This is a genomic window from Pseudogemmobacter sp. TB195 (assembly GCF_058313095.1).
This window is the reverse complement of sequence record NZ_JBZEGG010000033.1, coordinates 1-53993: the sequence shown is the minus strand read 5'-3', so window position 1 is coordinate 53993 and position 53993 is coordinate 1. Positions and strand designations below refer to the sequence as shown.

Below are 53993 nucleotides of genomic sequence, written 5' to 3'. Positions count from 1 at the left end.
TCATTCGGCTCGCCCCACCTCAGGCGGGCCCTGCGTCAGGGATCTATGCCCGAAAGGGGGAAGACGGCGACGCTGGCTTCCGTCCGTCAGGACCTGAGCCCGGTCCCGGCAATGCCGGGAGACGGCCCAAACCGAATGCTATATGCCTGTGGATGAACCGGTAATTCTTCGATCGCTGCAAATAGCCACAATCCCGCAGCCTGACGAAGCTTAGCTGGATCAAGGCAGAATTATTCTGGGGGCAAAAGCAGGCCCCCCTTCATGCGTTGCAACGCAAGCGTCGAACCTGCGATAGATTCTTACCAGATTTGGCCGTGTGGGAGGTTCATATTGGCGCAGAACCCGCAAGTCACCCGTGAGAGCCATTGGGTGCCACAAGGCTACCTGAAACGGTGGGCTTATGACCCAGCTCGCACAAAAGTCTGGCGAACCAATACCGGAACTGGTGAAATCGAGTCGAAACCGATCAAGAAGGTTCCTGTCAAAGCTCATCTTTACGCGCCGAAGGGACCCGATGGCAGACGATCCGATCCCCTGGAGAAGAAACTCTCCATGCTGGAAAGATGGTTCGGCGAGCCAGTTTGGGATCACGTGTGCTGCGGCAGTCCGGACCTGACAAATCGGCACATGCGGATGATGCTGTCCCTGCTGGCAGCGTCATCCTTTCTGCGAACTCCCCGGCATTTTGAGCAATGGAAAACGGTTCATCAGAACCTGGTCTCCTTTGTGGAAACAGAGAGCATTGAACATGGTCTGCCGGACTTTCTCACGATCAACGGGCAGAGAACCCAACTCGATGCAGAGGGTTGGGGCGCCTTCACCAGCAGGAGTGAAGAAGAGCTGAAAAAAGACTGGAATGACTGGGTTGGCGATGCGGCGGGATTGGCCACAGAGTTGATGAAATTGCGCTGGTCCATGCTCATCTCCGAGACATCGTCATTCATCACCTCAGATGACCCGGTGGTGATCACAGACGGCGACGGCGTTTTCAGAGGAATCCCGAACACCGAGACCCGGGTGATCTACCCTCTGTGCCCAACACGCATCCTGATGATGGACCACAAGAAGGACGAACCGGAGGGGGCGTATTACGGCCTGGAAGACGGCGGCGCTTCGGTGAACGCCCATATCTGGCGGAATGCATTTCGGGATGTGTTCACCCATCGGCACCCGAACGAAAGCCCTTGAGAAGGCAAAGGAACACCGCCGCCTCGATGCTTATGCCGGCGCGCGACCTTTGGAGTTGCTGTTGCAGGAGCCATCGATCCGCCCATTTTTTCGCAAAACTCCAGAGGCCCCGGTCTTCCAACCGGGGCCTTGTGGTGGGGGGGATCAATCCCCCCGGTTGCCGTTGGGGCGCGACCAGATCAGGCTGTAGCCCTCGCCGTCCTCGTCGTCGAAGAGGTTCGCAAAGATCGGGTGCGAGAAGCTCGGATCGTCCAGCTTCAGGCCCAGATAGTCCCGCCCCTCGGTCGAGCGCTTCGACCAGGCGGCGCCGATCTCTGCGCGGCCCACCAGGATCCGGTGCGTCGGGGCCTTGTCGCCCGTGGCCCGCAGGTCGGGGACGATGCGCACACCCTTGGCCTGAACGCTCAGGGTGACGATTTCGCCGGTGTATTCGTTGCCGGTCTTCTTGAAGGTGCCGATGGTCGCCATTGTCTGTCTCCATTCTCTCATGTTCGGGCCCGCTCCAGTGCGGCCTCGATGGCGATCGACAGGCCGGGGACGACGGCCGGCGCAGTCCCGCCCGGGACCGTGACAGCAGAGGCAGGGCTTTCTTGGCTCGCGAGGAATGACGGCACCGTCGGCAGGGGAAGAAAGTTCAACGACGCTGTTGCGCCGAGACGTCGAAGCGCGCCCGCGCGCTGGTCTTCAGCCAGATCAGCCCATCACAGAGGACGCATGCGAGCGGTCCCGTCCCCACCAGAGAGACAGGAGACAGCGGCGATCCTGAAGGAACCGCCAGGAAGATCCGACAGGCAATCACAGGCGATGTTCACCCCAGCTGTGAACAGGAGGGCTTGCGCCCTTCCCCGCCGACCTGCCGCCATGGGCAAGGCGCTGCACCAGATCGGATACTGGTCGGGCCGCCGGATCGGCACCTGCCGCCCGAGCGCTCGACCGCGAAGAGGGGCAGGGCACGAAGTGCGATCAGAGCGTGCCGCCGATCTGCGAACCCCACAATCAAAGAGGCCGGAAAGAGGGAAAGAATGATCCATGCACGGTCATAACGACAAGGGGGGGGGAAAACACCGACCAGAGCCTCGGTCGAATGGCCGCGTCGGCCAGAGGCCAATATGGAGCAAGCGGTCTGTGCCAACCGTATGGCAGAGCGGACGACGCCGGGAACGCAGCAGAAGCGGTGAGTGAGAGCGCGACAGGTGCCAGCCAAAGAGGAATACCCTCCGACGCAAGCGTCGAAGGGTGTAGAGGGCTCATGCAAGCATGACAGGAAAGGGGCTCAGTCGATGGCCTGAAAAATCTCGGCGGCCTCAGGATGATCGCCCGCAAATTCATAAAGCCGCGCATAGCCCTCGACGAGCTGGTCAGCGGCATGGTGGAATGAGAGGTGCGAGAAGGCGAACAGCGTTGCGATAATCCCTGCCGCCTCGGCCGAGACCTCGCCCTGCCAGCCGTTGCCGCTGCAGGCCATGCGGTAGCGCGCTTTCGAGATCGGGGCCATGAAGAGCGGCCGCTCGCCTTGCTCATAATAGTCCCAATGGCCTCCGGCGTAGTCCAGCGGGCTCAGGCTATCCATCATGGCATAGACCATGTTCTCGGCGACAAGCATTCGGGTCGGCCCGAACAGCTCGGGCAAAAAGGTAGGGCGGCGCACTTCGGCCACCCGGGCAACAGACGTCATCGTGCTCATGGGATCGAACTCCTCGAAAAGGGAAAACCTCGAGCCCGGCGGCGCTCTCTTTCCTGCCGCCCGGCTCATAGAGTTCCCTCCCCGCTCTGCCTCTCCCCGGCGCCGGTTGATTTTGTTCCTTATATGTTCTATATTGAAACTCAACTCAGCAAGGGAGATCCACGATGGAAGCTGTCCCTGATGCCCTGGCGGTGACGCCGCGCCAGATCGCCTATGCCCGCTCGCTCGCGCTCCGGAACAAAACCCTCTTGCCCTGGGAGGTTCAGCAGGACCGCCGCAGCCTCAGCACTTGGATCGAGGCGCAGTCGCGCCTGAAACCTCTGGACGATGGCCAACCCACCTCAAAGCAGGTCGCCTTTGCCGAACGGCTTGCACGGCTGCGGCGGCGCGCCATCCCGGATGAATGCTTCCGCGACAAGCAGCTGCTGTCCCGGTGGATCGACAGCAATCGCTGAGCCTTGATCGCAGCCCGACTGGAACCCCGTGGATCAGGCCCTCCGTCCGCTTTCCGTGAACGTGTAACCATTGGCGAGCACTGCCTCATCAACCGCGGCATCGGAAGACAGATAGTCGTATGCCTGTTCAAGCTGTCGGTAGAGCCAGCGGGCAAGATCGCGCAGCAGGTCGGTAACAGTGCTCTCGGCATCTTCGGTCATGTCCTGACCAACCAGGCTTTCGCGTGTGACAGCGATGTCCATGGTGAAGGCATGATAGGTGTTGCCGCGATGCCGGACATCCGCCCGGAGCTGATAGAAGTTGCGGCGCTGGATCTCCAAAAGCCCATCGGCAATCCGATGCAGTTCGTGGTCACTTGGCGCATAGGAGCGAATGGCAGTGGAAGCGCCTTTGCTGAAGGCATAGCTGCCCTCCCACGCCGCCCCATCCCCCTGTGACCAGAACCCGGTGAACCAGATGCAGGGGCTTTCGCTGGTGCCTCCGCCCATCAGCCGGGAGGTGCGGGTCCGCAGACGGATTCCGAGGATTTCCGCAATGCGCTGGAAGTCCTCGTAGACGGCATCATACCAGTCGTGATCAAAGGCGCCCTCACGGTACCAGGCCCGGGCATTGTCTTTCCCGGCCTCCGGCAGCTCGTCAAAGCGATAGACCGTGATCTCGATGATCGACGGCATCACGCGGCCCTCCCCTGCAGAAGCGCAAGCTGCGCGGCATCGCGCCAGAACGGATCGACCAGGCGCCCCTCGGTCGCGGCCGCCTGCCTGCGCAGACGGTTGGCTTCGGCATGTCTGCCGAGAACCGCAAGATGCTGTGCTTCAGCCCGCTGGCTGCAGGCCAGGCTGACCACCGCCCGCGCTTCTGCATCGCTTCGGACGGGTTGAAGCCAGGTCACGCCACCATTTGCAACCTCGCCAGCCAGCACCAACCCGTGTTCGGCATCCAGAACCGCGATCAGTTGTGGCGTGAAACGGAGCGCGGGATCATCACCGCAGGCAATGGCGTCGCACGCAAGACGTTCTGAGACCAGCAGCATCGCTGCCGCAAGGATGTCACAGGTGCCGAGAGAGACACTACGCTCGAAAGCCCACTGCTCGAGATCCGGGTCGAGATAGCGCGCCTCGCCGGTACAGGTGATGGTCATAGGGGTGCGTTGCGCCAGTCGAGGACGGGCAAGGGTCTGATCGGCGAGGATCGGCCCAGCCCGGCGGAACCCGGCAGTGGAAACAGGAAAGGACATCGCGGCAACTCCACGACGGGCGGCGGAAGTCTCTCTCCCACCTCAGAACCCATCGCGGAAAACCACTCCGGCCTCTCGCTCCTGAATCGCCGCGCCGAGCTGCGGCCGCGGCACATCGACTATTTCAGGCGATCCGTGATCGAGGCTGTCCCGGCCTTCGCCAGAGCAAGCAGACTTGCCCTGATCTGCGCCGCATACGCCGGGCTGAACGCCCCCATGGGCGTGCGGTCTTCCCAGACCCAGGACCGCTCGATGATGTCGGTATTGATCTCGTCGAGCATGACCCATTTGCGGACATGCAGGTCAAGTCCCACACGGCGCGCCTCGATATCCGGCACCTCAACGGCGTGGCGGCCCGCGATGGGCGGCTGCGTGGTGATCGGCAGGATAAACCACCACCGTTTCACCATTCGCATTGGCAATGGTCACCGCGATGCAGACGGGTCGCGATTTGCGCCCCTCGGTCTCGCCCTGCAAATCCTGCCGTTTCCACAGGAACGGATATCGGAAGACCTCGCCCGCCTTCGGCTCACTCATTCCCGGCCCCCCAGATCGCGCTCCAACCCGGCAATCATCAGCGCCTTCAGGTCGAGCGGCATCTCATCGAGTAAATGCGCCTGCTGGCTCGCTTCGCCTGCGAGCTTCTGGTACTGGTCCATGCTCATCAGGACGAACTTCGGCTTGCGATGTTTGGTGATCGCGATCGGAGAGCGGATCGCAGCATCGAACAACTCGCTGGTATGCCGCGTGAGGTCGGCGGCCTTGAACTCGGGCAGATGGGGCATTGCGAAATCTCCTTCATACAGAATATACAGATATTTTGCATATTCTGCAAGCCTTTCGCACCTGCCTCGGAGACTCGAAACCTACGGAGCAAAGTCAATCTCCCGGGTCTTTTTCATCGGTCGCGCAATGCCGCGCGGGATCGATCACGAACCCGAACAGACCGGGCTCATACTCGACTGACGGAACGAGGAAGCCGTAGCGCTCGATGCCCGGTCCGCGCTTCCCGCCCGGTGTCGCGACCGTTTCCACAAAGCCGGGAAAGCGATCCGAACTGACCGCCGCGATCACGATCCAGTCCCGTGCATGCTGGCGCTCGAAGGTCTGGCGATCCCGTTCCCGGGATTCGCCGGCCTGGAGGGCGCGACCATGTATGGCCTCCCAGGCTTCAGGCCAGTGATTGCGCAGCGTCTCATCAGCCAGGCGGCGTTCATAACCCGTGAAAAGATCCGGAAAAGCCTGCGCAACCGCTGCCCATTCGGCGTCCTCCTCGTAGAACCCGGAGGAGGAACGCAGCAGCGGATGCACACGGGCATTCTGCTCTGGCGCAAGCTGGAATCCGCCATGCCCGGCGGTGGAATGGCAGAGAACACCTTCACCATAGGTCATCGCGCCCTGTGACGCGCCCCAGGGCGTATACGCCCGGGAGACGATTTCACGGCGCCCGAGTGCCGCGCGCTCACGCTGGTGTTCGGCATTCTCGGCGACCAGCGCCCGGAACGCGGCCTCGTCAGCCACATCACCGGAATGACCGTAGAAGTCACCACGTCGCCAAGTGTCGAGCGGGCGAGAAAGCCGCCAGCCCGTCGCCAGAAAATGCCGCCCCTGCCGTGCCGGCACCATTGCGAAGGCGGTGTCGCCGACGCGCGCAACCAGCAGGCCGTCGGCACTGCGGCCAACCTCGATCACGGGGAGCGGTCGGGAGGGGCACGCGGGTATGATCGGAACCGTGGTGTTCATCCTGCGACCGCCTCCACGGCGTCGATGTCCTCGCCATTCAGAACGGCGTTCAGCCATTCATGTGTGCTAATCCAACCGATGCTCTTGCGGGCACCGAGATCGATGACATGCGCGCCGCCCCCGAAAGCCTCGACCCTGGGGCGGGAGCAGGTGTTGGCATAGTCGAAGCCCCAGAGGCCGGAGAGGTTCAGTTCTTCGGCAAGACGCAGCACGAAGTTGATGACACCCTCGACATCGCCCTGATCACCATCATGGATCCAAAGCTGCGAGCCGCTCGGCCCGTCTTGCTGGACGAGATCGAAGCCGTTGAACGCGGGATCGTCGGTATCCGCCTCTTCGGCGCGCAGGCGGTGGAACAGCGCCATCGCCTTGGCGGCATTCTCAGGCGATCCCGCATCAAGCAGGCAGGAAAAGTGGGTGAAGTAGTCGGCCATGACAGGCTCCTTGTCAGAAATGGAAAACCCGGCGCGAGGCCGGGACTAGTTGGGATTGGGGTGGAAGAGGCGATCAGGTGCCCGGGGATCTGGGAGAATCTTGCGACGCTGCCGCCGCATGGGCCGCCAGCATTTGGCGGTAGAACCGCCGCCGGGCGAGCCTGAGACCGGGATCCTTGCGGATAATAGGATGGAAGGCACGGGCCGCGGCGCGCAGAACTGTGAACGCTGCGGCATCAGCTGTCAGGCCGAGAAGGGGATAAAATGGATCAGGTGCCGGGTCCGGCGCAGCTGGCAACGGCTCAATCTCGGCCTCGATCTTCGGCGTGCGCCCCATCCAGGGTTCCGGACGGATCGCCCGCGCCCAGTCGGCGAAGCTCGGGATGTGCCCGAGATCCTCACGGACATGCTGCTCGCCCACCCAACGGGTCGGGATCACCCGGCCCGAGGAAAGAGTCAGCGTCTTGCCGAACACGGTTTCCAGCAGGAAGATACCTTCGGCATGGTGGCGCAAAGCTCGGTGCCGGAAGTCAGCAAGGATGAGTTTCGAGGCATCGAACCAGGAATGCAGGTTGATGTAATCCTCGACCACCCCGCCCCATTTCTTAACCGAGGACAGGGCGTGATGATATGGATGTGCCATGTTCTCCGCCCTCAGAAGCTGTGGTTGAATTGCTCGGACGAGGTGAACCGCTCGTTGTAGTCGAGCAGGATCGTCCCGGCCTCGGCGTCGAAATGGAACTCGCCGAACGCGCCGTCGCAGTTCTCCCAGCCACCATGGCTGTCGGAGAGGAGGTCATAGGCCAAGGACTCGACGGCCTCGGAGAGCGACATGGTGTTGGTCGCAATCTCGGTGACGCCCCAGCTGACCTGTGCGAGCGTGATTTCCGTGTCCGGCATCGGCACCGCGGTATCGCCGCAGCGGGCGTCGATATCTTCGATCTGCCCGCTGTCGCCGGCACCATCGAAGGTGACGATGATCTCGGTGATCCCGGCAGCGCGCATGGCCGCAAACAGGGTGTCCTTGTTCTGTGCCATTGCAGTCGTGCTGAGCGTCTGATGCGCCAGTTGCGAGGCGTCAAATTGCGCCATGGCGACCGCCAGGCTGGCTTCCGGAGACGTGGCGATATCTTGGGTCATGGGACTTCTCCTGAGAGCGAAGGGACAGGTGAAGCCGACCGGCGCTCTCTCTGGGACCGGAAGGCTCGCCCTTCCCGGACCCCACCTCTGCCTCTCCCGCGCCGGGGTTCATCTCGGCTCCGCTGCGCGGCGCGCGCCACAGGCGGGTGATCGCGCGTCCCCGGTGGGCGGCGCGGCGCATCGCGGGCCGCCCGTAGGGACGTGAGGCGCTTGCGCGCCTCACTGCCAGGGGTCGATCTCGAGGGCGATGAGGGCCTCATCGCCATCATATTCATCGGCGGGCATGGCGGCATGGCTGCCATCACCGGCCTGAAACACGACGATCGAGACCATCAGCGTAACGGCGAGGCTGGCAGCGTATGCGGTGGCATCCTTCTTGGACATGGGACTGGCTCCTGTCTTTGGAGACGAGGGACCATCCCCCGCTCGACAGGCGCCCGAAGTGTCTGACCGGATCTGCAATCACCCTCGGGCGTTCGGGCCTCTTGCCCGAATCCCCGAGGGCGGCACGCAAAGCGTCAAGCCGACCCTTTACGGGTTGATTTCAAAGAGAAGGATCGGACCAAGGTTTGCGAATGGAAGCGGGGATGGGGCATTGGCTCTGACAGGAGCCATGTCCCATGGCGGCATGCCTCCGCTGCCGCCGGCCTTGGCGCTTCGCTGATCAAAGGTGTCGACGTGTTTCAGACCAGATCACAGAACTGCACCGCGCCGACGATGAATACGGTGGCTTCCAGCGAATGCCTGATAGACCCTTGGCACAGGGCGCAAGCGCCGAGCTCGGCCCCTTCGCACACCGCCGAGCACACCGCTCGTCCCCCCTGTCCGCGACCGCGACAATCTCAGTCTGAACAAGAGTCAGGACGCGTTACCTCGCACACTTGATTGGAAGAAAAACATAGCCTATTTTCTGACACATGAAGACTGTATCTGCCTCTGTTCCCGATCGGATCATGAAGCGTGTCCGCGCAAGCGGACGCGGCAGCGTCTTTACGCCCAGCGACTTTCTGGACGTGGCAGTCCGTGGCGCGGTGGATCAGGCCCTGTCGCGACTGGCGAAGGCCGGACACCTCCGGCGTCTCGCCCGCGGCCTTTATGACTTCCCCAAGATCCATCCGAAGCTCGGTGCCCTGGCCCCCTTGCCCGACAATGTGGCCAAAGCCCTCGCTCGGGAAACCGGATCAAACCTGCAGATTGATGGTCCGCAAGCTGCCAATGCGCTCGGCCTCTCGACGCAGGTCGCGGCGCAGAGCCACTGGCTGACGGATGGGCCTTCGCGCCGCGTTGTGCTGGGGAAGCGGGTGATCGATCTTCGCCATACCTCGCCCAAGCATCTGATTGCCCCCGGCAGCCCGGCCGGAACGGTCGTTCAGGCCCTGCGCCATGTAGGTGCTGCACGGGCCTCTGACGTGATGCACGCGGCCAGCCGTCACCTCTCGGTCAGTGACAAGAAGCTTCTCGCCAGGAGCGCAACGCAGGCGCCCGCGTGGATGCGGGCAACCCTGCTCTCGATTGCCGACCCAAAACCTTCAGGGTCCGGCGCGGGAGCCGCTCTTGGATAAGGTTGCCCGCCTGTCGGCCGCGGACCGTGCCGCACTCTTTGGCGAAACCGCCGCTGGTCGCGGCGTCGCGAACACGATCATCGAGAAGGACTTCTGGGTTTGCTGGACCCTGCGGCGGGTCTTCTCGCTGCCGCCCGGGGAAACCGCGTCGCTGGTGTTCAAAGGCGGCACCTCGCTGTCCAAGGCTTATGACGCGATCCGTCGGTTCTCCGAGGATATCGACCTGTCCTTTGACCGGACAGAACTGGGATATGGCGGCGAACGGGACCCTGAGCAGGAAGGGCTTGGAAAGAACAAGGCGGCGAGGCTGATTGCGGATCTGGTGACCGATGTCGAAACGCATGTTGCCGAACGGCTGCTTCCAGCGCTGCAAGCAGAATTCGCGCGCCATCTGGGTGATCCCGCCGATGGTGGCTGGTCGCTCGAGATAGACCCGAATGACGCGCAGACGGTGAATTTCCAGTATCCCCCGGCCTTTGGCGGCACGGATTATGCGGGCATGTCCTACATCACCCCCCGCGTGAAGCTCGAACTGGGGGCGCGCGGAGACCCCTGGCCAACTGAGGAAAAGGTGATCCGGCCCTATGCGGCCGAGGACTACCCTGACTTCTTCAACGAGCGTGACACGAAGGTCACCGTCCTGTCTGCCCGGCGCACCTTCTGGGAAAAGGCGACCGCACTCCATGCCGAAGCGCATCGCCCTACCGGTTCGCCGACACCTCAGTATTTCTCCCGGCATTTCTACGATCTGGCGATGCTCCTCGAGACCGCGGAGGGAGACGCTGCATCGCGGAACTTCGAGCTTCTGGCGCAGGTGGCGAAGCATAAAGCCATCTTCTTCCGTTCGGCATGGGCAAGCTATGACCTGGCCAGGCCCGGCACGTTGCGACTTCTGCCCGGCGAGGATCGAATCAAGGATCTGCGTGCGGACTACAAGGACATGGCACCCATGATGTTCGATACGAAGCCGCCGAGTTTCGATGACATCCTCGCCCGCATCGAGCGTTTTGAGGATGACGTGAACACCTGATCCGTGGTCCGCCCGAAAGCCGTCGGGCATCCGCAAGACCAGAAGCCCCGGCCTTTCGACCGGGGCCACTGCTTGCGGTCGCATTTCTGGCGGTCGCTCTGGTCTATGCGGCGGTCGGGCAAGCGGGCGCGTCTGGCTATATCGCGATCATAGGCGTTGCCGGCTTTGAACCGCTCGCCATGAAGACGACGGCGCTTTCGCTGAACCTCCTCGTCGCGTCAATCGGCACGGCACTTTTTCTTCGTAATGGCCGCTTGTCGTGGCACAATGTCTCGCCCTTTGCCAACCTCGCCTTCCCCTTCTCGATGCTGGGTGGTGCCATCCATCTGCCAGGAGCGCTCTATTTCCCATTGGTCGGGGCCGTTCTTATCCTGTCCGCGCTTCAAATGGCACGATCAGCATTTCTCGCCAGCACCTCCCGCCCGGATACCCCGATCAAGCCGCCATTCATGGCAGCACTCATGACCGATGCCGTCATTGGTTTTGTGTCAGGAACAACGGGAACGGGCGGCGGCGTGTTCCTGGCCCCGTCATTCTTGGCATGAACTGGGTCACTGCACGCCAGACTGCGGCGACCACGGCCGTGTACAGCCTTCTGAACTCGGCCGCGGCGCTGATCGGTGCCTACGCTGCCTGGGACCAGATGCCGTCCGCCCTGCCAGGCTGGCTCTGTGCAGTCGCACTTGGCGGGTCGGCCGGCGCCTGGATCGGGAGCCGCTATCTGTCGGATCGCTGGCTGCGTGGCATTCTCTCGATCCTGCTGTTCTCATCCGGGATAAAGCTGCTGATGTGACCCGCTGTTCTATCCGGGTCCGATTTGCGGTTCCGGTCTTGCCCCGGAGACGAAATCGCTCTAACCTTTTCTCCACTTACTCGTTGGGGTGTCCCGGGCAACCGGGGCTGAGAGGCGAAAGCCAACCCATCGAACCTGATCCGGTTCATACCGGCGGAGGGAACGGGTAGCTCTAGCATCTGACGGCGGGATTCCGTCCGTGCGCCAAGCCCCCAGAACCAGTCCGTCGGTCACTTTTGGGGGTGACGTGACGACCATCGCATTGACCATTGCAGGCTCCGACAGCGGCGGCGGGGCGGGGATTCAGGCTGATCTGAAGACCTTCTCCGCGCTCGGGGTTTACGGCGCAAGCGTGCTGACCGCGATCACCGCGCAAAACACCCGCGCCGTCACCGCCATTCAAAGCCTGCCCCCCGCCATCGTGCGCGCCCAGATCGAGGCGGTCTTCGACGATCTCGCCGTAGGCGCGGTCAAGATCGGCATGCTGGGCGACCCCGAGGTGATCGCGACCGTGGGAGCGGCGCTGAAGGGCTGCGCGGTCCCCGTAGTGCTCGACCCGGTGATGGTGGCGAAATCAGGCGATCGGCTGCTCGCGGCCGAGGCGATCGCGGCCCTGCGCGCGCATCTGCTGCCGCTCGCGACCGTCCTGACCCCGAACCTGCCCGAGGCCGCCGATCTGCTGGGGCAGGCCCTCGCCGCCGACCATGCCAATCGGCTGGCACAGGGTGACGCCTTGCGCGCCATGGGCCCGGACTGGGTCTTGATGAAGGGCGGCCATGCCGAAGGCCCGACCTGCACGGATCTGCTGATCGGCCCCGATCCGCTGGAGATCAGCGCGCCGCGCCTGGCTACACGCAACACCCATGGCACCGGCTGCACGCTCTCGGCCGCGATTGCCGCAGGGCTGGCGCAAGGCGCAACCGTGCCCGAAGCCGTGACCCGCGCGCATGGCTATCTGCAAGCAGCCATCGCGTCTGCGGACAGGCTTTCGGTCGGCTCGGGGCACGGACCGGTACATCACTTCCATGCCTGGTGGACGGCATGAGCATCCGCATACTCGGCGCGGGCGTCATGGGCCTTGCCATCGCCACAGAACTGACCACACGCGGCCACCGGATCGAAATCATTGATCCCGCAGGCCCGCCCGGGCCGCATGGCTGCTCATGGTGGGCAGGCGGGATGCTCGCACCGCATTGCGAAGTGGTGGACGCCGAAGAGCCGGTGGAGCGCCTTGGGCTCGACGCCTTGGACTGGTGGGAACGCCACACCGGTGCGGTGGAGCGAAAGGGCACGCTGGTGCTGGCTCCCGAACGCGACAAAGGCGAGCTGGCCCGCTTCGCCCGCCGCAGCCGCAACCACCACAGCCTAGATGCCGAGGGTATCGCGGAGCTGGAGCCCGATCTGGCGGGGCGGTTCAACGCGGGCCTGTTCTTCGAGACCGAGGCGCATCTTGCCCCCCGCAAGGCCTTGCATGCGCTGAAAGCCCGCCTCTACTCCGCCGGGGTGGCCTTCCACACCAGCCCTCCCTCCACCTCTTCCGAACTGACCATCGACGCCCGTGGCCTGGCCGCCCGGGACGCGCTGCCGGACCTGCGGGGCGTGCGGGGCGTGCGGGGCGAGATGCTGGTGCTGCGCTGCCCCGAGGTCAGCCTCTCGCGCCCGGTGCGGCTGCTGCATCCGCGCATCCCCCTCTACATCGTGCCGCGCGGCGATGGCATCTTCATGCTGGGCGCCACGATGATCGAGAGCGACCGGCGCGGCGTGGTCACCGCCCGCTCGCTGCTGGAACTGCTCTCCGCCGCCTGGGCGCTGCATCCGGGCTTCGGCGAGGCCGAGATGCTGGAAATGGGCGCCGATGCCCGCCCGGCCTTCCCTGACAACCTGCCACGCCTACGCAGACGCGGCAGCACGCTTTATGCCAACGGGCTCTACCGTCACGGCTTCCTGCTGTCGCCCGCTGTCGCCCGCATGGCGGCGGAGCATATCGATACCGGCATCACCCCCGAATTCATGGACGAGACCTCCTGATGGATATCACCCTCAATGGCGAGGCGCGGCGGACATCTGCCGCTACCCTTGCCGATTTGCTGATCGAACAGGGCCTGACCGCCAAGGTCGCAACGGCCGTCAACGGAACCTTCGTGCCCGCCAGCCTGCGCGCCACGACCGAGATCGGCCAGGGCGACCGGATCGAGGCGCTTTCCGCCATGCAGGGGGGCTGAGCCATGCCGGTCTTCTACGGAACCGAGGTCGAGAGCGCGCTGATGCTCGGGACCGCGCAATATTCCTCGCCCGCCGTTCTGGCCGAGGCGTTCCGCGCGTCAAAGGCCGGGATCGCCACGGTCAGCTTGCGCCGCGAACATGGCGGCGGTCAGGCGTTCTGGGAGCTGATCCGGGGGCTTGGCACCCGCATCCTGCCCAATACCGCCGGTTGCCATACCGTCAAAGAGGCGGTGACCACCGCCCATATGGCGCGGGAATTCTTTGATACCGACTGGATCAAGCTGGAGGTGATCGGCCACACCGACAGCCTGCAACCCGATGTCTTCGCGCTGGTCGAGGCGGCGCGGATCCTGTCCGAGGATGGGTTCAAGGTCTTTCCCTATTGCACCGAGGATCTGATCGTCTGTGACCGCCTGCTGCATGCGGGCTGTGCGGTGCTGATGCCTTGGGGGGCGCCGATCGGCTCGGGCCTTGGAATCAACAACGCCTATGGGCTGCGGGCGCTGCGTGCAGAGTTCCCCGACACCACCCTTGTCGTCGATGCCGGGATCGGCCTGCCGAGCCATGCCGCGCAGGCGATGGAGCTGGGCTATGACGCCGTTTTGCTGAACACCGCCGTCGCCAAGGCGGGCGACCCGGCGGCCATGGCCCGCGCCATGGCATTGGCGATTGAGGCCGGGCGCGAAGCCCACCGCGCCGATCCGATGGAGCCGCGCGACATGGCCGCCCCCTCGACCCCCGTGATCGGAAAGGCGTTCCTCGCATGACCCTGCCGCGTTTTTACCCGATCTTCGACAGCGCCGACTGGATCGCCCGTATGCTGCCGCTGGGCATGAAACTGGTGCAGCTGCGCATCAAGGACCGCCCGGTAGCCGAGACCCGCGCCGAGATCCGCCGTGCCCGCGATCTGTGCCGGGCGGCGGGGGCGATCCTCGTCATAAACGACTACTGGCAACTCGCCATCGAGGAAAGCTGCGACTGGCTGCATCTGGGGCAGGAAGACCTCGACACCGCCGATCTGGGCGCGATCCGCGCGGCGGGGCTGAAGCTCGGGATCTCAACCCATGATGAGGAGGAGCTGACCCGCGCATTGGCGGCGAAGCCCGATTACATCGCGCTCGGGCCGATCTGGCCGACGATCCTGAAACAAATGAAATGGCACCGGCAGGGCAGCGAAAAGCTGACCGAATGGAAGGCGAAGATCGGCGACATCCCCCTGATCGCCATCGGCGGGCTGACCATCGCCCGCGCACCCGAGGCCTTTGCGGCAGGCGCAGATGTGGTCTCGGCCGTCACCGATATCACGCTGAACCCGGACCCCGAAGCACGCCTGCGCGACTGGCTGGACGCCACGCGATGAGCCGCTATGCAAGGCAAGAGATCCTGCCCGAAATCGGGCCAGCCGGTCAGGCCCGCATCCGCGCCGCGCATCTGCTGGTGGTCGGCGCCGGTGGGCTTGGCGTGCCGGTGGTGCAATATCTGGCGGGGGCGGGCGTGGGGCGGATCACGCTGGTCGATCCCGACCGGGTCGAGGAAAGCAACCTCCACCGCCAGCCGATCTACGCCGCCCATATCGGCCAGCCCAAAGCGCAGGGGGCCAAGGACTTCGCACGGCAGCTGAACCCCGAGGTGACGATCACCCCGGTGATCGACTGGCTGACCCCAGCCAATGCGCCCGGATTGATCGCGGACGCAGATCTGGTGCTCGATTGCGCCGATAGTTTCGCGGCCAGCTATACGCTGTCGGATCTGTGCCACACGCAGGGCAAGCCCTTGATTTCGGCCTCGGTTCTCGGGACATCGGGCTATGTCGGCGGATTTTGCGGTGGTGCGCCATCGCTGCGGGCTGTCTTCCCCGACCTGCCCGACAATCTGGCGAGCTGCTCCACGGCGGGCGTCCTCGGGCCGGTTGTCGGCATGTTCGGCCTCATGCAGGCGCAAATGGCGCTGGCGGTGATCCTGAAGGCAGACCCCTCGCCGCTCGGGCTGCTCTGGCGCTATGACATGGCGGGGTTCAGGAGCTCCTCCTTCCGATTCGACGCTGCGCCGGAGCCGGAAGCTGCCCATCTGTTCGTCGCGAAATCCGACCTGCGCGCGGGTGATTTCATCATCGAACTGCGCCCCGAGGCCGAGGCCCCGACGCCTGTCGCTCCCGATGCCCTGCGTCTGCCGCCCGAGGGTTTTGGCGCAAATGGCCCGATGCCCGCACCACACCAGCGTGCCGTCTTCACCTGCCGCTCCGGCCTGCGCGCATGGCGTGCCGCCGACCGGCTTCGCCCGCATTGGCCCGGCGAAATCGCCCTTTTGGCCGACACATCCACTACCGGAGGAGGAACCCCATGACCCCGACCCGCCTGTGCGCCACCCTTGCCGCCAGCCTGCTGCTGACCACCCCCGCCATGGCGCAAGACAAGCTAACGCTGATCCTCGACTGGTATGTGAACCCCGATCATGCCCCGATCATCCTCGCGCAGGAGAAGGGTTTCTTCAAAGATCAGGGGCTTGAGGTCGAAGTCATCGCCCCCGCCGACCCGACCGAACCCCCGAAACTGGTCGCGGCGGGCCGCGCCGATCTCGCGGTCAGCTATCAGCCGCAACTGCATCTGCAGGTGCATGAGGGCCTTCCGCTGGTCCGCGTCGGTACATTGGTCGCAACGCCGCTCAACTGCCTGATGGTCGAGGCCGATGGTCCGGTGCAAAGCTTGGCCGACCTTCGCGGGCGCAAGATCGGCTATTCGGTCTCGGGCGTCGAAGAGGCGGTGATGGCCGCCATGCTGGCCTCGGTGGATCTGACGCTGGCCGATGTCGAGATGATCAACGTCAACTGGTCGCTGACCCCCGCCGTGATGACGGGCCAGGTCGATGCGGTCATCGGGGCCTTTCGCAATTTCGAGCTGACGCAGATGCGGCTGGCGGGCGCGAACGGGCGGTGCTTCTTCCCAGAGGAAGCCGGTCTGCCCAGCTATGACGAACTGATTTTCGTCGCCAATTCCGAGACCTTCGACCGCGACCGCATCACCCGCTTCCTCGCCGCCATCGAACGCGGCACCGAATACATGCTGAACCACCCCGATGAAGCCTTCGCGGTGTTCGCCGCCACCTCGCCCGACCTTTCGGACGAGCTGAACACCCGCGCCTGGGCCGACACCCTGCCGCGCTTTGCCCAAAGCCCGGCGGCGCTGGACCATGGCCGATATGCCCGCTTCGAGGCCTTCCTGCATGAGGCCGGGCTGGTGGGCAGCATCCTGCCGGTGTCGGCGCTGGCACTCGATCCGGGGGCCGAACAATGAGCGCCCCCGATTACGGTACAAGCTTTGCGGCATGGCGGACGGCCAGTGGAGATCATTGGCGCGCCTACAGCCACCATGCCTTCCTTGAGGGCATGAAGGACGGGACGCTGCCACGCGCGGCGTTCCTGAATTACCTGCGGCAGGATTACGTCTTCCTGATCCATTTCTCCCGCGCCTGGTCGCTGGCCGTGGTCAAGGCGGGCACTCTCGATGAGATGAAGGCCGCCAGCGCCACCGTTCATGCGCTTTTGCATTTCGAGATGGATCTGCATATCCGCACCTGCGAAGCGGCGGGCATTGCCCGCGCCGAACTGGAGGCGACCGAGGAAGCCCCCGAAAACCTCGCCTATACCCGCTATGTGCTGGAGGCGGGCCATTCGGGTGATTTCCTCGACCTGATGGCGGCGCTGTCGCCTTGCGTTTTGGGCTATGGCGAGATCGGCGCAAGACTGCTGGCCGAGGCCGGCGATACCCCCTATCGCGACTGGATCGAGACCTATGGCGGCGCGGAATTCCAGACGCTCTGCCGCGACACCGGCGCGCTGATCGACCGGGCCGTGGCGCACCGGCTGGGGCCTGATGCGCAGAGCCTGCCGCGCTGGCAGCAGCTGTGCCGCCATTTCACCACCGCCACACGGCTGGAAGCGGCCTTCTGGGGCCTCGGCCGGGCATGAGCTTCGTCACCCTGACAGGACAGGTGCGGATCGGCAGGCAGGCGCTCTTCCCGCCGATCCGGCTGGAGATACCGCCGGGGCAGTGGACCGCATTGCTGGGTCCATCGGGCGTGGGGAAATCCACCCTGCTGCGGCTGATTGCCGGTCTGCCGGTCGGCGGCGCGTTCGAGGGTTCCGTCACTGGCGCGCCGCCCGTCGCCCTGATGGCGCAGGATCCGGGGCTTTTGCCTTGGCTGGACCTGCGCCAGAACGCCGCCCTTGGCGCGCGGCTGCGCGGCGAGGCGCCCGATCCGGCGCGGCTGTCAGATATTCTGCAACAGACCGGGCTGGCAGAGCATGCACACAAACGCCCCGCCGCCCTGTCGGGTGGCCAACGCCAGCGGGTGGCCCTGGCGCGCACCCTGATGGAGGACCGGGCGCTGGTGCTGCTGGACGAGCCGTTCTCGGCGCTGGATGCACGGATGCGCCTGATGATGCAGGATCTGACCGCCCGCCTGCTGGCCGGGCGCACGGTTCTGATGGTGACGCATGACCACGCCGAGGCCGCGCGGCTGGCCGATCAGATCCTGGTGCTGACCGAGACCGGGCTGACCCCGGCCACCGCCCCGCAAGGGCCGGCCCCCCGCCCGCCTTCGGATCCCAGGGTGCTGGCCTGTCAGGCCGAACTTCTGGCGCTGCTGACCGGAGGGGACACGGCATGACCCTTGCGCGCAGCGGCAGAGTGCTGGCGATCCTCGCGCTGTGCCTTGCGCTCTGGCAGGGGCTTATCCTTGCTACCGGCCTGCCGCCCTTCCTGCTGCCGGGACCAGAGGCGGTGGCGCGCGCCCTGCTCAGCCATCATGCGGTCCTGACCCTCGCGACCCTGCGCACCGTGACCGAAATCCTTGCCGGTTTTGCGCTTGGCGCGGGCATCGGGGCGGCATTGGCGGTGCTGATGGCGGCCTTTCCCCGGCTGGCGCAGGCGCTGCGCCCGGTGCTGCTGCTGTCGCAGGTGATCCCGACCTTTGCGCTGGCGCCGATCCTAACACTGTGGCTGGGCTATGGCATGGCGCCCAAGATCGTGGTGGCCGCGTTGATCTGCTTCTTTCCGGTGGCCTCGGCATTCCTTGACGGGCTGGAGCGCACCTCGCCCGCCTGTCTCGATCTGGCCCGAACCATGGGCGCGCGAAAATGGCGAGTGATGGCGCATCTGCGCGTGCCGATGGCACTGCCGATGCTAGGCAGCGGCTTGACGCTTGCCGCCGTCTACGCCCCCATCGGCGCGGTGATCGGGGAATGGGTCGGCGGCTCGGAAGGGCTGGGCGCGGTGATGATCCACGCCAATGGCCGCATGCGGATCGACCTGACATTCGCGGCGCTGGCGTTGGTGACGCTGATCGCACTGGCGTTCCACGCGCTCGTCGGGGCGGTGGTCAACCGGGCCTTCGGGCGGTTTGCCCCATCATGATCCGCGCCCGCGCCCGCGCCCGACAATCGGAGAAAGAGACAACCATGCCTGTCGAGACCCCTCTCGCCGACCTCCCAACCGTCCGGCCGATCGTCGCGGTGATCTGCGTTGTCTTCCACAATGACAGCGTGCTTCTGGCAAGGCGGGCCAATCCGCCCGATGCCGGCATGTGGGGCTTTTCCCGGCGGCAAGATCGAAGCCGGGGAAACCATCGAGAATGCCGCGTTGCGCAAGTTGCACGAAGAAACCGGCCTGCGGGCCAGTGTCCTGCGGGTCTTCGGCGCAGTGGATGCTTTTGACCGCGATGACAGCGGCTATTTGCGGCAGCATTTTGTGTTGGTCACGGTGATGTGCGAATGGATGTCGGGCGATCCAGCTGCCGGCGATGGTGCCACCGAGCTGCCCTGGTTCACCATGGATGACCTGGAAAGCAGCGACATCGCGCTCAGCCTCGATGTGGCGCAGGTCGCACGCCGGGGCGCGTTCCTCGCAGGACTGTGCGAGCAACGACTGGTTGGCCCCGGGCGATATAGCAACCGGCCTCCGCAATAGAGCCTAAGGCCCCGGTCTTTCGACCGGGGCCTAGTGGTTGGGGGGATCAATCCCCCCGGTTGCCGTTGGGGCGCGACCAGATCAGGCTGTAGCCCTCGCCGTCCTCGTCATCGAAGAGGTTAGCGTAGATCGGGTGCGCAAAGCTCGGATCGTCCAGCTTCAGGCCCAGATAGTCCCGCCCCTCGCTCGAGCGCTTTGACCAGGCGGCACCGATCTCCGCGCGGCCCACCAGGATCCGGTGCGAAGGTGCGTTCTCGCCCGTGGCCCGCAGGTCGGGGACGATGCGCACGCCCTTGGCCTGCACGCTCAGGGTGACGATTTCGCCGGTGTATTCGTTGCCGGTCTTCTTGAAGGTGCCGATGGTCGCCATTGTCTGTCTCCATTCTCTCGTGTTCGGGCCCGCTCCATTGCGGCCTCGATGGCGATCGACAGGCCGGAGACGACGGCCGGCGCAGTCCCGCCCGGGACCCTGACAGCACAGGCAGGGCTTTCTTGGCTCGCGAGGAATGACGGCACCGCCGGCAGGGGAAGAAAGTTCAACGACGCTGTTGCGCCGAGACGTCGAAGCGCGCCCGCGCGCTCGTCTTCGGCCAGATCAGCCCATCACAGAGGACGCATGCGAGCGGTCCCATTCCCCACCAGAGAGACAGGAGACAGCGGCGATCTTGAAGGAACCGCCAGGAAGATCCCACAGGCAACCACCGGCGGTGATCACCCGGGCTGCAAGCAGGCCAGTGCGCGCCCTTCCCCGCCGACCTGCCGCCACGGGCAAGTCGACGCATCAGATTGGATACGGCCGAGACGCCGGATCGGCATCTGCCGCCCAAGCGCTTGATCGGGAAGAGGGACAGGGCAGGAAGCGCGATCAAAACGCACCACCGATCAGCAGACCCATGATCGAAGAGGCCGGAAAGAGGGAAAGACTGAGCCCTGTGCGCTCTTGACGACCCTAGGGAAAACGCCAACCAAAATCCGGCCCGGTCGAACGGCCGGGGTGACCATTTCAAGCCACTTCATCCCACAGCCCCTCGGCGATCTCGCGCGCAAGCATCGTTCGGGCTTGCAACAGCAGGTCAGCGCCACTGGGATCTATGTGACCATAAAATCGGGCGCGACTACCAGAGGCCAGCCAGTCTGCATAGAAGCAGTATTCCCGCCGATCGAGACGGAACACCCGCAAGTCGTCCGCCCAGTGGGGCTTCGGCTCTACGACGACGGAAATACCGCTCTTGGTCTCGCGCCAGGGCAAGCACCGTTCTGTGGGCGGGTTACAGCGATCTTCGATGAAGATCGCATCTATGTCGATCGAATGCGACATGGGGACGTGCTCCAAAAGAAAAGCCCGGTCACGAGGACCGGGCAGGCTGGACTGAGAGGGTAAAGGGCGGCCGGAGCCGCCCCGCGTGAAGGTCATTCGGCAGCGATACTTTGCGTCGGCACCTGCTCCTCGTCTTCCAAAGGCTCATCGTCCTCGCTGTCGTCCGTGAGGAAATCGGGCAAAGTTTCCGCTTCCGCGCCACCGGCATCCGCCGCATCTGCGCCGGCATCCTGGGCGTCCAGTCGCAGTGGCTCCGGCAGCCAGCCACTGCCTGCCAGCAGCCGTTCGGCTTCCGTCGCCATCTCGCCCTTCTTCAGATGGCCGATCAGTTCAACCGCCTGCTCGCCCACACCTTCGCGCACGGCCTCAAGGATGCGCGCCTTGGTCACGCGGCCGAAGTAATTGGCGACCGTCGGCTTCCAGCCCGTCTCAACCAGATCGAGACCGGTCACGCGCGCGAGACGATCTGCCTCCTGCATGCGGCGATCCAGGCCATGCTGGCTGATGCCATTGCCGCTGTAGGGGTTCGGACGCTCATAGAGCGCGTTGACCCCGAAGCTCAGGCAATGTGCCAGCAGAGCCTGTCGGCTGGCCTCGTCGAGAGCGTGCAGCCAGTCCCAGAGCCGGTCATCGCCGTCATCGAGCGGGATATCCGCTCGCCATGCCGCATGCCGCTCGTCGATGGCCTGCGCCGGGATCGAGTCGCCAAGATCCGGAGCCTGCACCGACAGATGCACTTCGTTGATACGGGCCTGCAGCGCATTGCCCGCACTGCGGATGCCAAAGCAGTCGAGCACCAAGCGGTGCAGCAGCGCCGTCATCGCGATGCGCGGGTTGTTGGCGACAGCATCGCGCAGCGCCAGGGTCCGATGCGCGGTCAGTTCGATCACCAAGCGTTCGGGAAGCGGCTTGATTGCCTCTCCTTCGTCTTCCTCCTCTTCGGGCGAAGTCGCCGGCTCGCCCCCAAGCGTGATCACAGCACGCTGATGGCTGGTTTCATGCTCGGCGCGCTGCAGAACCTCGCCGGTCTCGGGATCGACGATCTCGGGCTCAGGTTCCAGCGGTGCTTCATCCTCGGCCCGGACATAACCACGCTCGATCAGCAGCGTGCCGTCGACATCGAGGCTGACAAAGACCCCTGCCCGCGCCATCTGCGCAGGTTCGTAGATCATCGACCGCATCTCGAAGGCGCCGAGGAGCCTCTCGATCTCGCCCAGCCGGGCATCGACCTCATCGGGGTATTCTTCCGCTTGCGCATACTCTGCCTCGAGCCGGTCGTATTCGTCTCGCAGCGCCTCGCGGGTGGCGCGCTCATCCTCGGTCAGATCGACCGTGGTGCCGATCAACTGCCGCATGCCATAGGCGTGGCTGTAGGGGAAGCTGACCGCGACCTCGATCCATTTCCAGCCCTCGGCGGCGATGGTCTCGGCCTCGGCCTTCAGCTTCTCGTTCACCAGCCGGTCGAGCAGCACCGGATCCTGCAGCCAGCCGCCATCGTCCTGCTGGAAGAGGTCGCGCAGCACATAGCCGCCCGCCGCCTCATAGGCCTCGATGCCGACAAAGGTGACGCGCTTGTCGGAGGCCCGCACCGTGGTCTCGGTCAGCAGGCGGCGGATGTTGTAGGGTTCCTTCGACCAGCTGTCCTTCACCGCCTCCCAGACCTGAACCTGGCGCTCATGGTCCGAAGAGATGGTGAAGGCCATCAGCTGCTCCAGCGTCATGCCGTCCTCGGCATAGATCTCGAGCAGCGCGGGCGCGACCGAGACCAGCCGCAAGCGCTGTTTCACCACTTTGGCATCAACGAAGAAGGCGGCCGCAATGGCCTCCTCGGTCATGCCCTTCTCGCGCATGGCCTGGAAGGCGCGGAACTGGTCGACCGGATGCAGCGGTGCGCGCTCGATATTCTCGGCCAGCGACACCTCGTCGATCAGCACGTCGTCGGTTGCGTCGGACACGATGCAGGGGACCGGGGCGGTTTTGGCGAGGCGCTTCTGCTTCACCAGCACCTCCAGCGCCCGGAAGCGGCGACCGCCGGCGGGCACCTCGAACATGCCGGTCTCGGTACCATCCTCGCCCAGAACCGGGCGGACATGCAGCGACTGGATCAGTCCGCGACGGGCGATGGACTCGGCCAGTTCATCGACCGAAACGCCGGCCTTGACGCGCCGGACGTTGGACTGGCTCAGCACCAGCTTGTTGAAGGGGATGTCGCGCGAGGACGACAGGGTGATCTTCTGAACGGCAGTGGCCATGTCAGATACTCCGAGGACGGGCGCCGGGGAGACCCTCTCTCCGGCTACCAACCCGTCATGGAAAACCCCTCCCCCCTCTCCCTCTCCTGACCGGCGGCAAGGAAACGGTCGAACGGCCAAAGGCCCAGCCCATCTCGGGCATTGATCTGGAACGGATTTCCTTGGCCAGGGGGCAAGCCTGTGCAACATGTATAACCGCCCCTTGCGCAAGAGGGTATTTGGGATCTTTTTGGCGCGTTGTCGGGTGCTGACATGTATCCGGCCTTTGATGCGGCCATCTCATGCCGCGGGCCACTATGGTGTTCGCAGATCAGGTCCAAATCAAAGCCGCGTGCTCGATGGCACGTGTTGCACAACTGGTTTTCCTGATCCTGTCTCACGACCGTTTCGCCAAAGGTCTCCTTGCCCTCTTCCGCTCCGACGTCTCGCGGCTTTTGACGACTTACATCGTCGGTGCCGGAGCCTTGTAAACACCACCGCGGGCCATCAGGGCCCATACGATCCGCGCCATCTTGTTTGCCAGTGCGACCCGCACCAGCATAGTTGGCTTACGGCCGAGCATGTCGCTCAGCCATGTTCCGTGCTTTGCGCCAGCATGCACATTCCGTTTGATGATTACGCTGTTGGCGCCGATGATCAGCAAGCGTCGCAGCGATCTCTCACCCATCTTCGTTGTAGCACCCAGCCGCTGCTTACCACCTGTCGAGTGTTGTCGGGGTACGAGGCCTAACCATGCGGCAAAATCCCGGCCTTTGTGGAAGGTCTCGGCTGCTGGCGCCAGTGTTGCAAAGGCCGTGGCGATCAGTGGCCCGATGCCAGGGATCGTCATCAGCCGCCTGGCCAGATCATCTTCTTTGGCACGGCGCGCGATCTCTGCATCAAGCTTTGTGATCTCTGCCTCCAGATGGCGAAGTGAGAGGATCAGAACCTGCAGGGTCGCCATTGCCTCGGAAGGCAGCCCGCAAGTCTGATCCTCGACGATCCTGATCAGCTTCTGGACGTTGGATGGGCCCTGCGGCACGACCTGACCGAATTCCGTTAGGTGACCACGAAACGCGTTAATGAGCTGGGTGCGCTGACGGATCAGCACTTCGCGGACCCGAAAGACCATGGCTGAGCCCTGGGTCTTTTCGCTCTTCACCGGCACGAAGCGCATCGTCGGCCTTTGGGCCGCTTCGCAAATCGCTTCGGCATCGGCGGCATCATTTTTTTGCCGCTTCACGATGGGCTTCACATAGGCCGGCGGGATCAGCCGCACGTCATGGCCCAGCTTGCCTATCTCACGCCCCCAGAAGTGCGCGCCACCACAAGCTTCCATGGCGACAACACAAGATGGGAGCGTTGAGAAAAAGGCCAGAACCTGATCGCGCCGCAGCTTCTTGCGCAGAACAGCCTTTCCAGATTGATCGGCACCATGAAGCTGGAACACATTCTTTGCCAGATCCAGGCCGATTGTAGTAATCTCCGACATGACCGCCTCCCTAATGGATTGTGACGATCCCACCATGGCACATCGATGCCGTCGGGGGGCGGTTACATCATCAGAGCCGGGGCAAGACCAGAACACTAGCAGAATGCACCGTCCCTGGTGCGAACTTGATGGGCGAAACTATTAGGGTGACCACTTCGACTGCGCAGGCAATTTAGTTGACTGACCAGACGTAGGTATAACGATTGTGAATCAGCACTCGTGATCCGCCCTTGACGCCAGCGGTGGGTGTCGGGTTTAGGGCTTATGCCTCGTAGGATGCCTATCGTTCGCAAAGGTTACCATGACGGTCGTTGCTGCCTATCTCTACCGCCACGGCAAGCGCGTGCGCGAGGTGTCGATCACCGAGAAGATCGACTGCCCCTCGGACAACTCCGAGTTCGTCTGGATCGGGATCTGTGATCCCACCGAAGAGGAGATGCAGACGCTCAAAGAGCAGTACGACCTGCATCCGCTGGCCATCGAGGATGCCGTAAAGGCGGATCAACTGCCCAAGGTGGACATCTATGGCGAACAGCTGTTCGTCGTTGCGCGGACTGCGCGTCTGGAAGGCGATACGATCACCTATGGCGAAACCGCCATCTTCGTCGGCCACAGCCATATCATCAGCGTGCGCCACGGATCGGCCCGATCTCACATCGCGTTGCGTGCGCAGCTGGAGGCGGTCCCGAGCCTGCTGATCCACGGGGTCGACTACGTTCTGCACGCCATTCTGGATTACATCGTCGACGGCTATCTGCCCATCGTCGAGCAGATCGAAGAGAAGGTGCTGTTGATGGAGCAGCAGACCATCGACACTTTTCTCGGACGCGAAGAGATCACGCGCATCTTCGCGCTCCGTCGCCATCTGACCAGGTTTCAGCGGGTGCTGGGCCCCATGGGCGAAGTCGCCGGCAAGCTGGTCCGACAGGACCTTCCCTGCATCGACGCGAACACAAGACCGTACTTCAGCGATGTCCTGGATCATGTCCGGCGCGTGCAGACCATGGTCGATGGGCTGCTTCAGGTCCTGGCCTCGGTTTTTGAGTTCAGCAACCTGCTGGAGCAGCAACGCACAGGCATCATCACCCGCCAACTGGCGGCGTGGGCGGCCATCCTCGCCGTGCCGACGGCAATTGCAGGGATCTACGGCATGAATTTCGAGAACATGCCCGAACTATCGACCAGGTACGGCTACTTTGTCGTGCTATCGGCCATCGTGGGAGCCTGCACGTTCCTCTATGTCCGCTTCAAGCGGCTTGGCTGGCTTTGACTGGATCGCCTGCAAAGAAAAGCTCTGGCTGGAAAAGCCACTGCCTCTCTCATGGCAGCCTCATGAATCGCTTGGCACCGGTGTCGCATAGCTGTCAGTTCCTGACGGTATTTTGTGTATAGTAAATGATGATCATTGATGAGACAGACCATGTGCGCCATTGCGGTAGTCCCTGTCCCATTTCCGCTCGACTTCAACGTCGAGGATGATCCCTGTCTGGTCTGCAAAAGCGAACTCGATGCCAACTGGATTTGCACCAAGTGTCATGCCGATCACTTTGAGGGCGTCATGCTTGTGATCGGGTATGGCTCTCCCAAGAGGGCGGCAAAGGGCATCCAAGGCCACGCGCAAAGTGCTGGTCAAGCGGGGACCAGCTAATGCGCCTGTATGGATGCGAATGCTGCACTGTGGGTGATAGCAAATGGCTGCGATGGGCCATGCAACTCAGAAACCGCCTAGTTAGATCAAGGCCACATACCCGGCATAGGTCGCCATGAGGACAAAACCTGCGATGCGCGGTAGGCCCCCAAGGACGAATGCCAGCACGGAGAGCCCCACAGCGGCAATCGTCACCCAGATCATGTCGATGGAGGCAAAGCGCGGATCTGCAACGATCGGATGGATCAGCGCCGTGGTGCCGAGGATGCCAAAGATGTTGAAGATGTTCGAGCCGACGATGTTGCCTACGGCGATCTCGGTCTGCTTGCGGATGGCTGCGATCAGGGACGTTGCCAGTTCCGGGAGCGAGGTTCCTACCGCCACGATCGTCAGGCCGATCACCGCCTCGGATATGCCGAACGCGCGTGCCAGTTCCGTCGCGCTGTCCACCAGCAACCGGGCGCCGATGACGAGGACAACCAAGCCCCCCAAGGTCATTGCCCAGGCTTTCCACTGAGGGGAATCCCCAAGCTCGACCTCAGGGGTTTCCACCTTGCTGGTCATGAAAGCGGTGACGAGGAAGACGATAAGGCCAGCAATCAGCACCACGCCGTCCAGCCGGGTGACATTGCCGTCCAGGAGCATGATCCAGATGGTCGCCGTCGCCAACAGCATGAAGCCGAGATCACGCCAGAGCTTTTTCACAGGGATGATGAGCGGGGCAACGACCGCTGAAATGCCGAGGATCAGCAGAATGTTGGCGATGTTCGAGCCCAGGACGTTCCCGATCGCAATGGCGGGCTGACCTGCAAGCGCTGCTTGCACGGAAACCAGCATTTCGGGTGCGGATGTTCCAAAGCCCACGATGGTCAGGCCGATCACCATTGGCGACAGGCGGAAGTGACGGGCAATGGCCGTCGCGCCCCTGACGAGGGCCTCACCCCCGAAGAAAAGTGCCACAAGCCCAAGAGCAAAAAGCAGATATGTCATGATCGATCCAAAGTTGGCCCGGAGGCACGGTTCATTTCATATGAGATTTCTCTTCTAAAACAACAAGTCCACCCCCTTCCTTTATCGGTGCCATCGGTTAGCCCTTGCTCAAAACGGTTGCGAACCCGCACGCTATCGAAATTCAACCTGACCAAGCGGCGTCATTGCAGAGCACGGCCCACCCTGCCTTGAAAGTTCATTGCGCCGGGTGGTGAGCTGTCTCGAACATAGTCGACCCTGATATCGAGCAGGTGGTCCTGTTGTAGGCCAGCAGGCGCTGAAACTGCTGATCACCTGTTATCGCAAAGCGACAGCACGTCCGCCAGAAGCGGGTTCGGAAAGCGGCGGTGCTGCGTGACGGCGTAGAACGTCTCGCTGATGCCCGCCAGTCGGGCGGCCTCGACAAGCGTCCCGGCGTCCAGCTCGTCCCGCACGACGATGGGTGGGATCACCGCGATCCCCGCCCCCTCGCGCGCCAGCAGGCGCAGCATCGCCATGTCGTCCGCCTCGGCGGCGATCAGCGGCACGATGCCCATCCGGGCGGCCATCGTGTCGAAATCGGCCCGCAGCGCCGTTTCAGGCACCGGCAGGACCAGGGGTTCCGACCGCAGCAGCTGGGCCAGCGACCGATCCTTGCCCACCAGGTCCGGCCGTCCGATCAGGCTGACCGGCTGTTCGGCCAGCCGATGGATCAGCCACGGGCTGGCGGCATCGCGGGCGGGGGCCAGGTTCGTCAGCACGACATCCAGCGACAGCCCCTCCAGATTGCGCAGCAGCTCTGCCTGGGTGCCGGATCGCAGCACGACCTCGACATCGGGGCGGCCGATCAGCGGTCGCAGGAACAGCATCTGGAAATTGCGCGACAGGGTGGCCAGCGCCCCTACCCGCAGGGCGTGCCGCGACCGGCCCGTCTCGCGCAGGATGGCGGTCAGATCGTCGGCGGTGCGAAAGATCGCCTCGGCATGATCCAGCGCGATCCGGCCGGCTTCGGTCAGGATCAGCCCCCGTCCCCGCCGTTCGAACAGGTCATGACCCAGCGACGCCTCCAGCAGGCGCAACTGCGTGGACAGCGCCGATTGCGACAGGTTCAGCCGCCGCGCAGCGCCGGTCAGCGTGCCGTCCAGGGCCACGGCGCGGAACAGGCGAAGATGGTGCAGGTTCACGATGGTTCCACAATATAGAACGGTTCGGCATATTATATGTATTTTTAAGAATGATCTCCAGCGGCTATCCGATGCCGGACACTGTCGCGGAGCCCCTTATGACAACCCAGATCCTGCCCCTGACCGCCTTTGGCCCCCTGTTGCTTGTTGCCGCGGCCCTGCTGACCCGCGTCAGGCCCGGCCCGCGCCTAGCGGAAACCGCGGCGTTATGCGCCTTGGCCCTGTCGCTGGCCGGGGCGGTGCAGCTGATGACCGGCGGGGCGCAAGCGCTGGCCCTGTTGCCGGGAGTCGGCCTGACGCTGGATGCGATCGGGGTCACCATGGCGGTGCTGGTCGCCTTCGTCGGCTGGATCGTCCTGCGCTATTGCCGGACCTATCTGCACGGAGAGGCGCGCGCCCCCCGGGCGCAGGCGGGCATCCTGATCGTGCTGGCCGCAGTGCTGGTGCTTGTGCAGGCCGGCGATCTGGCGCTGATGGCGGTCTGCACGATGGTCATCGGCGCGGCGATGCGCGACCTGCTGCTGTTCTATCCCGATCGGCCCGCGGCACGGCGTGCGGCGGCCAAGTTCGTGCGGGTCTGGGGTGCAGGCGACGTGGCGCTGGTTCTGGCCGCGGTCCTGGCGTGGGTCGCCTTCGGCACGACCGATCTGGCCGCGCTGAAGGCCGCGGCGACCGGGCCGCTGACCCCCGCCGCACAGGGGGCGGTTGCGGCGCTGGTGCTGACGGCGCTGCTGAAATCGGCGGCCTTTCCCCTGCATGGCTGGCTGACCGAGGTGATGGAGGCCCCGACCCCGGTCTCTGCCCTGCTGCATGCGGGGGTCATAAACGCGGGCGGCCTGCTGCTGATCCGCACGGCCGATCTGGTCCAGGCCAGCCCCGGCGCGATGGCGGTGCTGGTCACCATGGGCGGTCTGACCGCGCTGTTCGGGGCGGCGGTCATGCTGATCCAAAGCGCGGTCAAGACGGCCTTGGCGTGGTCCACCGTCGCGCAGATGGGGTTCATGCTGATGCAATGCGGGCTGGGCCTGTGGTCGCTGGCACTGCTGCATATCGTAGCGCATGGGCTGTACAAGGCGCATGGGTTCCTGGCCTCGGGCAACGCGGTCGCGGCGGTGGCCGCGGCGGGTCGCCCCGGCCCCGTCGCCGTGCCGGGCATCGGTGCCGTCGCGCAGGCCTTTGCGCTGGCCCTTGCCCTCTATGCGACTGTCGCGCTTGGATTCGCGGCGATCGGCGGACAGAAATCGGCGCAGGCGCTGGCCTTGGGCGCGATCCTGATCTTCGGCACCGCCTATCTGGTTGCGCAGGGGCTGGCCGATGCGGCCCCGCGGGCGCTGACGCGGCGCACGGCAATGGCGTCGGTTACGGCGGCGCTTGGCTATTTCGGCTTTCACCTGCTGGCAGGCGCACTGTGGGGGCCGCATCTGCCGCTGCCGCCGTCGCCCGGCGCGCTGGAATGGGCGCTGATCGCGCTGGCGGTGATCTCGTTCGGGATGGTCGCGGTGGCGCAGGCGCTGTTTCCGCTGTGGGCGCATCACCCGGCGATGGCGGGACTGCGCGTCCACCTGGCCAACGGATTGTACCTGAACGCCCTGTTCGACCGGCTGATCGGCGGCTTTCGCGCCGCGCGGTCCAACTGATCCCTACCCCCCATTGCCATCCGAGGTTCCCATGTTCCACGATCACGCCGGCGTCACCCCCGATCATGCGGCCAGCCTGCTGGCGGCCGCGACCCAGGCCGCACGCACCATCCCCCCGGCTTTCCCGCTGACGGCCACCGTCGCGGTGAACCCCTTTCTGGGCCAGTCGGACGATGACCTGGCCACCGCCTCGGCCAGGCTGGCCCGCGTCGCGGGGCTATCGGCAACCCGCCCACGGGCCGCGTTCGGGGCGATGATGGCAGACGGGCGCATCACCGACGACGACCTGGCGGCGGCGCTGATCGCCTGCCCGTCGGCGCTGAAGCCGGTCGACCTGGGCATGCTGAAGCTGCGGCTGAAGGCGACGGCGCCGATCCCCCGCGCCCTGCCGACGGTCGCCGATCTGGCCGCACGCCATGACGGCACCGACTGGCCCGAGGTCATTGCCCGCAGCATCGGCCTGTGGGCCGCGGGGCGCTTTGATCAGGGCCAGGCGCTGTGGACGCCCGCGCCCGGCACCAGCGCGCTTGCGGCGTGGAAGGAATGGGCGACCCATGACCTAACGCCGGAAATCGCGGGCCTGCGCGGCTTCTGCGCCCATGTCGCGGCCGCCCCTGACAATGCGGAACGCGTCATCCTGCGGGCGGCCGAACGGCTGGCCCTGACGCCCGACGCGGCGCCGACCGCGTTCCATCGGCTGCTGGTCGACCTGGGGGGCTGGGCACAGCACGCGCGATGGCTGTCCTGGCAGGCCGAACAGGCGGGGGGCACCGATGGCACCCTGATCGACCTGCTGGCGATCCGCCTGATCTGGGAGGAGGCGCTGCTGGCGCATTGCCCTGACCTGGCCGATCCCTGGGCCGACGCGGTGCGCGCGCATGCGCGGCCGGTCCAGCCGTCGGCCGATCAGGTGGCGGATGCGATCGCCCAGGACGCGGCCGAACGCGCCTATCAGCGCGGCCTTGCGGCATGCCTGTCGGGGTCGCGCCCGACCCTGTCCCGTCCGGCGATGCAGGCGGCGTTCTGCATCGACGTCCGGTCCGAACCGTTTCGCCGCGCGCTGGAGGAGGTCGCCCCGGACGCCGAGACCTATGGCTTTGCGGGCTTCTTCGGCCTGCCATTGCAGCATCACACCCAGGCCAGCGTCCGGGCGGTGCCGCATCTGCCGGTGCTGCTGACCCCCTCGCTTGACGCAACCAGCCAGGATCAGGCCGAGGATGCCGCGCGCATCGCCGCCCGGGCCACGCGGGCCTGGGACCGGTTCCGGCAGGCCGCGGTGTCGTCCTTTGCCTTTGTCGAGGCGGTCGGGCCGCTCTACGGGATGAAGCTCCTGAAGGGGGCGATGGGCCGCGACGCCGCCCCTGCCCCTGCGGGCGCGCCCCGCCTGTCCGCGCCGATGTCGACGGCGGACAAGGGACGGCTGGCCGCCACCATCCTGCGCGCCATGGGCCTGGTCGCGGGGCATGCAAGGCTGGTCCTGCTGGTCGGCCACGGCGCCAGCATGACGAACAACCCGCATCACAGCGCCTATCACTGCGGCGCCTGCGGCGGCCAGACCGGAGAGGTTTCGGCTCGCGTGCTGGCGGACCTGCTGAACGACCCCCAGACACGGGCGGCCCTGCCCGATCACGGCATCACGTTGCCCGATGATACGCTGTTCGTCGGGGCGCTGCATGACACCACGACGGATCAGGTGACGCTGCACGCCGCCGATGCGCCGGCAAGCCACGCGGGCGATCTGGCCCGCGCCACCGACTGGCTGGACCGCGCCGGTGCGTGCAACCGCACGGTCCGCGCGGCACGCCTGCCGGGGGCAAGCCCCGCCACGGTGGCGGCGCGGGCGTCGAACTGGGCCGAGACGCGGCCGGAATGGGGGCTGGCCGGATGCGCCGCCTTCATCGCCGCGCCGCGCGCCGTCACGCGCGGGATCGACCTGGGCGGGCGCGCCTTCCTGCACAGCTATGACCGCGCGCTGGACCCTGATTTCACGGTTCTGGAGCTGATCCTGACCGCCCCGGTCGTCGTCGCCAGCTGGATCAGCCTGCAATACTATGGCTCGACCGTGGCCCCGCCCCTGTTCGGGGGCGGCACCAAGCTGATCCACAACGTCACCGGCGGCATCGGCGTGGTCGAGGGCAATGGCGGCCGGCTGCGCCCCGGCCTGCCGTGGCAGGCGGTCCATGACGGCACCCGCACCGTCCACGACCCGCTGCGGCTGACGGTGATGCTGGACGCCCCGACATCCGCCATCGACGCGATCCTTGGTCGCCATCCGGACGTGGCGCGCCTGTTCGACAACGGCTGGCTGCATCTGCTGGCGCTGGAGGGGGGCCGCGTCGTCGCACGCCATCGTCCCGGAAAGGGCTGGCGTAAGGAGACGAGTGGAGGAACTCCCCCTTTTAACGGAAACAAGCCGTATTGAACCGCCCCGGGTTTACCGGAGAGTAAAACTCTCAAAGGGTAAGCCTCATGACAGAAAAGAAACACACCCCGAGCTACACGGCCGAGTTCCGCGCGCGCGGCGCTCGGCTTTTCCGCGACCATCGTTCTGATTACAGCAGCGACAGTGCCGCCTACCGGGCAATTGCCTCGAAGCTGTGTTGTTCGTCTTTCAGCCGGCGGGACTGGTATCGGCGCGCCGCGCGTGATGCAGGCGAACTGTCCGGACCGACGAGCGAGGAAAAGGCACGAATCAAAGCCTTGGAGCGTGAGAACCGTGAACTCAGGCAAGCCAACGAGATCCTTCGCAAGGCATCAGCGTATTTTGCGATGGCGGAGCTTGTCTTATGGAATCCGTGGCTGTTGAGGCAAAAGGGAGCCGCTGCCCGGCACCGCAAACTGCGGGGCAGCGGCGGGGGTGGCGTCGTGCGGAGCTTGGTCTTGCAGGACCGCGGTCGAGTTGACGAGCCCCCGTCTTTTCTGACGACCTGAACGGATACGTGGGCTTCGGGCCCGAACGACAAGCAAAAGTGGAAAGAAAGATGGCCAAGGATACCATCGGCATCGACGTCTCGAAAGACCGTCTCGACGCATTCTGGCATTCCCGATCCGAAGCGCGCCGCCTGCCGAACACGGATGAAGGGTTCGGCCAGATGTGCGACTGGCTTGGTGAGGAGGAGGGTGTGCTGATCGTCTTCGAGGCGACCGGCGCCTACCATCGTGGCCTGGAGCGACATCTCAGCCTGGCAGGGCGGCCCTTCATTAAAGTCAATCCAAAGCAGGCGCGCCGATTTGCACAGGCCATTGGTCGACTGGCGAAGACCGACAGCGTCGATGCCAGGATGCTGGCGCGCATGGGGGTGGTGCTCGATCTGGCCCCACAGGATGTCGAGGGCGAAGAGGTTCATGATCCCAGGGAGTTGCTGACAGCCCGCCGGGCCCTCGTCAGGGATCAGGTCACTGCGAAGACCAGACTTGCTACGGCAATCAATCCGCTCGTGCGAGAACAGATCTGTCGCCGCATTGATGACATTGGCACCGATATCAAGGCGCTTGATGAAGTAATCGCGCAGATCGCCAAGCAGCGAGGCACCCTCGAAGAGCGCATTCGTCGATTGATGACCATCCCGGGGATCGGCCGTCTGACCGCCACCACAATGCTGATCGACATGCCAGAACTGGGGCATCTCGACAGCAAGAAGATCACTGCTCTGGCCGGGTTGGCGCCAATGACGCAGCAGTCTGGAAAGTGGCAGGGCAAGGAACGCGTTACCGGCGGCCGGTCATCAATCCGGCGGGCAATCTACATGCCGACGCTGGTCGCGATCCGTTTCAATCGAGATCTTCATGACAAGAATCAGCAGCTCGTGAAGGCCGGTAAAGCCAAGAAAGTAGCAATCACCGCCGTCATGCGCCGCATGTTGGTTCTCGCGAACACGCTGCTGCGCGACGCCCGCGATTGGCAGCCGGAGCGCCCTTGACCAAAACGGATACTCGACCACCCATTCCGTAAATGATCGCTGAAAGCATCAACGGCCTTTTCAAAACCGAGGTCATCAAGTTCCTCGGCCCTTCGAAGTCCGTTGGTCAGGTCGAATGGGAAACCTTGAAATGGGTCGACTGGTATAACAACACCCGCCTGCACAGCGCCATTGGCTATGTCACGCCGCAAGAAGCAGAGGAGGCCTTCTATGCAAACTTGAAAGCTGTCGAAAAAAGTCCCCTAATTATTGAACCAGAAACTCTCCGGTAAATCCGGGGCGGTTCACACGTGCCAGTTGGCGAACATGTTTTTCAACGCCCGCCCGCCTTTACCGAACCAGAATTCTACCCATAAAAGGATGGGCACAGTTCCCGGCGACCAAGCCTTCGGTACCCGGCTTTGCTACCCTACAATCGTAGATTATAGTGGAACGGATGTCATACCAATTTGCAGGCACAGACCCTTCTGGAAAAAAAGGACTGCGCTGCCGTCCGTGACCGAACAGACTAAAGGTATCAAACGATACCAAATCAATTGTGCCGGTTCGGGTCCAGAGAAACTTCCGCACGTAAACCAACAACACGGGCGACACTTTGGCGCGCACGATCAGTTTCGCTCGAGCGGAAGCCAAGATGGGATGAGGACTTGTGGCTCCTAGGCGCGCTCACTGGCGACCGCGCCGCATCAACCCATATCAGACCTGGCAAACCCGCAGCAGACAGGCATATCAGGCCGCGCAGCAGGAAGCCCCGGGCATGAAAGGCGACGTGCAGCGGCAGACTGGACGCAACAGCCTAAGTGACGATTGCCTCAAGCCTGTCCCGGCCGCATGCGCTGTTGCATGATAGTAAACGGAGTCGAAAACAGAGATACAAAGACGTCTTCTATATGCGCTATTCTCGGGCTTCCAGTGGCCTGCCCCTATCGGGTGGTCCGGTTTCAGGGGTCTGATGCCGAAGAGTGCAGAATCCTACGCTAAGGCCGTTTGGTCATCTTTTGGGCCACCTGTATTCACCGGTGAGAAGGATGTGCGCCCACCCGAGGGGTAAAATATGCGCCAGAAGGTTTGCTGAGCAGTCCAAACCATCACTGCGGCGACTATCGACAGCGTGACCGAGATGTCTGGTGTTCCAGTAAATGATGATGGCGGCGAGGAGGTTCAGCCCGGCCATTCGGAAGTGCTGGCCTTGGGCTGTTCGATCACGGATTTCACCTTGGCGCCCTATGCGCAGGGCGTTTTTCAGCGCATGATGCGCTTCGCCCTTATTCAGGCCGATTTGGGCACGGCGTTGCATGTCGGCATCCAGCAGCCAATCGATGATGAACAGCGTCCGTTCGATCCGGCCGATTTCGCGCAATGCGACCGCAAGTTCATGCTGTCGGGGATATGCAGCGAATTTTCGCAAGAGTTGGCTTGGCGGCATCGCGCCCGCCACCATGGTGGCCGCTGCGCGTAGGATGTCGGGCCAGTTCGAGCTGATGACAGGTTCCCTGACCTTGCCGCCGATCAACCCCTTCAATTCTTTCGGGCAGGATGCCGGATTGAAGAGGTAGAGGCGCTTGGATGGCAGATCCCGGATGCGGGGGATGAACTGAAAGCCCAGAAGGGCAGTGACGGCGAAGACGTGGTCGGTAAAGCCGCCCGTGTCGGCATACTGTTCGCGGATTTTCTGACCTGCGTCTGTCATCAACAGGCCGTCCAGGATGTAAGGGGCCTCGTTCACCGTGGCCGGGATGGTCTGGGTGGCGAAAGGGCCGAACTGGTCAGAGACATGGGTATAGGCTTTCAGACCGGGTTCATCGCCTCGCCCTGGCGCGTGGTCGGGAAGAATTGCCCGTCGCTCGAAGCGGTCTGCCCTGCGCCCCAAAACCGGGCCATCGGCAAGGCAGATTGACCTTCGATCACCATGGCCAAGGCGCGTGCCATCGCCTCGCTTTCCACATGCCAGCGCGACAAGCGCGAGAGCTGGAAATAATCATGGGTGTTCGTGGCCCCAGCCATTTTGCTGAGGCCAAGGTTCAGCCCCTCAGCCAGCAGCACGTTCAACATGCCGACCCTGTCTTTGCATGGAACGCCGGTGCGCAGATGGGTGAAGGCCTCGGTAAAGCCGATCTCGTCATCCACTTCGAGCAGGAGGTCTGTGATCCTGATCTCTGGCAGGCGGTTGTGGAGATCGAGCACCATGGCATCGGCCTCTTCGGGGACAGCGGCCGTCAGACGGTCGATCTTGAGCACGCCATCTTCGATAGAACCTCCCGGAATGGCACCCGCCCTGGCGGCGCGGGCCAGTCGTTCCAAGCCATCTGCTAGGCGAGATTTTCGATCCGCGAGCCAGAGCTCCGGTTCAAACGGCATGGCCAGTTTTGGCGTGGCCCTGGCAACTTCCGTCGGAACCAGCGCGTCCTTGAGATCACCATACCGGCGGGAATGTGCGAGCCAGATGTCGCCGGCACGGAATGCGTCGCGTAGGTGGCACAGGACCGCCACCTCCCAAAGCCGGTTCCCATCGTCGTGATTCAAGTGTCGATGCCATTTCGAAGCCCGGCGCAGAAAGGTCAGTGGCCGGGTAGTTGTCGTTTCCGTACCCGCGACGATGTCGGCGGCGGCAAGCAACGGTTCGGCCACCGGGGCCGCCTGAATATCGAGCGCCCGGAGCATGCGCGGCGCATAGCGTCGGAAGCGATGATACCCGTGAACAACATGTGCCAGTGGATCAGCCGCCAATGTGTCGGTCAGTTGGGCGGCGGTGGAAACAAGCCCCCTCAGCGATGACCAGCCTCCGGCGTTTTGGACGGCCTCCATCAGGGAGGCCTGATCTTCATATGCTTCCAGCAGAGCTGATCCAAAATTTGAGAAGCCCTGCAAGGTGTCTTTCAAAGCAGCCTTGGCGTCATCTGCCCGAGCATCGCATACGCGTTTCGCCTCACGCCACGTCTTCCCCACAATCCGGTCATGGCTTTCGACCACTGCATCGGCAATGGCACTGCGCCATTCCAAAGCGCAGACCGCGAGGATGGCAAGGCGGCGGTCGCCTGAAATATCCCGCAGATCTCCTGCGAAATATCGTTCCCCTTGCCTTCGGAGGCGCGCGATACGGTGGGGTGGCACACCCGACAGGATGCTTCTGTCCACGGCCATGGCCTGCAAGAATTCCAACCGGTCGAGCAGCCGGTTCATGTCCGCCGAGTTCTGGCCCACCTCAAACTGGCGCAGCCAGACAAAGCGGGTGACAGAACTGTCCGCCGTTTCCGTCAGCAAGGCGTCAAGTCGGCTGCACATCTCATCATCCAGCCGGTCGGCAATCCGAGCGTCGATCCGTCGCTCTGCAGCAACGAGTGCATCCGCGCAAAGGCGTTCGATAACCGTGATCCCCGGTAGTATGGTCTGGGTCGCCCGGCATTGTTCCACGAAACGCCGCGCCAAATCCTCGTTCGATCGGGCGGTTTCGGCTGTTCTCTCCAGCCAGGCCTTCAGGTCGCGCGACCCTCGGCCAGTGAACATCTTGTAGCCATAGAGATCCCGCAGGGCCGCCAGGTGTTCATGACGCGTTTCTTCGCGGCTTGCATATCCAGCCAGATCGTCTGACTTCAGCCCAAGTTGCGCTGCCAGGAAGCGCGTGATCTCCATTGGAATGACCTCGCCCGGGGTCAACAACCGACCGGGATAGCGCAATGCGCAAAGCTGGAGAGCAAACCCAAAACGATTGTGGGGGCGGCGGCGGGCGCGGATGATTTCCAGATCGTCGTCCGCAAGGATGTAGTGGCGCAACATCGCCGTTTCATCGATCGGAAGATCAAAAAGTACTGAGCGCTGACGCTCGGTGAGGATAGTACGATGCGCCATATTTCTTTTGCTTTCTACATATGGTTTGCGTATTGATGATTAAGATATTGAATAAGGAATTGTTCGGATGGCCGAAAGCGCGCCGCTTTCCAGAACACCTCAAACGAACGTTTGTGAAACATGCTGATCGGCTATGCGCGGGTTTCGAAAGCTGACGGCAGCCAGTCCCTCGACTTGCAACGAGATGCATTGATCGCGTCCGGCGTCGAGGAGGACCAGATCTACTCAGATCTGGCGTCCGGCAAGAAGGATGACCGATCCGGTCTGGAGGCCTGCCTCAAAGCATTGCGTGAGGGGGATGTGCTGATCGTGTGGAAGCTCGACCGCTTGGGGCGCAGCCTCCACCACCTTGTCAAAACCGTCAGCATGCTGTCCGAGCGTGGCGTTGGCCTCAAAGTTCTCACCGGGCAAGGGGCGCAGATTGACACAACGACTGCGGCTGGAAGGCTTTCATTCGGCATCTTTGCTGCGCTTGCCGAATTTGAAAGCGAGTTGATCCGCGAACGCACGATGGCGGGGCTCCAAGCCGCCCGCGCGCGCGGCCGAAAGGGAGGAAGAAAGTTTGCGCTGACGAAAGCGCAGGTCCGCATGGCTCAGGCCGCAATGGCTAGCCGCGACACATCGGTTTCAGAACTCTGTAAGGAATTGGGGGTCAAACCGGTCACACTCTACCGATATGTCGACCCGAACGGCAATCTACGCGATTACGGGAAACGGGTTCTCAGCGCTTAGCGTAGGATTCTGCACTCTCCGGCATCAGACCCCTTGTGGCCGCAGGCGCAGTGAGGAATGGTCAAAGCGCGGCGCGCCCGATGGCCTGAGCCGAGTCGGAAGGGCGCAGTGATCGGATGATGGAAGAAGCAAGTCAGGCCCTGCTGCTGCTCGAGGCGCTCGGCATCGGTCTTCTGATCGGGATCGAGCGCGAGCGCAACGGGGGCGAGAACGGCGGTCCGGCCCCGATCGGGGTCAGGACCTTCTCGCTCGCCTCGCTGATTGGCGCACTCAGCCAGTATGCGGGCGGGCTGCCGTTGCTGGCGGTGGCGCTGGCCGCGGTGGGCGTCCTGCGGGCGGTCGCACATCTGTCGCAGCCGGACCGGCAGGCAGGAATGACCACCAGCCTCGCGCTGGTGCTGGTCGTGGTTCTGGGTGGGTTGTCGGTCGAGCATACGTTCCTTGCCGCCGCGTCGGGGGTGCTGGTCGTCACCCTGCTGGCGGCACGGTCGGCCCTGCGCGACTTCAGCCGCTCGGTCCTGAACGACTTCGAGATGCGCGACGGATTGATCCTTGGCGTCTCAAGTCTGATCATCCTGCCAGTGATCCCCGATACCGGCTTCGGGCCGGACGGTGCGATCAATGCGCGCGCCATCTTTGTCATCGTCATCCTGGTGATGGTCATCGGGGCGGTCAGTCACATCTGCACCCGGGTCTTCGGCGACCGGCTTGGCCTGCCACTTTCGGGGTTCCTGTCGGGTTTCGTGTCCTCGACGGCCACCGTGGTCGAGATGGGCCGCAAGGTCGACGCACCGGGTGATACGGCCGTCCGCTTCATCCAGCCAGCGGCGGCGGGGGCCACCTTGTCTTCGGTGTCGTCGCTGGTGCAGACCGGCATGGTGCTGGGCCTGGTCAGCCCGTCCCTGTTCGCCCTGGCATTGCCGGTGCTGGTGGTACCGACCGTGGTCGTGCTGATCTTCAGCGCCCTGCTGGTCTACCTGGCTACGCGAAAAGGGGGCGAGCCGGCGGGGATCGAATTGCCCTCGCGGATCTTTAGCGTCAAGGACGCGGTGAAGTTCGCTTTGACCGTGACAGCGGTCATCCTGATCTCTGCGATGCTGAACGATCGGTTTGGTACCGAGGCCGTACTGCTGTCAGCGGCCCTGGCCGGGTTGATCAGCACAAGTTCGGCTGCCGTCGCTCTAGCCTCACTGGTGGCTGCAGGCCAGATGCCGGCGGGTGAGGCCGTGATGCCCTTGGTGGCTGCCCTGACGGTCAATGCCATGGTACGACTTGTGCTTGCCCTCCGCTCACGATCGCCGGTATTTGGGCGGATTGTGGCACTGGGCCTGGTCCTGTCCGTCCTATCCGTCTGGATCGGCTGGCACTTCTCGGCGGTAATTAAGGTCTGGCTGAACGACTAAGCAGGCGCCTGTGGCGATACGGCAGCTTGGTCCTGGCTCCAGGCTTTCGCTTGGGGCGCCATGCTGGCGGCCTGCACAGGTCGCTGTGCGTCCCGGTTGGCGACTAATCTGCAATGCCCGTTTCAATGGTGATTCTCACACTGCACCCTGGTGGCCATCAGGATGTACACTGGCGACGGCGTATGGGGTGCGGTAGGCGGGGAAGGTGGCAGTCAGGGAAGCGAAGCCTCATTTCGGGCTGGACAGCTAAACTTGCAGGGCTCGAAGAATCTTTGGCAAAAAGAGATGCCAGCGCCAACTTGGCCCACGGGATACGAGCAGGCCGGTTAACGCGGCCTGCAGGATCCGTTGGGCATTGGCGCAAAATGTTGCGCTGAAATCTCCCGCCGGTGCGACGGAAGGTCCGGGTTGGCCACCAGCGGACCAGGCTGCCGATGACCGAAGCCCTTCTCATTAGGTCTCGATGACCTAGGTGCCGCGCAATTTCAGCGTGATGGTGACGGCGGCGGCGTCGCGGTTGCGCCAGAACCAGCCGTGCTCGCCGGCAAAGGGGGCCTCGATGCTGCCCTTACTTACCCGCAGCTTCTTCCCGTCCGCGGGCGTAGTTGATCGGCTGGCCTTTGTTCTGGGCTTGTTGGTTGTTTAACCTGACAGGCCTGATCGCCCCTGGAGCCATCCATCGGCTTCGGCTTTTCGCTGACCCGGACGTCCATCGGGCGCTTCATCAACCGCTCCGCGCGCGAGGCCGACCGGGGCGCGGTCTTTGCCGCACAACTCGCGTTTTCACACGCCTGCTGGCTGGTCACGTATCCACTGGCGGGTTGTATCGGCGCGGGCGCGGGCGCGGGGCTGTCGGTCGCGGCGCTGGTGCTGGCGGGGATCCGGGCGGCCAGTTTGGTGGCGGTGCTGCGCCTGTGGCCCGCCGATGACCTGACCGTGTTGCCGCATGTCCACCCGGACCTGCCGCCCGACCATCCGCATCTGGCCGAACACGGCCCCACCATGCCCATGCTGTCGTCATCGACGATCTGCACCGCCGCTGGCCCAAGGCGGCCTGAGCGGGGGACTGCGCCTAGCACTCCTCCGGGGCGCGGATGTGGCGGAACTGGTGCAGCTGCAGCAGGTCGTAGGTGATCTTGAGCCCGCCGCAGACGAGAAACGGTACGGCCAGCCATCCCGCCCCCATCATTGCCCCCGCGATCGAGGGACTGACCGCGGCGGCAAGGCTGCGTGGCACCGAGGTGAAGCTGGCGGCGGCCGTCCGTTCGCCCTCGGTCACGACGGCGATCACATAGGAGGACCGGGTGGGCACTGAACTGCGCCGGGTCTGCCGGAGACTCCAACTCTTGAGTAGGATGGAGCATGATGAGCAAGACGACGAACAAGTTTTCCCCTGAGGTCCGCGAGCGCGCAGTGCGGCTGGCTCTCGACACCGAGGGCCAGCATAAGTCGCGCTGGCAGGCGGTTATGTCGATCGCGGCGAAGATCGGCTACACCGCACAAACCCTGAACGAGTGGGTCAAGAAGGCCCAAATCGACAGCGGCAGGCGCGCCGGTATCCCGAGTGAGATTGCCGAGAATATGAAAGCGCTGGAACGCGAGACCCGCTTGCTCTGCTCGACAAAGCCGTCGAAGGTCGGCGGTGTCGGCATCAGCGCAGCCCGTTCCGCAGCCCAAGCCTCAGCGATCGTGCCCGGCAGCATGCCGTGCGGCAGGCGCGCCCACTGCTCGATGCAGCGTTCCTCGAGCCAGGCGTTCATCGCCGCCAGATCCGGAAAAGTCCGGCATCAGCTGAAGGATCTGGTGCCGGGCATCCTGCACGTTCTTCTCGACCTGCCCTTTCTCCCAGCCCGCTGCCGGGTTGCAGAACTCAGGCTCGAAGACGTAGTGGCTGGTCATCGCCAGGAACCGCGTGTTGACCCTCCGGACCTTGCCCCGGCCGACCCGGTCAACGGCGGTCTTCATGTTTTCGTAGATGCCCCGCCCTAGTACCCCGCCGAACACCCGGAACGCGTGCCAGTGAGCATCGAACAGCATCTCGTGCGTCTGCAGCAGATAGGCCCGCAGCAGGAATGCCCGGCTGTGAGACAGCTTGATGTGGGCAATCTGGAGCTTCGTGTTCTCGCCCGCGATCGTCGCCCAGTCCTCGCTCCAGTCGAACTGGAAGGCCTCCCCGGGCTGAAACACCAGCGGGACGAAGGTGCCGCGGCCGGCGCTCTGCTCCTCGCACTGGTGATCGGCCTTCCACTGCCGCGCGAAGGCCGCGACACGGTTGTGGGAACCGGTGTAGCCCAGAGCGACCGGTCGTGTCGCGAAGGCTGTGGAAATTCCCTGGCGGCTTGCTCCGAGTATGTGAAATTGGCGCGGGTTATGCGGCGAGGTCAAGTGCCATCGGCCCAAGCGGCTGAGCGAGGGTCTCCCATCCGTCGACCTTGCGCATCTGGATCTGCCCCGAGGCCAGCAACGCCCAGAGCAGCATCGGCACGGTTTCGGCGCATGGCAGCACGGTCTGGGTCTTTATCCGGCGTCGAAATTCCTCGTTCAGACGTTCTATCGCATTGGTGGTCCGCGCCGATTTCCATTGCGAGGGATCGAGGCGAGTGAAGGTGAAGAGCCGATCGCCGGCCTCTTCCAGGCTATCGGCCACGGCCCGGCACTTGAGCTTCCACTTGCGGAGGAAGGCCTTGCGACGCTTCTCGATCTCGGCGGCGCTGTCGGCGTAGATCATGTCGCGGTAATCCTCGCTCAGCTCGTCATGCAGGCGCTTGGGCGCGTGGCCGAGCAGGTTTCTGTGCTTGTGAACCGTGCAGCGTTGAATGGGCAGTTCCTCGCCCCAGAGCGCCACGAGCGCGGCTTCCAAGCCGGGCGCACCGTCGACGATCACGAACTCCGGTCGTTTCAGGCCCCGTGCATCCAGATCGGTGAGGAACTGACACCAGGCAGCTGTGCTTTCGCCGCCCATATTCCTGATCGAGATCAGCACCTTCTGCCCGTCGCGACGGACGCCGATCGCGGCTAGGACCGAGATATTGGTGGCCTTGCGGTCCAGCCGGGTCTTGATGACGGTGCCGTCGAGAATGAGCCTGACGACATCTTCACCGGCCAAATCGCGGGTGGACCAAGCGTCCCAATCAACCTTCACCTTGCGCCAGGCCCGGCTGACGACATCCTTGCTCACGGCCCCTTCGAACAGGCCAAACAAAGCCCGCTTGACCCTCCGCGTGTTGGTCCCAGCCAGGTAAACCGCCGCGATCAGGGCTTCGGCCTTCTTGGTCAGCCGCTGATAGCGAGGCAGCGCCTTCGAGCGCCATTCGGTGATTTTGCCCGCCTCGTCCTCGATCCGGGCGCGCGGCACCCGCACCGTCTCGGTGCCGAACGTGCCGGTCAGTTGTCGGTCGCGATGCCCGTGGCGGTAGCCCTTGGCCTTGTCGTCGCCGCGTCCATAGCGGAGGCGACCGAGACATTCGGCCAGTTCCTCTTCGAACAACGCCTCGATGGTGGCACGGACAGTCGCCCGCAGGCGGTCTTCGATCGGATCATATCCCGCGGCGTCAGGCAGTAGCGAAAAGGATGAGCTGTCGATATTCTGCTTCATGGCGTGATCTCCCTGGCGGTTGGCGCCGCCGGTTGGCTGGGTGTCAGTTCACCCGGAGATTACGCCGCCTTCAAATTTCCACCACTTCCGAGACACGACCGAGCGACCAGCTCCTTGTGGAGATGCTTCAGCGTTCGCCGCTTCTTGCGCGACTTGCCAGCTTCCGTCTTCAGCCACGCCGACAGCTTGTCCGCGAACGGATCCAGCTTGCTCGGCCAATCCGGCGTCCGGAACGCCGGCTCCACCGTGCCTGCCCGAAGATACTTGCGGATGGTGTTCCGCGACAGCCCCGTCCGCCGCGCAATCTCCCGGATGGACAGCCGATCCCGCAGCCCCCAGCGTCGGATCACACTCAGTAGCGCCATGTCAATTACTCCGTTGTCCCCGCTTCCAAAGCCAGGGCGCGTTCAAACATAGGTCACTTCTCAGTGGAAATCTCCTGGCCACTGGAGTGAACTGCATGGGCTGGACCACAGCTGATACGCTGGACGGGCCTTGATTGGAGAAGGCCCATGACACCACGAGGTCCCTACCGCCGGCATTCCACGCCGTTCAAGCTGCGGCTTTGCCAAGACACCCGCACCGGCGCTCTTGGGCGGCGCGATGCGCAGCGCAGCCACAATCTTTCCGCCAACCTCATTCAGCTATGGCTTACGCAATATGACCGGGGGGTTTGAACGACGAGGAAGCCAAGGCCGGTGTCATTGCAGAGTATGAAGCTCGCATTGCCGCGCTCGAGCGGAAGATGGGTCAGCTCACGATGGAGCTGGATCTTGAAAAAACACCACGGATGTGGACCGCGGGCGGCAGCGAAAGATTCTTCGTGATCAGCGGCCCCTTGGCTGCTCCGTCAGACGGGGGTGCAAAGCCATGAACCTGCCGCGGCGCACCTACTACTACCGCTCTGCTAGGACCCTCGAGCTGACAGACGGCGAACTCACCGCCATCATCGAAGATGTCCAGGATGAGCTACCCTGCTATGGCTATAGACGCGTGACTCACCAGCTTCGGCGCCGTGGTTTTGCAATCAATCACAAAAGGGTAGCACGGGGCATGCGAGTAGCGGGACTGGGCATCAAGCCCCGCAAGCGCTCTGTGCGTACGACTGACAGCCGGCATGACTCTCCAATCTTTCCCAACCTGTATCGCAACCTCATTCCCGATCGCCCTGACAGGGTCTGGGTCGCGGATTTCACCTACATCCGTGTCGTCACAGGCTTCTGCTACCTGGCCGCCATCCTTGATGCGTGTAGCCGCAAAGTCATAGGCTATGCATTGTCACAGCATCTGAATACGGAACTGGCACTCGCAGCTCTGCGCGCGGCCGTCATGACCAGAAAGCCTTCCAAGGGCTGCATTCATTATACGGATCGCGCCTGTCAGTACGCATCCCAAAGCTATTGGGACGCCCTCGCTGCTTCAGGCTTGCGCCGTTCGATGAGCAGCGACGGCAATCCTTATCATAACGCGCAGGCTCATAGCTTTATGAAGACCCAGAAGGTCGAGGAGGTCTATCGAGCCGGTTACGAGACTTTTGCCGATGTGGCAGTCCGCTTGCCGATCTTCATTGAGCAGATCTACAACACGAGAAGGCTTCACTCAGCCCTCGGCTACAGAACCCCAGAGGAATTCGAAACCCTGTTTGCCCAGAAAGCGGCTTAGTTCGAATGGTGCGATGTCGTCCACCCCATGGGGTTCACTCCAAACCCGGCTCAGTTCTCAGCGGAAATCAACACACGGCCAGCAGCACCGATACCTCGATCCGGTCGGACGGGACAGGGTCAAGGCGCGCGGCAAGGGCGCGCAGGCCGGCCTCGGGCGCGGTATCTGCGGCCGCAGCTGCATCGCCACCGGTCGCATGGACAAGACGGATGCGCGCGCTATCCAGAACCCCTAGCCACAGTGCGGTCTGGGCCGCGAGATCGGCGGGGTCCGACAGGTCGGAGGCGATGAGGACGCGCCGGTAGGGGCCCTGCGGCTGCTGTCGCACCGACAGCACGGGACGGGTGCTGCCGCGCAGCACCCGCTGGATCGTTGTCCCCAGAAGCCCCGCCAGAGGCCCGCGCGACCGCGACGCGCCAAGCACGATCAGATCGTGGTCGCCCGCCTCGGCGGCCGCAAGAATTTCGGTATGGGGTTCGCCCTTGCGGATCAGCATCTCGGGGCGCACGGCGTCGGCGGGTTGGCGGGCGTCGAACCACTCGGTCATGACCGGTGGCTCGGTACCACCGTCGCCCAAGACCAGCGCGGCCGATACCTCGGGGTCCACGACATGCAGCATGCTGATCCGCTCGGCATGGCCGCGCTACAGCAACAATGCCCGGTCCAGCGCCGCCACCGACTGCCGGGCGAAATTGGTTGCCAGAAGAAGCGTCTCGATCATCTAGTGAGGGTTTGCGCTATTCGCCGCAAAGGCAAGCCTTTCCGGACGTCCAGGCGAAAACGCGGAAATCCGGCGCCTGCTTGATCCATGTCAGGCTTGGTCGATACCGGCTATGGCAGCATCGCGGCAACGCAAACCGGAACGAAAGTAATCGGACATGGCATTGCTGGCTGGAAAGGTCGCGCTGGTCTCCAGCGCTGCGGCGGGGATCGGGCGCGCGACGGCGCTGAAATTCGCCGCCGAAGGGGCAAGGGTCATGGTCTCGGATGTCGAGACCGGGGGCGGCGAGGAAACCGCGGCGCTGATCCGCGCCAGGGGCGGCGAGGCATGTTTCCTGCGCGCCGACGTGTCGGTTGCAGCCGATGTCCAGGCGCTGGTCGCCGCCACAGTCGCGGCCTATGGTCGGCTGGACTGTGCCTGCAATAACGCCAGCATCGAAGGCACGATCGCGCCCTTCATCGAGCAGACCGAGGCGAATTTCGACCGCATCATCGCGGTCAACCTGAAGGGCACCTTCCTGTGCCTGCAGGCCGAGATCACCCAGATGCTGGCCCAGGGCGGTGACGGGGGGCCATCGTCAATCTGTCCTCGGTCGCCGGGCTGATAGGCTTTCCGGGCCTTGCGTCCTATGTCGGAGCAAAGCACGGGGTGAACGGGCTGACCCGCAATGCAGCACTTGAATATGCCAAGTCGGGGATCCGGGTGAATTCGGTCTGCCCGGCCGGGATCGACACCCGGATGCTCGATTCGCTGGCCGAACAGGCGACGGGGGCAAGATGACCAGCCGCCAGATGATGGACGGGCTGCACCCGATGGGCCGCATCGGCGCTCCCGGCGAGGTGGCGGGCCTGATCGTCTAGCTCTGCTCGCCCGAGGCCGGGTTCATGACCGGCGCGGTGGTGCCGGTCGATGGCGGGTTCGTCGCACAGTGGTCCGCAGGGGTCGAAGCGCGGGGTCGCCTCAGATCAGGACGGAGGCCAGGATCGCACCGGTGACGGCCAGCAGCAGGATCGCAGCGGCGGCACCTTCGCGGAAGATGTCCTCGACGCGGTCCAAGTCCTCGGCGATGACCGTCTGCGGCTTCGGACGCGACCGGCGCAGGGACCGTGATCCGGCGCGCATGGCGGCCCGGGCGGCGACGGTCAGGGCTGCGGCCCGGCGCTGCACCGGGCCGAGGGCATCGCCTTCGGGCAGGGCGGGCGGTTTCAGCCCGACCGCGGCGGCCCCGGCGATCAGCAGCACCGCCAGGCCCAGCGGCCAGGCATCGGTGATCTGCGCGCGCAGATCCGTCGCCAGCGGGGACTTGTCGGCAAGATCGGCGTAGAGCAGCCAGGGCAGCCAGAGCGCCGCGCCCGCCAGCGCAAGGAACGCCAGCGCCATCAGGACCGGCGGGCGGCGGCGCGGTTTCGACCGTGGCAGAACCGCCAGATAGCGCGCCATCGCCAGCGCAGTGGTCAGCGCCGACAGCCCGATCAGCGTCGCGCCAAGGGCCCCGGCCGGGTCCTTCAGCGCCGACTTGACCAGCGCCCCGGCCAGCAGCGGGCCCCCGGCCAGCGACAGGCCCAGCACCGCCAGTACCGCCATGAGCCCCCAGCGCCAGGCCCGGCCGCAGGTCGGGGCCAGCCCGACGCCAAGAAACAGCGCCCCCTTGGCCAGCCCGTGATGCAGCGTGAAGAGTGCCAGCGCCGGCAGCAGCGTGGCGGGCGCGCTGCCTTGCGCCAGGGCATAGCCCAGCACGCCCATGACCAGCCCCATCTGGCTGACGGTCGAATAGGCCAGCACCGACTTCGCCCCAGCCTGCCCCAGCGCCAGCAGCGCCGCAAGGAACAGCCCAGTGAAGGCCAGAATCATCAGGACAGTTCCCGCCCCCAGTGCCGGCGTGCCCAGCGGCAGGAACGCCACAAGCCCGAAGATCCCGGCCTTGACGATGGCGCCCGAGAGCACCGCCGAGGCCGGCACCGGTGCCGCCGGATGCGCCACCGGCAGCCAGACATGCAAGGGCATTAGCCCGGCCTTGATCCCGAAGCCCGCGATCAGAAGCCCGAGTGCCGCAGGATGCGTCGAAGGCAGGGCTAGGGCGGCGCGCACCGCCTCGATCCCGATGGCTCCGCCCGCGCCGTAAGAGGCCAGCATCAGCCCGACCAGGATCGCCACCTCGCCCAGCACGGCCAGCACCAGATAGACGGTGCCCGCCCGCATCGACGCGGGCTTGCGGTCATGGATCACCAGCGGATAGGCCAGCAGCGAGACCAGCGCGAAAAAGACGTAGAAGCTGATGATGTCTGCGGCGATGAAGACGCCAAGATTGCCGGCCAGCACCAGGTTCCAGAACAGCGCGAAAGACGTGGGCCGGCCGTCGTGCCGCAGGTAGAAGGCCGCGTAGACCCCGGCCCAGAACCACAGCAGCGCCGCCCCGCCCAGAAACAGCGCACCGGTCCCGGTCAGTTCCAGCCCGCCGTCCAGCAGGATCCCCGGCAGCGCGACCGGGGTGTCGCGCGGGGTGATGACCGCGGCCGCCAACCCCGGTAGCGGGCCGAGCGGCAAGAGCGTCACCATGCGCGGGCCCCAGCCCGGCAAGAGGGAGAGGCTCGCTAGCAGCATCGGCCACAGGACAGCCAGCGGCAAGAGCAGCGACAGGTCGGCTGTCATCGCAGGTAGCCCCCCTCGGCGATCAGGGTGACCCAGGCCAGCGGGCTGAATGGCAGCGAGGCGAAGATGCCCGCCCCCAGCGACACCAGGGCAGTCACCGCTGCAGGCAGGATCAGCATCCGGTCGCGCGTGGTGGCCAGTTCGCGGATGGCGGGACGGTCCGCAGGGGGCGGCAACAGCCAGGCGCGATAGAGGAGCGGCAGGAAATAGGCGGCGTTCAACAGCGACGAGCCCGCCAGCACCGCCACCACCCAGGCCGCGTCCGATTGCAGCGCGCCGATCCCGAGATACCATTTCGAGATGAAGCCCGCGACCGGCGGCAGCCCGATCATGCCCAGCGCGCCGACCGAGAACGCCGCCATCGTCACCGGCATCAGGCGGCCCGCCCCGTCCAGATCGGCAATCGCCTTGATCCCCATGCGGTTCGCGAGCGCGCCGGCGCACATGAAGAGGGTGATCTTCATGATCCCCTGATGCACCAGATGCACCAGCCCGCCGATCACGGCATATGGCCCGATCAGGCTGGCGCCAAGGATGATGTAGCTGACCTGGCTCACCGTGGAATAGGCCAGCCGCTTCTTCAGATCGGTCTGCATCAAGGCGCGGACCGAGCCGTAAAGGATGGTGACCGAGGCCAGCGCCGCCAGCGGCAGGCCCAGCCCCAGGTCGGCCACGGTGCCGATGCCGTAGACATCATAGATCATCCGCACGATGCCGAAGGCTCCGGCCTTGACCACTGCGACGGCGTGCAGAAGCGCGCTGACCGGGGCGGGGGCGGCCATTGCCTCGGGAAGCCAGCCATGCAGGGGGAAGATCGCGGCCTTCACCCCCAGCCCGCCGATGCACAGGATGAAGATCAGCGTCAGGGTCAGCGCGGGGATGCCGGTCAGGTCCGGCGGCGCGGCGAACTCGATCGCCCCGACCAGCGACTGCAGCCACAGGATCCCGGCTAGGAAGGCAACGCTGCCCGCCAGCGTGTAGGAAAGGTAAATCCGCCCCGCGCGCAGCGACTTATCGTCGCCCTTATGCGCGACCAGCGGCCAGGTCGCCAGCGTCAGCAGTTCGTAAAACAGGAAGAAGGTGATCGCGGTGCCCGACATCGCCACGCCGGTCGCCGCCAGAACGCATAGATTGAAGAAGCCGAAGAACCGCGACAGGTTCGGCCCGCGGTCGAAATACGCGATGGCATAGATCGTGGTCATCAGCCACAAGAACACCGACAGAGTCACGAACAAGAGCGCAAGCTTGTCCAGCCGCAGCACAAGATCGTTGTCCGGTAGGAACTCGTAGCGCCATTCAAACACCAGACCGGCCTCAGTCGCGTTTAGCAGGTAGGCTACTACCAGCAGCTTGGTAAAGGCCACGCCGAGGATGGCCGCGTTGCGCCAGGAGGACAGCCGCTCTGGCAAGGCAAAGCTGACCGCGGCGGCGACCAGCGGCAGGAACACCAAAAGCAGCGGCGCGAAGGTCATCATGGCGCGACCTCCGGTTGGATCACCGTGGGCGTGGCCCAGGGTACCTCAATGGCCGAGACGTCGACCAGCGCGGTGCCGGCAAATCCCATAACGATCGCCAGTCCCGCCAGCGCCAGCGGTGCCACGGCTTTCACTCCGCCGGTCACCGGGCCGCGCGACGCGGTATCAGGTCCCGCGCCAGCCAAAGGGGCAAAGCAGGCCGACAGCGCCCGAAAGAGATAGACCGCTGCCAGAAGGCCACCCACCACCAGCACTCCGGCATAAAGGAACGCGCCCTGCTCGATTGCTGCGCTTAGCAGCAGGAACTTGGCGGTGAACCCGCCCGAGGGCGGCAGCCCCATCAGGGACACCGCCGCAAGGCCGAAGGCGGTCACGGTCAGGGGCATAGCCTGCGCCAGTCCGCCCAGATCGGCGATCCGGTCACCGGCGGCAGCCTTCAGCATCAGCCCTGCCGCAAGGAACATTGCCGCCTTGGCCAGCATATGCGCCACGCCGTGCAGCGTCATCCCGGCCCAAGCGCTGGAAGGCTCGACCGCCCCGGCGACCAGCGGAAAGGCCAGGAACAGATAGCCGACCTGCGCCACCGTCGAATAGGCCACCAGCGGCTTCAGCCGGTCCTGCCGCATCGCCTGGATCGACCCGTAGATCACCGCCGCCGCACCCAGGCCACCCAGCACATGCAGGGCGGCAGAGCCGGTGATGGCCGGGAAAGCCTCGAACCACAGGCGCAACAGGATCACGAAGCCAAGCTTGACCGCAATCGCCGACAAAAGCGCGCTGGCCGGAGCGGGGGCGGCGGCGTGGGCGGGCGGCAGCCAGCCGTGCATGGGAAAGAGCGCAGCCTTGATCAGAAGCCCCGCCGTCATCAGCCCCAGCGCCATGACCGTCGCCAGATCGAGGCGCGCGACCTGTGCCAGCAGGGTCACGTCGACCGTGTTGTAATTCGCCACCAGAAGCGCCACGCCCAGAAGATAGGCCAGCGAGCCCAGCATCGCGATCATGAAATAGCGCAGCGCCGCCGCAAGCGACCCCATCGCGGCCAGCGCCACGGCTGCCAGGCTGACCATCTCCAGCGTGACGTAGAGGTTGAAAAGGTCGGTGGTCAGAAAACCCGCATTGGCCCCGGCCCACATCAGGTAGAGGAGTGGCCAGAATGTCTCGGCCGTGGCCGCGCCGCCATCATTGCCGCCCGGCGGATCGACCAGCGCATGCAGCCCGATGGCACCGATTACCAGTGCGCCCGCCAGTACCATCAGCCGCGCGACCCCGTCGGCGCGCAGAAGGATGCCCAGCGGCAGGTCCCAGTTGCCGACCAGCAGCGTTGTCCCCGGCGGCAGGAGCGCCAGCCACAGCGCCAGCCCCGCCATCACCGGTGCCGCCGCCAGGATCAGCCAGCGACCGCTGCCACGCAGCAAGAGCGCCGCCACCATGAAGCCAAGCGGCACCGCCACCAGAAGGCCAAGCAGGTTCATGCGTCCGGCTTTCCGGCTTTGCCCTGATCTGGGGACCGAGGTGCTTCGGCCAGCCGCACGATCATCGCCGCGCCAAAGGCGGTCAGTGCCACCGCAACGACGATGCCGGTGATCACTAGCGCCTGCGGCATCGGGTCAATGGCATCCGGCCCGCGGCCGAGACCGCCCAGGATCAGAAAGACGCCCGCTCCGACCACGTTGACCGCGAGAAGCTGACGCAAGGCATGTCGCCGGACGATGAAGGCGTAGAACCCGAGTGCGGTCAGGATTGCCCCCGTCACCGCGTAGATATGACCGGCGGAGACCGGTTCGGGTGCCAGGAGTTCCATCTCAGCCGTTTCCGCCCGCGTCCGGGACAGGGGAATCGGCCACCGGCGGCCCGGCCACCAGCAGTGCCAGCGTCACCCCGATCGACAGGAACAGCGTGTATTCGATGGTCACGATCAGCGCCTTAGCCAAGCCCTTGGGATAGATCAGGAATCCGCCCGCCGCGATGCCGCCCAGCCCGATCGCCAGAAAGACCAGCGGCCCCAGCACCAAGGCAGCGCGCAACAGCGGCCGGTCGCTGCGTGGCAGGCCGATGGCCCCGCCCATCGCCGCCAGCATCAGCCCGCCCGCAAGCACGGTTCCCGCCTGGAAGGCTCCGCCCGGCAGGTCGGACCCGGCCCAGACCAGATAGGCCGCCATCACCAGCGCCACGGGCAGCAGAACCCGCCCGGAGGCCCCGGCAACCTGATGCATCTGTCCGTCGGCCATGCGGGGTTCCGCCGGTCGGCCCGGCCAGGCCCGCGCAGGTGCCAGCGACCAGACCGCGACCAGCGCGCCCAGCAGGACGAAGCTTTCCAGAAGCGTGTCATAGGCGCGAAAAGCCAGCAGAACCCCGGTCACCCGGTTCTCGATGCCAAGCCCTGGCATCAGCGGTGCGACCACCCGGTCCAGCCCGCTTTCCGGGGTGATCGACAACACCGTGGCCGCCAGCAGCACGGCAAAGCTGGTGCAGGCCGCAAAGGCCCCGAGCCACAGCCAGGTCGGTGTGTCGCCGCTATGCACCGGATCGCCCAGCGCCAGGAGCCGCGCCCGCGCCAGGATCAGGAGGATGCCGGTGACACCGGCGCCGATGGCTATCTCGGCCAGGGCCACGTTCACCGCACCAAGGCTGAGCCAGGCAAGCCCCATCAGGTTGCCGAAGGCGATGAAGAAGGCGATCGCCGCCAGCGCGTCGCGCACGAACAGCGCGATACCCGCCGTGCCGAGGATCATCAGGCACAGGATGAGGTCGAAGGCACCGCTCATCTGCGGTCGGGCTCCTCGTTCTTGCGCACCCGCCGCGCCAGAAGCTGCGAGGTGGTGCCGGCTGCGATCACCGCAAGAAGCCAGACCAGCGCAAGCTTGGCCGCCACCGCGCCCGAACCCCAGCGGATCGCCGCCGCCAGCGCGACCAGCCCAAGACCGACGTTGTCGGCCTTGGTCAGCGCATGCAGCCGCGATGCCGTGTCGGGAAAGCGCAACAATCCCAGCGAGCCTGCGGCATAGAACCCAAGGCCCGTGCCAAGCAGCGCCAGCACCAAAAGTTCGGTCCAGATCATCCCCGGTCCTCCGCGTCAGGCTTCGGCGGCACGGCGGCCACCCGAACGAAAGCGGTGACCGCGACTGCCGCCAACAGCGTGCCGATCAGCGCCGCGTCGAGAAAGGCCGCATTTTCGCGCGCCGCACCAAGCACCACCGCGACGCCGATCACGCCGGTACCGGCCAGCTGGGCGGCCATGATCCGCTCGACCGGGCCGGGTCCGCGCCAGCAGCGCAGGAGTGCCGCAGCGACAGTCAGCAAAAGGAAGATAGCGGCGAGCGTGAACCAGTCAGCCATGCGGAGCCTCGGATGCGATGACCCGGGGACCAAATAGGCCGAGGATCCGTTGTTCCTGCGAGTGAAAATCTGCCGAGGCAAAGCTGGGCAGGTTCAGCACATGCAGCGCCATCGCGCCATCGCCGTCGCCGGGACCGGCCGCCAGCGTACCGGGCAGCATGCTGACAACCCCGCCCAGTAGCACATTAGCTTCGACCTGGCGGCTGGCCAGGGGCAATTCGACCCAGCCCGGCCCAACCGGAAGGCGCGGATCGAAGGCCCGGCGCGCCACGTCCAGACCGCCTAGCACGCTCTGCACCAGAAAGCGCGGCAGGAACACTGCCACGCGCCAGGCACCGACGCCCGGTCGGTCCGCCGGATAGAGCCGCAGGCTGAGCGCCGCCGCCACCACGACCGCGACGGCGCCATAGGGCAGTGCATCTGTAGCAGAACCTGTCAAGACGATCCAGAGCAGTGCCAGGATCATTGATCGGTTCAGGAACGAAACAGCATGCATCAAGAAACGATACCCCAAGTTAAGTTACAGCCACCAGCACACGAAAAGTTCGGCGGATGCAAGGTGTTAATCAAGCGGCGTCTCAGTTAGCAGGACAGACACGAGATGTGGCATAACCCGCACCCGATTGCAACCGTTCTACCAGCGCTAGGGAGTGGACAAAACATGGGGGTCATGCGGCGCGTTTTCTGTTTGCGACGGTCAGCCGACCATCGAGAACTGCGGC

Annotated in this window: 57 protein-coding genes, 7 pseudogenes and 1 riboswitch; of the genes and pseudogenes, 31 read left to right on the top strand and 33 right to left on the bottom strand. The window is 64.5% G+C overall.

Annotation, left to right across the window (positions count from 1 at the left end; genetic code table 11):
- Nucleotides 1-330 precede the first annotated feature (330 nt).
- Nucleotides 331-1188 (top strand): DUF4238 domain-containing protein, encoded by an 858-nt coding sequence (locus AC4FS3_RS25305; RefSeq protein ID WP_491022795.1) that lies wholly within the window; start codon nucleotides 331-333, stop codon nucleotides 1186-1188.
- Nucleotides 1189-1332: 144 nt separating this feature from the next.
- On the opposite strand, the gene AC4FS3_RS25300 is transcribed toward AC4FS3_RS25305, so the two are convergent.
- The gene (locus AC4FS3_RS25300) at nucleotides 1333-1656 is read right to left on the bottom strand and encodes a DUF736 domain-containing protein (protein ID WP_088233864.1); all 324 of its coding nucleotides are present in this window, start codon (nucleotides 1654-1656) and stop codon (nucleotides 1333-1335) included.
- Between the two features lie 805 nt (nucleotides 1657-2461).
- Nucleotides 2462-2872 (bottom strand): antirestriction protein, encoded by a 411-nt coding sequence (locus tag AC4FS3_RS25295; protein ID WP_491022794.1) that lies wholly within the window; start codon nucleotides 2870-2872, stop codon nucleotides 2462-2464.
- A 164-nt stretch (nucleotides 2873-3036) separates the two neighbouring features.
- On the opposite strand from AC4FS3_RS25295, the gene AC4FS3_RS25290 reads away from it, so the two are divergent.
- Entirely contained in the window at nucleotides 3037-3327 is a 291-nt protein-coding gene (locus tag AC4FS3_RS25290) for a hypothetical protein (protein ID WP_491022793.1), read from the top strand.
- A 33-nt stretch (nucleotides 3328-3360) separates the two neighbouring features.
- Here AC4FS3_RS25290 and AC4FS3_RS25285 read toward each other — a convergent pair whose 3' ends face one another.
- The 10 genes and pseudogenes from AC4FS3_RS25285 to AC4FS3_RS25240 all read right to left on the bottom strand — a co-directional run bounded on the left by AC4FS3_RS25285 (nucleotide 3361) and on the right by AC4FS3_RS25240 (nucleotide 8266).
- The gene (locus tag AC4FS3_RS25285) at nucleotides 3361-4002 is read right to left on the bottom strand and encodes a DUF8835 domain-containing pootine (RefSeq protein WP_491022792.1); all 642 of its coding nucleotides are present in this window, start codon (nucleotides 4000-4002) and stop codon (nucleotides 3361-3363) included.
- Nucleotides 4002-4565, bottom strand: coding sequence for a hypothetical protein (locus AC4FS3_RS25280; RefSeq protein ID WP_491022791.1), 564 nt, complete (start codon nucleotides 4563-4565; stop codon nucleotides 4002-4004). The genes AC4FS3_RS25285 and AC4FS3_RS25280 overlap by 1 nt, the downstream gene beginning before the upstream one ends.
- A gap of 119 nt (nucleotides 4566-4684) precedes the next feature.
- Complete coding sequence (locus tag AC4FS3_RS25275) at nucleotides 4685-4879, bottom strand: hypothetical protein (RefSeq protein WP_491022790.1); 195 nt, start codon at nucleotides 4877-4879, stop codon at nucleotides 4685-4687.
- A 25-nt stretch (nucleotides 4880-4904) separates the two neighbouring features.
- The gene (locus AC4FS3_RS25270; RefSeq protein WP_491022789.1) at nucleotides 4905-5102 is read right to left on the bottom strand and encodes a hypothetical protein; all 198 of its coding nucleotides are present in this window, start codon (nucleotides 5100-5102) and stop codon (nucleotides 4905-4907) included.
- Nucleotides 5099-5350 (bottom strand): type II toxin-antitoxin system prevent-host-death family antitoxin, encoded by a 252-nt coding sequence (locus tag AC4FS3_RS25265; RefSeq protein ID WP_491022788.1) that lies wholly within the window; start codon nucleotides 5348-5350, stop codon nucleotides 5099-5101. The genes AC4FS3_RS25270 and AC4FS3_RS25265 overlap by 4 nt, the downstream gene beginning before the upstream one ends.
- A 94-nt stretch (nucleotides 5351-5444) precedes the next feature.
- Nucleotides 5445-6308 carry a DUF7007 domain-containing protein gene (locus AC4FS3_RS25260; RefSeq protein WP_491022787.1) on the bottom strand — a complete coding sequence of 288 codons (864 nt, stop codon included), beginning with the start codon at nucleotides 6306-6308 and terminating at the stop codon, nucleotides 5445-5447.
- Nucleotides 6305-6742 carry a hypothetical protein gene (locus AC4FS3_RS25255; RefSeq protein WP_491022786.1) on the bottom strand — a complete coding sequence of 146 codons (438 nt, stop codon included), beginning with the start codon at nucleotides 6740-6742 and terminating at the stop codon, nucleotides 6305-6307. Before AC4FS3_RS25255 ends, AC4FS3_RS25260 begins: the two co-directional genes overlap by 4 nt.
- A gap of 283 nt (nucleotides 6743-7025) precedes the next feature.
- A pseudogene (locus AC4FS3_RS25250) lies at nucleotides 7026-7385 on the bottom strand (DUF6915 family protein); the annotation flags it as partial.
- Between the two features lie 11 nt (nucleotides 7386-7396).
- Nucleotides 7397-7882, bottom strand: a complete 486-nt coding sequence (locus AC4FS3_RS25245) for a DUF6878 family protein (protein WP_491022785.1) — start codon at nucleotides 7880-7882, stop codon at nucleotides 7397-7399.
- 219 nt (nucleotides 7883-8101) lie between these two features.
- Entirely contained in the window at nucleotides 8102-8266 is a 165-nt protein-coding gene (locus AC4FS3_RS25240) for a hypothetical protein (RefSeq protein ID WP_491022784.1), read from the bottom strand.
- 569 nt (nucleotides 8267-8835) lie between these two features.
- On the opposite strand from AC4FS3_RS25240, the gene AC4FS3_RS25235 reads away from it, so the two are divergent.
- The 15 genes from AC4FS3_RS25235 to AC4FS3_RS25165 all read left to right on the top strand — a co-directional run bounded on the left by AC4FS3_RS25235 (nucleotide 8836) and on the right by AC4FS3_RS25165 (nucleotide 19453).
- Complete coding sequence (locus tag AC4FS3_RS25235) at nucleotides 8836-9444, top strand: DUF6088 family protein (protein ID WP_112309866.1); 609 nt, start codon at nucleotides 8836-8838, stop codon at nucleotides 9442-9444.
- Nucleotides 9437-10474, top strand: a complete 1038-nt coding sequence (locus tag AC4FS3_RS25230; RefSeq protein WP_491022783.1) for a nucleotidyl transferase AbiEii/AbiGii toxin family protein — start codon at nucleotides 9437-9439, stop codon at nucleotides 10472-10474. The genes AC4FS3_RS25235 and AC4FS3_RS25230 overlap by 8 nt, the downstream gene beginning before the upstream one ends.
- A complete protein-coding gene (locus AC4FS3_RS25225; protein WP_332872054.1) occupies nucleotides 10471-11019 on the top strand; it encodes a TSUP family transporter in 549 nt (182 codons plus the stop codon). The genes AC4FS3_RS25230 and AC4FS3_RS25225 overlap by 4 nt, the downstream gene beginning before the upstream one ends.
- Nucleotides 11016-11267, top strand: a complete 252-nt coding sequence (locus AC4FS3_RS25220; RefSeq protein WP_491022782.1) for a hypothetical protein — start codon at nucleotides 11016-11018, stop codon at nucleotides 11265-11267. Before AC4FS3_RS25225 ends, AC4FS3_RS25220 begins: the two co-directional genes overlap by 4 nt.
- A 74-nt stretch (nucleotides 11268-11341) precedes the next feature.
- Nucleotides 11342-11446, top strand: a riboswitch (TPP riboswitch).
- A gap of 68 nt (nucleotides 11447-11514) precedes the next feature.
- Complete coding sequence (gene thiD / locus AC4FS3_RS25215; protein ID WP_112309864.1) at nucleotides 11515-12312, top strand: bifunctional hydroxymethylpyrimidine kinase/phosphomethylpyrimidine kinase; 798 nt, start codon at nucleotides 11515-11517, stop codon at nucleotides 12310-12312.
- The gene (locus AC4FS3_RS25210) at nucleotides 12309-13295 is read left to right on the top strand and encodes an FAD-dependent oxidoreductase (RefSeq protein ID WP_491022781.1); all 987 of its coding nucleotides are present in this window, start codon (nucleotides 12309-12311) and stop codon (nucleotides 13293-13295) included. Before thiD ends, AC4FS3_RS25210 begins: the two co-directional genes overlap by 4 nt.
- The gene (gene thiS / locus AC4FS3_RS25205) at nucleotides 13295-13489 is read left to right on the top strand and encodes a sulfur carrier protein ThiS (RefSeq protein ID WP_112309862.1); all 195 of its coding nucleotides are present in this window, start codon (nucleotides 13295-13297) and stop codon (nucleotides 13487-13489) included. The genes AC4FS3_RS25210 and thiS overlap by 1 nt, the downstream gene beginning before the upstream one ends.
- A 3-nt stretch (nucleotides 13490-13492) precedes the next feature.
- On the top strand, nucleotides 13493-14257 hold the full coding sequence (locus AC4FS3_RS25200; protein WP_112309861.1) for a thiazole synthase: 765 nt from the start codon (nucleotides 13493-13495) through the stop codon (nucleotides 14255-14257).
- Nucleotides 14254-14850 (top strand): thiamine phosphate synthase, encoded by a 597-nt coding sequence (locus tag AC4FS3_RS25195; protein ID WP_112309860.1) that lies wholly within the window; start codon nucleotides 14254-14256, stop codon nucleotides 14848-14850. Before AC4FS3_RS25200 ends, AC4FS3_RS25195 begins: the two co-directional genes overlap by 4 nt.
- Complete coding sequence (locus AC4FS3_RS25190) at nucleotides 14847-15833, top strand: HesA/MoeB/ThiF family protein (RefSeq protein ID WP_112309859.1); 987 nt, start codon at nucleotides 14847-14849, stop codon at nucleotides 15831-15833. The genes AC4FS3_RS25195 and AC4FS3_RS25190 overlap by 4 nt, the downstream gene beginning before the upstream one ends.
- On the top strand, nucleotides 15830-16780 hold the full coding sequence (locus AC4FS3_RS25185; RefSeq protein WP_112309858.1) for an ABC transporter substrate-binding protein: 951 nt from the start codon (nucleotides 15830-15832) through the stop codon (nucleotides 16778-16780). Before AC4FS3_RS25190 ends, AC4FS3_RS25185 begins: the two co-directional genes overlap by 4 nt.
- Nucleotides 16777-17454, top strand: coding sequence for a TenA family protein (locus AC4FS3_RS25180; RefSeq protein ID WP_112309857.1), 678 nt, complete (start codon nucleotides 16777-16779; stop codon nucleotides 17452-17454). The genes AC4FS3_RS25185 and AC4FS3_RS25180 overlap by 4 nt, the downstream gene beginning before the upstream one ends.
- Nucleotides 17451-18155 (top strand): ABC transporter ATP-binding protein, encoded by a 705-nt coding sequence (locus AC4FS3_RS25175; protein WP_491022780.1) that lies wholly within the window; start codon nucleotides 17451-17453, stop codon nucleotides 18153-18155. The genes AC4FS3_RS25180 and AC4FS3_RS25175 overlap by 4 nt, the downstream gene beginning before the upstream one ends.
- Complete coding sequence (locus AC4FS3_RS25170) at nucleotides 18152-18901, top strand: ABC transporter permease (RefSeq protein ID WP_491022779.1); 750 nt, start codon at nucleotides 18152-18154, stop codon at nucleotides 18899-18901. Before AC4FS3_RS25175 ends, AC4FS3_RS25170 begins: the two co-directional genes overlap by 4 nt.
- Nucleotides 18902-19060: 159 nt before the next feature.
- On the top strand, nucleotides 19061-19453 hold the full coding sequence (locus AC4FS3_RS25165; protein ID WP_491022778.1) for an NUDIX hydrolase: 393 nt from the start codon (nucleotides 19061-19063) through the stop codon (nucleotides 19451-19453).
- Nucleotides 19454-19499: 46 nt separating this feature from the next.
- Here AC4FS3_RS25165 and AC4FS3_RS25160 read toward each other — a convergent pair whose 3' ends face one another.
- From AC4FS3_RS25160 to AC4FS3_RS25145, 4 genes are all read right to left on the bottom strand, one after another.
- Nucleotides 19500-19823, bottom strand: a complete 324-nt coding sequence (locus AC4FS3_RS25160; protein ID WP_491022777.1) for a DUF736 domain-containing protein — start codon at nucleotides 19821-19823, stop codon at nucleotides 19500-19502.
- A gap of 633 nt (nucleotides 19824-20456) precedes the next feature.
- Complete coding sequence (locus AC4FS3_RS25155) at nucleotides 20457-20771, bottom strand: hypothetical protein (RefSeq protein ID WP_198838666.1); 315 nt, start codon at nucleotides 20769-20771, stop codon at nucleotides 20457-20459.
- A 92-nt stretch (nucleotides 20772-20863) separates the two neighbouring features.
- Nucleotides 20864-23023: a ParB/RepB/Spo0J family partition protein gene (locus AC4FS3_RS25150; RefSeq protein WP_491022776.1), complete on the bottom strand. Its 2160-nt coding sequence runs from the start codon at nucleotides 23021-23023 to the stop codon at nucleotides 20864-20866.
- A gap of 442 nt (nucleotides 23024-23465) precedes the next feature.
- Nucleotides 23466-24494, bottom strand: coding sequence for an IS110 family RNA-guided transposase (locus tag AC4FS3_RS25145; protein ID WP_491022775.1), 1029 nt, complete (start codon nucleotides 24492-24494; stop codon nucleotides 23466-23468).
- A gap of 301 nt (nucleotides 24495-24795) precedes the next feature.
- Here AC4FS3_RS25145 and AC4FS3_RS25140 point away from each other — a divergent pair, with 301 nt between their 5' ends.
- A complete protein-coding gene (locus tag AC4FS3_RS25140; protein WP_042250041.1) occupies nucleotides 24796-25764 on the top strand; it encodes a magnesium and cobalt transport protein CorA in 969 nt (322 codons plus the stop codon).
- A 132-nt stretch (nucleotides 25765-25896) separates the two neighbouring features.
- Here the strand turns inward: AC4FS3_RS25140 and AC4FS3_RS25135 are convergent, their stop codons facing one another.
- The 3 genes from AC4FS3_RS25135 to AC4FS3_RS25125 form a co-directional block, all read right to left on the bottom strand.
- Nucleotides 25897-26127 (bottom strand): hypothetical protein, encoded by a 231-nt coding sequence (locus AC4FS3_RS25135; protein ID WP_491022774.1) that lies wholly within the window; start codon nucleotides 26125-26127, stop codon nucleotides 25897-25899.
- Between the two features lie 96 nt (nucleotides 26128-26223).
- The gene (locus AC4FS3_RS25130; protein ID WP_042250039.1) at nucleotides 26224-27132 is read right to left on the bottom strand and encodes a calcium/sodium antiporter; all 909 of its coding nucleotides are present in this window, start codon (nucleotides 27130-27132) and stop codon (nucleotides 26224-26226) included.
- A 290-nt stretch (nucleotides 27133-27422) separates the two neighbouring features.
- The gene (locus tag AC4FS3_RS25125) at nucleotides 27423-28295 is read right to left on the bottom strand and encodes a LysR family transcriptional regulator (protein WP_491022773.1); all 873 of its coding nucleotides are present in this window, start codon (nucleotides 28293-28295) and stop codon (nucleotides 27423-27425) included.
- Between the two features lie 98 nt (nucleotides 28296-28393).
- Here AC4FS3_RS25125 and AC4FS3_RS25120 point away from each other — a divergent pair, with 98 nt between their 5' ends.
- The 5 genes and pseudogenes from AC4FS3_RS25120 to AC4FS3_RS25100 all read left to right on the top strand — a co-directional run.
- A complete protein-coding gene (locus tag AC4FS3_RS25120; protein ID WP_491022772.1) occupies nucleotides 28394-29932 on the top strand; it encodes a proton-conducting transporter transmembrane domain-containing protein in 1539 nt (512 codons plus the stop codon).
- A 31-nt stretch (nucleotides 29933-29963) separates the two neighbouring features.
- Nucleotides 29964-32354, top strand: coding sequence for a YbcC family protein (locus tag AC4FS3_RS25115; RefSeq protein ID WP_491022771.1), 2391 nt, complete (start codon nucleotides 29964-29966; stop codon nucleotides 32352-32354).
- A gap of 47 nt (nucleotides 32355-32401) precedes the next feature.
- Nucleotides 32402-32698: pseudogene (locus tag AC4FS3_RS25110) on the top strand (transposase); the annotation flags it as partial.
- 215 nt (nucleotides 32699-32913) lie between these two features.
- Nucleotides 32914-33852: an IS110 family RNA-guided transposase gene (locus AC4FS3_RS25105; RefSeq protein ID WP_136857822.1), complete on the top strand. Its 939-nt coding sequence runs from the start codon at nucleotides 32914-32916 to the stop codon at nucleotides 33850-33852.
- 35 nt (nucleotides 33853-33887) lie between these two features.
- Nucleotides 33888-34124: pseudogene (locus tag AC4FS3_RS25100) on the top strand (integrase core domain-containing protein); the annotation flags it as partial.
- Nucleotides 34125-34843: 719 nt separating this feature from the next.
- On the opposite strand, the pseudogene AC4FS3_RS25095 reads toward AC4FS3_RS25100, so the two are convergent.
- Nucleotides 34844-37626, bottom strand: a pseudogene (locus AC4FS3_RS25095) (Tn3 family transposase).
- Nucleotides 37627-37818: 192 nt separating this feature from the next.
- Here AC4FS3_RS25095 and AC4FS3_RS25090 point away from each other — a divergent pair.
- Together AC4FS3_RS25090 and AC4FS3_RS25085 are read left to right on the top strand one after the other, a co-directional pair.
- Nucleotides 37819-38430, top strand: coding sequence for a recombinase family protein (locus tag AC4FS3_RS25090; protein WP_013496757.1), 612 nt, complete (start codon nucleotides 37819-37821; stop codon nucleotides 38428-38430).
- A 119-nt stretch (nucleotides 38431-38549) separates the two neighbouring features.
- Nucleotides 38550-39833, top strand: a complete 1284-nt coding sequence (locus tag AC4FS3_RS25085; protein WP_491022770.1) for an MgtC/SapB family protein — start codon at nucleotides 38550-38552, stop codon at nucleotides 39831-39833.
- A gap of 1072 nt (nucleotides 39834-40905) precedes the next feature.
- Here AC4FS3_RS25085 and AC4FS3_RS25080 read toward each other — a convergent pair.
- The gene (locus AC4FS3_RS25080; RefSeq protein WP_042249998.1) at nucleotides 40906-41145 is read right to left on the bottom strand and encodes a hypothetical protein; all 240 of its coding nucleotides are present in this window, start codon (nucleotides 41143-41145) and stop codon (nucleotides 40906-40908) included.
- Nucleotides 41146-41198: 53 nt separating this feature from the next.
- On the opposite strand from AC4FS3_RS25080, the pseudogene AC4FS3_RS25075 reads away from it, so the two are divergent.
- Nucleotides 41199-41447, top strand: a pseudogene (locus tag AC4FS3_RS25075) (transposase); the annotation flags it as partial.
- Here AC4FS3_RS25075 and istA read toward each other — a convergent pair.
- The 3 genes and pseudogenes from istA to AC4FS3_RS25060 all read right to left on the bottom strand — a co-directional run.
- Nucleotides 41384-42134: pseudogene (gene istA, locus AC4FS3_RS25070) on the bottom strand (IS21 family transposase); the annotation flags it as partial. The pseudogenes AC4FS3_RS25075 and istA sit on opposite strands and share 64 nt — an antisense overlap.
- Nucleotides 42135-42201: 67 nt before the next feature.
- Nucleotides 42202-43428 (bottom strand): IS256 family transposase, encoded by a 1227-nt coding sequence (locus AC4FS3_RS25065; protein WP_491022769.1) that lies wholly within the window; start codon nucleotides 43426-43428, stop codon nucleotides 42202-42204.
- A gap of 65 nt (nucleotides 43429-43493) precedes the next feature.
- Nucleotides 43494-43793, bottom strand: a pseudogene (locus tag AC4FS3_RS25060) (winged helix-turn-helix transcriptional regulator); the annotation flags it as partial.
- 147 nt (nucleotides 43794-43940) lie between these two features.
- Between AC4FS3_RS25060 and AC4FS3_RS25055 the strand changes: the two are divergent.
- The 3 genes from AC4FS3_RS25055 to AC4FS3_RS25045 are packed head-to-tail and all read left to right on the top strand — an operon-like array spanning nucleotide 43941 to nucleotide 45090.
- A complete protein-coding gene (locus AC4FS3_RS25055; protein WP_491022768.1) occupies nucleotides 43941-44105 on the top strand; it encodes a transposase in 165 nt (54 codons plus the stop codon).
- On the top strand, nucleotides 44102-44302 hold the full coding sequence (locus AC4FS3_RS25050; protein ID WP_231559036.1) for a hypothetical protein: 201 nt from the start codon (nucleotides 44102-44104) through the stop codon (nucleotides 44300-44302). The genes AC4FS3_RS25055 and AC4FS3_RS25050 overlap by 4 nt, the downstream gene beginning before the upstream one ends.
- On the top strand, nucleotides 44299-45090 hold the full coding sequence (locus AC4FS3_RS25045) for an IS3 family transposase (protein WP_491022767.1): 792 nt from the start codon (nucleotides 44299-44301) through the stop codon (nucleotides 45088-45090). Before AC4FS3_RS25050 ends, AC4FS3_RS25045 begins: the two co-directional genes overlap by 4 nt.
- A gap of 67 nt (nucleotides 45091-45157) precedes the next feature.
- Here the strand turns inward: AC4FS3_RS25045 and AC4FS3_RS25040 are convergent, their stop codons facing one another.
- Nucleotides 45158-45709 (bottom strand): universal stress protein, encoded by a 552-nt coding sequence (locus AC4FS3_RS25040; protein ID WP_491022766.1) that lies wholly within the window; start codon nucleotides 45707-45709, stop codon nucleotides 45158-45160.
- Between the two features lie 259 nt (nucleotides 45710-45968).
- Here AC4FS3_RS25040 and AC4FS3_RS25035 point away from each other — a divergent pair, with 259 nt between their 5' ends.
- Nucleotides 45969-46415 (top strand): SDR family NAD(P)-dependent oxidoreductase, encoded by a 447-nt coding sequence (locus AC4FS3_RS25035; protein WP_197054753.1) that lies wholly within the window; start codon nucleotides 45969-45971, stop codon nucleotides 46413-46415.
- Entirely contained in the window at nucleotides 46385-46591 is a 207-nt protein-coding gene (locus AC4FS3_RS25030) for an SDR family NAD(P)-dependent oxidoreductase (RefSeq protein WP_197054754.1), read from the top strand. The genes AC4FS3_RS25035 and AC4FS3_RS25030 overlap by 31 nt, the downstream gene beginning before the upstream one ends.
- A gap of 180 nt (nucleotides 46592-46771) precedes the next feature.
- Here the strand turns inward: AC4FS3_RS25030 and AC4FS3_RS25025 are convergent, their stop codons facing one another.
- The 8 genes from AC4FS3_RS25025 to AC4FS3_RS24990 are packed head-to-tail and all read right to left on the bottom strand — an operon-like array spanning nucleotide 46772 to nucleotide 53737.
- Complete coding sequence (locus tag AC4FS3_RS25025; RefSeq protein WP_136857812.1) at nucleotides 46772-48460, bottom strand: complex I subunit 5 family protein; 1689 nt, start codon at nucleotides 48458-48460, stop codon at nucleotides 46772-46774.
- Nucleotides 48457-49935 (bottom strand): complex I subunit 5 family protein, encoded by a 1479-nt coding sequence (locus tag AC4FS3_RS25020; RefSeq protein ID WP_491022765.1) that lies wholly within the window; start codon nucleotides 49933-49935, stop codon nucleotides 48457-48459. The genes AC4FS3_RS25025 and AC4FS3_RS25020 overlap by 4 nt, the downstream gene beginning before the upstream one ends.
- Nucleotides 49932-51407 (bottom strand): complex I subunit 5 family protein, encoded by a 1476-nt coding sequence (locus AC4FS3_RS25015; protein ID WP_136857813.1) that lies wholly within the window; start codon nucleotides 51405-51407, stop codon nucleotides 49932-49934. Before AC4FS3_RS25015 ends, AC4FS3_RS25020 begins: the two co-directional genes overlap by 4 nt.
- Nucleotides 51404-51736 carry an NADH-quinone oxidoreductase subunit K gene (locus AC4FS3_RS25010; RefSeq protein ID WP_136857814.1) on the bottom strand — a complete coding sequence of 111 codons (333 nt, stop codon included), beginning with the start codon at nucleotides 51734-51736 and terminating at the stop codon, nucleotides 51404-51406. The genes AC4FS3_RS25015 and AC4FS3_RS25010 overlap by 4 nt, the downstream gene beginning before the upstream one ends.
- Nucleotide 51737: 1 nt before the next feature.
- On the bottom strand, nucleotides 51738-52700 hold the full coding sequence (locus AC4FS3_RS25005; RefSeq protein WP_042249994.1) for a hydrogenase subunit MbhD domain-containing protein: 963 nt from the start codon (nucleotides 52698-52700) through the stop codon (nucleotides 51738-51740).
- Nucleotides 52697-52993 carry a cation:proton antiporter gene (locus AC4FS3_RS25000; protein WP_491022764.1) on the bottom strand — a complete coding sequence of 99 codons (297 nt, stop codon included), beginning with the start codon at nucleotides 52991-52993 and terminating at the stop codon, nucleotides 52697-52699. The genes AC4FS3_RS25005 and AC4FS3_RS25000 overlap by 4 nt, the downstream gene beginning before the upstream one ends.
- Complete coding sequence (locus tag AC4FS3_RS24995) at nucleotides 52990-53271, bottom strand: MrpF/PhaF family protein (protein ID WP_042249992.1); 282 nt, start codon at nucleotides 53269-53271, stop codon at nucleotides 52990-52992. The genes AC4FS3_RS25000 and AC4FS3_RS24995 overlap by 4 nt, the downstream gene beginning before the upstream one ends.
- On the bottom strand, nucleotides 53264-53737 hold the full coding sequence (locus AC4FS3_RS24990) for a Na+/H+ antiporter subunit E (RefSeq protein WP_052650125.1): 474 nt from the start codon (nucleotides 53735-53737) through the stop codon (nucleotides 53264-53266). The genes AC4FS3_RS24995 and AC4FS3_RS24990 overlap by 8 nt, the downstream gene beginning before the upstream one ends.
- Between the last annotated feature and the right edge of the window lie 256 nt (nucleotides 53738-53993).

Excerpts from the sequence above, each read along its gene's own strand:
- AC4FS3_RS25300 (WP_088233864.1), bottom strand. The coding sequence starts at position 1,656 with ATGGCGACCATCGGCACCTTCAAGAAGACCGGCAACGAATACACCGGC.
- AC4FS3_RS25295 (WP_491022794.1), bottom strand. The coding sequence starts at position 2,872 with ATGAGCACGATGACGTCTGTTGCCCGGGTGGCCGAAGTGCGCCGCCCT.
- AC4FS3_RS25290 (WP_491022793.1), top strand. The coding sequence starts at position 3,037 with ATGGAAGCTGTCCCTGATGCCCTGGCGGTGACGCCGCGCCAGATCGCC.
- AC4FS3_RS25285 (WP_491022792.1), bottom strand. The coding sequence starts at position 4,002 with ATGCCGTCGATCATCGAGATCACGGTCTATCGCTTTGACGAGCTGCCG.
- AC4FS3_RS25280 (WP_491022791.1), bottom strand. The coding sequence starts at position 4,565 with ATGTCCTTTCCTGTTTCCACTGCCGGGTTCCGCCGGGCTGGGCCGATC.
- AC4FS3_RS25270 (WP_491022789.1), bottom strand. The coding sequence starts at position 5,102 with ATGAGTGAGCCGAAGGCGGGCGAGGTCTTCCGATATCCGTTCCTGTGG.
- AC4FS3_RS25265 (WP_491022788.1), bottom strand. The coding sequence starts at position 5,350 with ATGCCCCATCTGCCCGAGTTCAAGGCCGCCGACCTCACGCGGCATACC.
- AC4FS3_RS25260 (WP_491022787.1), bottom strand. The coding sequence starts at position 6,308 with ATGAACACCACGGTTCCGATCATACCCGCGTGCCCCTCCCGACCGCTC.
- AC4FS3_RS25255 (WP_491022786.1), bottom strand. The coding sequence starts at position 6,742 with ATGGCCGACTACTTCACCCACTTTTCCTGCCTGCTTGATGCGGGATCG.
- AC4FS3_RS25245 (WP_491022785.1), bottom strand. The coding sequence starts at position 7,882 with ATGACCCAAGATATCGCCACGTCTCCGGAAGCCAGCCTGGCGGTCGCC.
- AC4FS3_RS25240 (WP_491022784.1), bottom strand. The coding sequence starts at position 8,266 with ATGTCCAAGAAGGATGCCACCGCATACGCTGCCAGCCTCGCCGTTACG.
- AC4FS3_RS25235 (WP_112309866.1), top strand. The coding sequence starts at position 8,836 with ATGAAGCGTGTCCGCGCAAGCGGACGCGGCAGCGTCTTTACGCCCAGC.
- AC4FS3_RS25220 (WP_491022782.1), top strand. The coding sequence starts at position 11,016 with ATGAACTGGGTCACTGCACGCCAGACTGCGGCGACCACGGCCGTGTAC.
- AC4FS3_RS25210 (WP_491022781.1), top strand. The coding sequence starts at position 12,309 with ATGAGCATCCGCATACTCGGCGCGGGCGTCATGGGCCTTGCCATCGCC.
- thiS (WP_112309862.1), top strand. The coding sequence starts at position 13,295 with ATGGATATCACCCTCAATGGCGAGGCGCGGCGGACATCTGCCGCTACC.
- AC4FS3_RS25200 (WP_112309861.1), top strand. The coding sequence starts at position 13,493 with ATGCCGGTCTTCTACGGAACCGAGGTCGAGAGCGCGCTGATGCTCGGG.
- AC4FS3_RS25195 (WP_112309860.1), top strand. The coding sequence starts at position 14,254 with ATGACCCTGCCGCGTTTTTACCCGATCTTCGACAGCGCCGACTGGATC.
- AC4FS3_RS25190 (WP_112309859.1), top strand. The coding sequence starts at position 14,847 with ATGAGCCGCTATGCAAGGCAAGAGATCCTGCCCGAAATCGGGCCAGCC.
- AC4FS3_RS25185 (WP_112309858.1), top strand. The coding sequence starts at position 15,830 with ATGACCCCGACCCGCCTGTGCGCCACCCTTGCCGCCAGCCTGCTGCTG.
- AC4FS3_RS25180 (WP_112309857.1), top strand. The coding sequence starts at position 16,777 with ATGAGCGCCCCCGATTACGGTACAAGCTTTGCGGCATGGCGGACGGCC.
- AC4FS3_RS25175 (WP_491022780.1), top strand. The coding sequence starts at position 17,451 with ATGAGCTTCGTCACCCTGACAGGACAGGTGCGGATCGGCAGGCAGGCG.
- AC4FS3_RS25170 (WP_491022779.1), top strand. The coding sequence starts at position 18,152 with ATGACCCTTGCGCGCAGCGGCAGAGTGCTGGCGATCCTCGCGCTGTGC.
- AC4FS3_RS25165 (WP_491022778.1), top strand. The coding sequence starts at position 19,061 with ATGCCGGCATGTGGGGCTTTTCCCGGCGGCAAGATCGAAGCCGGGGAA.
- AC4FS3_RS25160 (WP_491022777.1), bottom strand. The coding sequence starts at position 19,823 with ATGGCGACCATCGGCACCTTCAAGAAGACCGGCAACGAATACACCGGC.
- AC4FS3_RS25155 (WP_198838666.1), bottom strand. The coding sequence starts at position 20,771 with ATGTCGCATTCGATCGACATAGATGCGATCTTCATCGAAGATCGCTGT.
- AC4FS3_RS25150 (WP_491022776.1), bottom strand. The coding sequence starts at position 23,023 with ATGGCCACTGCCGTTCAGAAGATCACCCTGTCGTCCTCGCGCGACATC.
- AC4FS3_RS25145 (WP_491022775.1), bottom strand. The coding sequence starts at position 24,494 with ATGTCGGAGATTACTACAATCGGCCTGGATCTGGCAAAGAATGTGTTC.
- AC4FS3_RS25140 (WP_042250041.1), top strand. The coding sequence starts at position 24,796 with ATGACGGTCGTTGCTGCCTATCTCTACCGCCACGGCAAGCGCGTGCGC.
- AC4FS3_RS25130 (WP_042250039.1), bottom strand. The coding sequence starts at position 27,132 with ATGACATATCTGCTTTTTGCTCTTGGGCTTGTGGCACTTTTCTTCGGG.
- AC4FS3_RS25120 (WP_491022772.1), top strand. The coding sequence starts at position 28,394 with ATGACAACCCAGATCCTGCCCCTGACCGCCTTTGGCCCCCTGTTGCTT.
- AC4FS3_RS25115 (WP_491022771.1), top strand. The coding sequence starts at position 29,964 with ATGTTCCACGATCACGCCGGCGTCACCCCCGATCATGCGGCCAGCCTG.
- AC4FS3_RS25105 (WP_136857822.1), top strand. The coding sequence starts at position 32,914 with ATGGCCAAGGATACCATCGGCATCGACGTCTCGAAAGACCGTCTCGAC.
- AC4FS3_RS25090 (WP_013496757.1), top strand. The coding sequence starts at position 37,819 with ATGCTGATCGGCTATGCGCGGGTTTCGAAAGCTGACGGCAGCCAGTCC.
- AC4FS3_RS25085 (WP_491022770.1), top strand. The coding sequence starts at position 38,550 with ATGGAAGAAGCAAGTCAGGCCCTGCTGCTGCTCGAGGCGCTCGGCATC.
- AC4FS3_RS25065 (WP_491022769.1), bottom strand. The coding sequence starts at position 43,428 with ATGAAGCAGAATATCGACAGCTCATCCTTTTCGCTACTGCCTGACGCC.
- AC4FS3_RS25055 (WP_491022768.1), top strand. The coding sequence starts at position 43,941 with ATGACACCACGAGGTCCCTACCGCCGGCATTCCACGCCGTTCAAGCTG.
- AC4FS3_RS25045 (WP_491022767.1), top strand. The coding sequence starts at position 44,299 with ATGAACCTGCCGCGGCGCACCTACTACTACCGCTCTGCTAGGACCCTC.
- AC4FS3_RS25040 (WP_491022766.1), bottom strand. The coding sequence starts at position 45,709 with ATGCTGCATGTCGTGGACCCCGAGGTATCGGCCGCGCTGGTCTTGGGC.
- AC4FS3_RS25035 (WP_197054753.1), top strand. The coding sequence starts at position 45,969 with ATGGCATTGCTGGCTGGAAAGGTCGCGCTGGTCTCCAGCGCTGCGGCG.
- AC4FS3_RS25025 (WP_136857812.1), bottom strand. The coding sequence starts at position 48,460 with ATGACAGCCGACCTGTCGCTGCTCTTGCCGCTGGCTGTCCTGTGGCCG.
- AC4FS3_RS25020 (WP_491022765.1), bottom strand. The coding sequence starts at position 49,935 with ATGATGACCTTCGCGCCGCTGCTTTTGGTGTTCCTGCCGCTGGTCGCC.
- AC4FS3_RS25015 (WP_136857813.1), bottom strand. The coding sequence starts at position 51,407 with ATGAACCTGCTTGGCCTTCTGGTGGCGGTGCCGCTTGGCTTCATGGTG.
- AC4FS3_RS25010 (WP_136857814.1), bottom strand. The coding sequence starts at position 51,736 with ATGGAACTCCTGGCACCCGAACCGGTCTCCGCCGGTCATATCTACGCG.
- AC4FS3_RS25005 (WP_042249994.1), bottom strand. The coding sequence starts at position 52,700 with ATGAGCGGTGCCTTCGACCTCATCCTGTGCCTGATGATCCTCGGCACG.
- AC4FS3_RS25000 (WP_491022764.1), bottom strand. The coding sequence starts at position 52,993 with ATGATCTGGACCGAACTTTTGGTGCTGGCGCTGCTTGGCACGGGCCTT.
- AC4FS3_RS24995 (WP_042249992.1), bottom strand. The coding sequence starts at position 53,271 with ATGGCTGACTGGTTCACGCTCGCCGCTATCTTCCTTTTGCTGACTGTC.
- AC4FS3_RS24990 (WP_052650125.1), bottom strand. The coding sequence starts at position 53,737 with ATGATCCTGGCACTGCTCTGGATCGTCTTGACAGGTTCTGCTACAGAT.